Source organism: Algoriphagus sp., assembly GCF_029254265.1.
In the GTDB taxonomy this organism is placed as follows: Bacteria; Bacteroidota; Bacteroidia; order Cytophagales; family Cyclobacteriaceae; genus Algoriphagus.
The window spans coordinates 57,672-115,342 of the sequence record NZ_JAQWXX010000048.1; the positions used below are offsets into that span (position 1 = coordinate 57,672).

At 40.3% G+C, this 57,671-nt stretch carries 51 protein-coding genes (1 of these 51 only partly in view); 27 read left to right on the forward strand and 24 right to left on the reverse strand.

Annotation, left to right across the window (positions count from 1 at the left end):
* Window positions 1-51: the 3' portion of a hypothetical protein gene (locus tag P8O16_RS07250; RefSeq protein WP_300312612.1), read on the forward strand. The gene continues 459 nt to the left of window position 1, outside the view; the window shows 51 of its 510 coding nt (coding positions 460-510); the start codon falls outside the window, past its left edge; its stop codon occupies window positions 49-51.
* Window positions 52-365: 314 nt separating this feature from the next.
* The gene (locus P8O16_RS07255) at window positions 366-608 is read left to right on the forward strand and encodes a hypothetical protein (protein WP_300312615.1); all 243 of its coding nucleotides are present in this window, start codon (window positions 366-368) and stop codon (window positions 606-608) included.
* 603 nt (window positions 609-1,211) lie between these two features.
* On the opposite strand, the gene P8O16_RS07260 is transcribed toward P8O16_RS07255, so the two are convergent.
* Entirely contained in the window at window positions 1,212-2,555 is a 1,344-nt protein-coding gene (locus P8O16_RS07260; RefSeq protein ID WP_300312618.1) for a sulfatase, read from the reverse strand.
* 93 nt (window positions 2,556-2,648) lie between these two features.
* A complete protein-coding gene (locus tag P8O16_RS07265) occupies window positions 2,649-4,688 on the reverse strand; it encodes an alpha-L-fucosidase (protein ID WP_300312620.1) in 2,040 nt (679 codons plus the stop codon).
* A 146-nt stretch (window positions 4,689-4,834) separates the two neighbouring features.
* Between P8O16_RS07265 and P8O16_RS07270 the strand changes: the two genes are divergently transcribed.
* The gene (locus P8O16_RS07270) at window positions 4,835-7,075 is read left to right on the forward strand and encodes a TonB-dependent receptor (protein WP_300312623.1); all 2,241 of its coding nucleotides are present in this window, start codon (window positions 4,835-4,837) and stop codon (window positions 7,073-7,075) included.
* A gap of 193 nt (window positions 7,076-7,268) precedes the next feature.
* Here P8O16_RS07270 and P8O16_RS07275 read toward each other — a convergent pair whose 3' ends face one another.
* Window positions 7,269-9,182 (reverse strand): ABC-F family ATP-binding cassette domain-containing protein, encoded by a 1,914-nt coding sequence (locus P8O16_RS07275; RefSeq protein WP_300312627.1) that lies wholly within the window; start codon window positions 9,180-9,182, stop codon window positions 7,269-7,271.
* Window positions 9,183-9,334: 152 nt separating this feature from the next.
* Between P8O16_RS07275 and P8O16_RS07280 the strand changes: the two genes are divergently transcribed.
* From P8O16_RS07280 to P8O16_RS07300, 5 genes are all read left to right on the forward strand, one after another.
* Window positions 9,335-9,820, forward strand: a complete 486-nt coding sequence (locus P8O16_RS07280; protein ID WP_300312630.1) for a peptide deformylase — start codon at window positions 9,335-9,337, stop codon at window positions 9,818-9,820.
* A 170-nt stretch (window positions 9,821-9,990) separates the two neighbouring features.
* Window positions 9,991-10,560: a DUF4256 domain-containing protein gene (locus P8O16_RS07285; RefSeq protein ID WP_300312633.1), complete on the forward strand. Its 570-nt coding sequence runs from the start codon at window positions 9,991-9,993 to the stop codon at window positions 10,558-10,560.
* A gap of 221 nt (window positions 10,561-10,781) precedes the next feature.
* On the forward strand, window positions 10,782-11,849 hold the full coding sequence (gene rlmN, locus P8O16_RS07290; protein ID WP_300312636.1) for a 23S rRNA (adenine(2503)-C(2))-methyltransferase RlmN: 1,068 nt from the start codon (window positions 10,782-10,784) through the stop codon (window positions 11,847-11,849).
* A gap of 72 nt (window positions 11,850-11,921) precedes the next feature.
* Complete coding sequence (locus P8O16_RS07295; RefSeq protein ID WP_300312640.1) at window positions 11,922-14,600, forward strand: TonB-dependent receptor plug domain-containing protein; 2,679 nt, start codon at window positions 11,922-11,924, stop codon at window positions 14,598-14,600.
* Between the two features lie 56 nt (window positions 14,601-14,656).
* Entirely contained in the window at window positions 14,657-15,133 is a 477-nt protein-coding gene (locus tag P8O16_RS07300; protein WP_300312642.1) for a hypothetical protein, read from the forward strand.
* Between the two features lie 25 nt (window positions 15,134-15,158).
* On the opposite strand, the gene P8O16_RS07305 is transcribed toward P8O16_RS07300, so the two are convergent.
* The 4 genes from P8O16_RS07305 to P8O16_RS07320 are packed head-to-tail and all read right to left on the reverse strand — an operon-like array spanning window position 15,159 to window position 19,137.
* Window positions 15,159-16,091 (reverse strand): rhomboid family intramembrane serine protease, encoded by a 933-nt coding sequence (locus tag P8O16_RS07305; protein WP_300312644.1) that lies wholly within the window; start codon window positions 16,089-16,091, stop codon window positions 15,159-15,161.
* 2 nt (window positions 16,092-16,093) lie between these two features.
* Window positions 16,094-16,885: a rhomboid family intramembrane serine protease gene (locus P8O16_RS07310; RefSeq protein ID WP_300312646.1), complete on the reverse strand. Its 792-nt coding sequence runs from the start codon at window positions 16,883-16,885 to the stop codon at window positions 16,094-16,096.
* A gap of 1 nt (window position 16,886) precedes the next feature.
* Window positions 16,887-18,740, reverse strand: coding sequence for a DNA mismatch repair endonuclease MutL (gene mutL, locus P8O16_RS07315; RefSeq protein ID WP_300312649.1), 1,854 nt, complete (start codon window positions 18,738-18,740; stop codon window positions 16,887-16,889).
* Entirely contained in the window at window positions 18,733-19,137 is a 405-nt protein-coding gene (locus P8O16_RS07320) for a hypothetical protein (RefSeq protein ID WP_300312652.1), read from the reverse strand. Before P8O16_RS07320 ends, mutL begins: the two co-directional genes overlap by 8 nt.
* Window positions 19,138-19,404: 267 nt before the next feature.
* Here P8O16_RS07320 and P8O16_RS07325 point away from each other — a divergent pair, with 267 nt between their 5' ends.
* Window positions 19,405-22,365, forward strand: a complete 2,961-nt coding sequence (locus P8O16_RS07325; protein WP_300312655.1) for a glycoside hydrolase family 3 N-terminal domain-containing protein — start codon at window positions 19,405-19,407, stop codon at window positions 22,363-22,365.
* A 55-nt stretch (window positions 22,366-22,420) separates the two neighbouring features.
* Here the strand turns inward: P8O16_RS07325 and P8O16_RS07330 are convergent, their stop codons facing one another.
* A complete protein-coding gene (locus tag P8O16_RS07330; RefSeq protein WP_300312658.1) occupies window positions 22,421-23,752 on the reverse strand; it encodes a M24 family metallopeptidase in 1,332 nt (443 codons plus the stop codon).
* A gap of 215 nt (window positions 23,753-23,967) precedes the next feature.
* Here P8O16_RS07330 and bshA point away from each other — a divergent pair, with 215 nt between their 5' ends.
* The 3 genes from bshA (at window position 23,968) to P8O16_RS07345 (ending at window position 26,734) form a co-directional block, all read left to right on the forward strand.
* The gene (bshA, locus tag P8O16_RS07335; protein WP_300312767.1) at window positions 23,968-25,104 is read left to right on the forward strand and encodes an N-acetyl-alpha-D-glucosaminyl L-malate synthase BshA; all 1,137 of its coding nucleotides are present in this window, start codon (window positions 23,968-23,970) and stop codon (window positions 25,102-25,104) included.
* Window positions 25,105-25,226: 122 nt separating this feature from the next.
* Window positions 25,227-25,853 carry a sterol desaturase family protein gene (locus tag P8O16_RS07340; protein ID WP_300312662.1) on the forward strand — a complete coding sequence of 209 codons (627 nt, stop codon included), beginning with the start codon at window positions 25,227-25,229 and terminating at the stop codon, window positions 25,851-25,853.
* 47 nt (window positions 25,854-25,900) lie between these two features.
* Window positions 25,901-26,734: an NAD(P)-binding domain-containing protein gene (locus tag P8O16_RS07345; RefSeq protein WP_300312665.1), complete on the forward strand. Its 834-nt coding sequence runs from the start codon at window positions 25,901-25,903 to the stop codon at window positions 26,732-26,734.
* On the opposite strand, the gene P8O16_RS07350 is transcribed toward P8O16_RS07345, so the two are convergent.
* Window positions 26,731-27,069, reverse strand: coding sequence for a tRNA-binding protein (locus P8O16_RS07350; RefSeq protein WP_300312668.1), 339 nt, complete (start codon window positions 27,067-27,069; stop codon window positions 26,731-26,733). The genes P8O16_RS07345 and P8O16_RS07350 overlap by 4 nt on opposite strands.
* 74 nt (window positions 27,070-27,143) lie before the next feature.
* On the opposite strand from P8O16_RS07350, the gene P8O16_RS07355 reads away from it, so the two are divergent.
* Entirely contained in the window at window positions 27,144-27,494 is a 351-nt protein-coding gene (locus P8O16_RS07355) for a hypothetical protein (RefSeq protein WP_300312671.1), read from the forward strand.
* A gap of 43 nt (window positions 27,495-27,537) precedes the next feature.
* Here the strand turns inward: P8O16_RS07355 and P8O16_RS07360 are convergent, their stop codons facing one another.
* From P8O16_RS07360 to P8O16_RS07385, 6 genes are all read right to left on the reverse strand, one after another.
* Window positions 27,538-28,275: a 1-(5-phosphoribosyl)-5-[(5-phosphoribosylamino)methylideneamino] imidazole-4-carboxamide isomerase gene (locus P8O16_RS07360; RefSeq protein WP_300312674.1), complete on the reverse strand. Its 738-nt coding sequence runs from the start codon at window positions 28,273-28,275 to the stop codon at window positions 27,538-27,540.
* Between the two features lie 162 nt (window positions 28,276-28,437).
* Window positions 28,438-29,469, reverse strand: coding sequence for a YCF48-related protein (locus tag P8O16_RS07365; protein WP_300312676.1), 1,032 nt, complete (start codon window positions 29,467-29,469; stop codon window positions 28,438-28,440).
* Between the two features lie 7 nt (window positions 29,470-29,476).
* On the reverse strand, window positions 29,477-30,391 hold the full coding sequence (locus P8O16_RS07370) for a TIM barrel protein (RefSeq protein WP_300312679.1): 915 nt from the start codon (window positions 30,389-30,391) through the stop codon (window positions 29,477-29,479).
* Between the two features lie 3 nt (window positions 30,392-30,394).
* The gene (locus P8O16_RS07375; RefSeq protein WP_300312680.1) at window positions 30,395-31,708 is read right to left on the reverse strand and encodes a Gfo/Idh/MocA family oxidoreductase; all 1,314 of its coding nucleotides are present in this window, start codon (window positions 31,706-31,708) and stop codon (window positions 30,395-30,397) included.
* Window positions 31,709-31,726: 18 nt separating this feature from the next.
* Window positions 31,727-32,707, reverse strand: a complete 981-nt coding sequence (locus P8O16_RS07380) for an SUMF1/EgtB/PvdO family nonheme iron enzyme (protein ID WP_300312682.1) — start codon at window positions 32,705-32,707, stop codon at window positions 31,727-31,729.
* Between the two features lie 67 nt (window positions 32,708-32,774).
* Complete coding sequence (locus tag P8O16_RS07385; RefSeq protein ID WP_300312685.1) at window positions 32,775-33,428, reverse strand: DUF3365 domain-containing protein; 654 nt, start codon at window positions 33,426-33,428, stop codon at window positions 32,775-32,777.
* Window positions 33,429-33,651: 223 nt separating this feature from the next.
* On the opposite strand from P8O16_RS07385, the gene P8O16_RS07390 reads away from it, so the two are divergent.
* Window positions 33,652-36,384: a YCF48-related protein gene (locus P8O16_RS07390; protein WP_300312688.1), complete on the forward strand. Its 2,733-nt coding sequence runs from the start codon at window positions 33,652-33,654 to the stop codon at window positions 36,382-36,384.
* A gap of 6 nt (window positions 36,385-36,390) precedes the next feature.
* On the opposite strand, the gene P8O16_RS07395 is transcribed toward P8O16_RS07390, so the two are convergent.
* Window positions 36,391-36,915: a GNAT family protein gene (locus tag P8O16_RS07395; protein WP_075349995.1), complete on the reverse strand. Its 525-nt coding sequence runs from the start codon at window positions 36,913-36,915 to the stop codon at window positions 36,391-36,393.
* A gap of 84 nt (window positions 36,916-36,999) precedes the next feature.
* Entirely contained in the window at window positions 37,000-38,076 is a 1,077-nt protein-coding gene (gene prfA, locus P8O16_RS07400) for a peptide chain release factor 1 (RefSeq protein ID WP_300312693.1), read from the reverse strand.
* Window positions 38,077-38,245: 169 nt separating this feature from the next.
* Here prfA and P8O16_RS07405 point away from each other — a divergent pair, with 169 nt between their 5' ends.
* The gene (locus P8O16_RS07405) at window positions 38,246-38,404 is read left to right on the forward strand and encodes a Kazal-type serine protease inhibitor domain-containing protein (protein ID WP_300312770.1); all 159 of its coding nucleotides are present in this window, start codon (window positions 38,246-38,248) and stop codon (window positions 38,402-38,404) included.
* Window positions 38,405-38,434: 30 nt separating this feature from the next.
* Here the strand turns inward: P8O16_RS07405 and glmS are convergent, their stop codons facing one another.
* The 3 genes from glmS to P8O16_RS07420 form a co-directional block, all read right to left on the reverse strand.
* Window positions 38,435-40,276, reverse strand: coding sequence for a glutamine--fructose-6-phosphate transaminase (isomerizing) (glmS, locus tag P8O16_RS07410; RefSeq protein ID WP_300312696.1), 1,842 nt, complete (start codon window positions 40,274-40,276; stop codon window positions 38,435-38,437).
* Between the two features lie 122 nt (window positions 40,277-40,398).
* The gene (locus tag P8O16_RS07415) at window positions 40,399-41,649 is read right to left on the reverse strand and encodes a DUF4270 family protein (protein WP_300312699.1); all 1,251 of its coding nucleotides are present in this window, start codon (window positions 41,647-41,649) and stop codon (window positions 40,399-40,401) included.
* 70 nt (window positions 41,650-41,719) lie between these two features.
* A complete protein-coding gene (locus tag P8O16_RS07420; RefSeq protein WP_075349991.1) occupies window positions 41,720-42,538 on the reverse strand; it encodes a glycogen/starch synthase in 819 nt (272 codons plus the stop codon).
* A 130-nt stretch (window positions 42,539-42,668) separates the two neighbouring features.
* Here P8O16_RS07420 and panC point away from each other — a divergent pair, with 130 nt between their 5' ends.
* The 6 genes from panC (at window position 42,669) to P8O16_RS07450 (ending at window position 47,911) form a co-directional block, all read left to right on the forward strand.
* Window positions 42,669-43,517, forward strand: coding sequence for a pantoate--beta-alanine ligase (panC, locus tag P8O16_RS07425; protein WP_367182801.1), 849 nt, complete (start codon window positions 42,669-42,671; stop codon window positions 43,515-43,517).
* A gap of 21 nt (window positions 43,518-43,538) precedes the next feature.
* Window positions 43,539-43,886: an aspartate 1-decarboxylase gene (gene panD, locus P8O16_RS07430; RefSeq protein WP_300312704.1), complete on the forward strand. Its 348-nt coding sequence runs from the start codon at window positions 43,539-43,541 to the stop codon at window positions 43,884-43,886.
* A complete protein-coding gene (locus P8O16_RS07435; protein ID WP_300312707.1) occupies window positions 43,886-44,890 on the forward strand; it encodes a lysylphosphatidylglycerol synthase transmembrane domain-containing protein in 1,005 nt (334 codons plus the stop codon). Before panD ends, P8O16_RS07435 begins: the two co-directional genes overlap by 1 nt.
* Before the next feature lie 31 nt (window positions 44,891-44,921).
* Window positions 44,922-45,608 carry a zinc metallopeptidase gene (locus tag P8O16_RS07440; protein ID WP_300312710.1) on the forward strand — a complete coding sequence of 229 codons (687 nt, stop codon included), beginning with the start codon at window positions 44,922-44,924 and terminating at the stop codon, window positions 45,606-45,608.
* A 97-nt stretch (window positions 45,609-45,705) separates the two neighbouring features.
* The gene (locus P8O16_RS07445; RefSeq protein WP_300312713.1) at window positions 45,706-46,845 is read left to right on the forward strand and encodes an acyl-CoA dehydrogenase; all 1,140 of its coding nucleotides are present in this window, start codon (window positions 45,706-45,708) and stop codon (window positions 46,843-46,845) included.
* Window positions 46,846-46,984: 139 nt separating this feature from the next.
* A complete protein-coding gene (locus P8O16_RS07450; protein WP_300312716.1) occupies window positions 46,985-47,911 on the forward strand; it encodes an AraC family transcriptional regulator in 927 nt (308 codons plus the stop codon).
* On the opposite strand, the gene P8O16_RS07455 is transcribed toward P8O16_RS07450, so the two are convergent.
* From P8O16_RS07455 to P8O16_RS07470, 4 genes are read right to left on the reverse strand one after another with little or no spacing between them, the layout of a single operon-like run.
* Window positions 47,897-48,676, reverse strand: coding sequence for a geranylgeranylglyceryl/heptaprenylglyceryl phosphate synthase (locus P8O16_RS07455; RefSeq protein ID WP_300312719.1), 780 nt, complete (start codon window positions 48,674-48,676; stop codon window positions 47,897-47,899). The two genes, P8O16_RS07450 and P8O16_RS07455, sit on opposite strands and share 15 nt — an antisense overlap.
* Complete coding sequence (locus P8O16_RS07460) at window positions 48,648-49,031, reverse strand: hypothetical protein (RefSeq protein WP_300312722.1); 384 nt, start codon at window positions 49,029-49,031, stop codon at window positions 48,648-48,650. Before P8O16_RS07460 ends, P8O16_RS07455 begins: the two co-directional genes overlap by 29 nt.
* Window positions 49,024-49,383, reverse strand: coding sequence for a phage holin family protein (locus P8O16_RS07465; RefSeq protein WP_300312724.1), 360 nt, complete (start codon window positions 49,381-49,383; stop codon window positions 49,024-49,026). The genes P8O16_RS07460 and P8O16_RS07465 overlap by 8 nt, the downstream gene beginning before the upstream one ends.
* Window positions 49,384-49,443: 60 nt before the next feature.
* A complete protein-coding gene (locus P8O16_RS07470; protein ID WP_300312725.1) occupies window positions 49,444-50,043 on the reverse strand; it encodes a YkgJ family cysteine cluster protein in 600 nt (199 codons plus the stop codon).
* 170 nt (window positions 50,044-50,213) lie between these two features.
* On the opposite strand from P8O16_RS07470, the gene P8O16_RS07475 reads away from it, so the two are divergent.
* The 6 genes from P8O16_RS07475 (at window position 50,214) to P8O16_RS07500 (ending at window position 57,670) form a co-directional block, all read left to right on the forward strand.
* On the forward strand, window positions 50,214-50,936 hold the full coding sequence (locus tag P8O16_RS07475) for a TIGR00730 family Rossman fold protein (RefSeq protein WP_300312728.1): 723 nt from the start codon (window positions 50,214-50,216) through the stop codon (window positions 50,934-50,936).
* Window positions 50,937-51,875, forward strand: a complete 939-nt coding sequence (locus tag P8O16_RS07480; protein WP_300312731.1) for a lytic transglycosylase domain-containing protein — start codon at window positions 50,937-50,939, stop codon at window positions 51,873-51,875.
* Between the two features lie 203 nt (window positions 51,876-52,078).
* A complete protein-coding gene (gene uvrA, locus P8O16_RS07485) occupies window positions 52,079-54,910 on the forward strand; it encodes an excinuclease ABC subunit UvrA (RefSeq protein WP_300312733.1) in 2,832 nt (943 codons plus the stop codon).
* A gap of 79 nt (window positions 54,911-54,989) precedes the next feature.
* Entirely contained in the window at window positions 54,990-56,042 is a 1,053-nt protein-coding gene (locus P8O16_RS07490) for a sensor histidine kinase (RefSeq protein WP_300312735.1), read from the forward strand.
* Window positions 56,043-56,056: 14 nt separating this feature from the next.
* A complete protein-coding gene (locus tag P8O16_RS07495; protein WP_300312738.1) occupies window positions 56,057-56,791 on the forward strand; it encodes a LytTR family transcriptional regulator DNA-binding domain-containing protein in 735 nt (244 codons plus the stop codon).
* Between the two features lie 123 nt (window positions 56,792-56,914).
* Entirely contained in the window at window positions 56,915-57,670 is a 756-nt protein-coding gene (locus P8O16_RS07500; protein ID WP_300312741.1) for a LytTR family transcriptional regulator DNA-binding domain-containing protein, read from the forward strand.
* Window position 57,671: the final 1 nt, after the last annotated feature.

Genomic DNA, 57,671 nt, shown 5'->3' on the forward strand with positions numbered 1-57,671 from the left:
ATAAAATCAAATAATAATTTAATTACAAGGATAAGATTGATTTACTTTTGATAAAGTAGATTTTATAATTATTGAAGTAGAAAAAAATTAAACCATTATCTAAATTGAAGCTCTAGAAATAGAGCTTTTTTATTCAAGATACAAGCAGTGAAATCAAAGTTACTTATCCCCCTCTTTTAAAAAAACTGAAAGGAGGGTGATTTAATTTAAAAAATAAAACTTATCCTCCTATTTAGAGTAATCCTACTAGTTTCGATGAATACAATTATTGTTTTTAATTTAGAAACTGGAAAAATAATTGATATTATAGTATGATACCATTCGAACTTAAAAAGCACTTTTGGAAACCAATAATCCTCATTTTAATGCTTTTCGTTTCTCCAGATGTTTTTTCCCAAGACATCTCAGGCTCCTATCGATGGTGGGTGGATGATGGCGAAAGTAGTTTTGTAATTGACCTAAGCCCAAAAAATTCTATAAGAGGGTCCATACCAACTAGTTTCAAAGGCGAACATTGCGGGGTATACTTTGAGGGGAAAAGAATGGACTGTAGCTATGAAGAATACTCCATAGCTCTCCATAAGGTGTTTGAAAATGTATTTTCATGAAGAATTTTAAGTGCCTATTCAAGGACCCTAAGCGAAATCAAAGTCACTTATTTCCCCGAAACCAAAAATCTACGATGGCAAGTCACTAAACAAGGAGAAGGACAAACCTATTTCCCAAAAGATGTAATAATGGATTAAAATGCTCCTAATTTCCTAGCGTTTTTTAATTTTTTTTGGGGGTTAATCTTTATGGTTCTTCCCCTGACTTTAGTGAGGAAGTAAAATAGGTTTTGGACTAAAACTATATGGTATAAAGAAGGATACTTATTTTACTAAAGCGAAGTTTGAACCTTCCAAGCTCATAAAGCCAAATTCTAGCCATTTATCTTTGTCACTTTTTGGCGGCCAAAAAGTGACCAAAAAGCCCTGAGCCTCAGTTTTTTCTTTCCGCTGTCAGCTTTATTTATTGATATGATGTGAAGAAACAGCGGAATTTTGTGCTGCCTTGCGCACCTAAAAATGACTGGATCTCCCTCGTACCTTGGGAGCTAAGTCATTTTCTTAACGGCTTGCAAACCAGCCCAAAACCGAAAATCCCGAAAGGCTCACCCATCCGGAAATTAACCTCCAGTGCCAATTACCATAAAATAATCAAGTTTCAATTTAATTCGGGGTAGAACCATCTTTATCATAAAAACTCGGATTAGCCGCAGCCTCAGCATTGAATTTTTGGATCAATTCTTCCAATTGCTTCACCATTTCAGGATTGGCCGCAGCAAGATTATACTTTTCCGAAGGATCAGTATCCAGATCAAAAAGCAAGGGTAGAGGATCTAAAAAATAGCTTTCACCCGTTTGGCTGTTCGTGCGAATATGAAGTTTCCACTTCCCCTGCCTGACGGCAAAAACGGTATTATCGAAACCAAAATAGAAGAAGGTTTCAGAATTCGCTTTTGCTCCGAAATTCGGGTTCAGATTCCCACTAAGATTCACTCCATCTACAATTCGGTCCGTAGGAACTTTCGCTCCTCCCAACTGCATGGCTGTCGCATAAATATCTTTGGTCGCTCCCAAATTCATCTCTACCGAACCCGCAGCTATCGTCCCCGGCCACCAAGCTATGGAAGGTTCGCGCTGCCCGCCCTCCCAAGTGCTTCCTTTCCCATCTCGGAAGAGTCCGGCCGAGCCAGCCTGATCTCCTTTGATGATCCAAGGCCCGTTGTCAGAAGTAAACCAAACCAGCGTATTTTCAGCCAATCCATTTGCTTTCAAATAAGCTAAAATCTGCCCCACCGATGCATCAATTTCTTCAATTACATCTCCATACAAACCTCGTCGGGATTTACCTTGATAAGCTTTCCCCGGGAAAAGTGGCACATGCGGCATCGCATAGGGCAAATAGATAAAGAAAGGTTGATCCCTATTCTTTTCCATAAACTGGATAGCCCGATCCGTATAAAGCTGAGTCAATTTGGTCTGATCTGGATTGAGTTCGAGCGTGTCATTGCCAGACATGAGTGCGATATCCGGCCATTTTGGAGGGATCATATCATTGCTATAAGGCAAACCCACATATTCATCAAAGCCATTTTGGAGCGGTAAAAATTCGGGTTTAGTCGTGCCGAGGTGCCATTTTCCAAACATGGCAGTAGCGTAGCCTTGGGATTTTAGGCCTTCTGCCAAAGTCAGTTCCTTTGGATGAATTCCTCGTGGCGAATCCGGATTAAGTACCCAACCAAAGCCAGATCTTCCCGGATATCTTCCGGTCAGTAATCCATATCGACTTGCTGTACAAGCAGGAGAAACAGAATAAAAATTACTCCAGCGCATTCCTTCCATCGCCATCTGATCCAGATTGGGTGTGCGAATCGTCGGGTGACCTGTGATTCCCAAATCGCCATAGCCCATATCATCCGCAAACAGGATGATGATATTAGGTTTTTGCTTTGCAAAGCATGGTGCAAATACAAAAGTCAAAAGGAAAATTAAAAGGAATAAATGTTTCATATGATTATAATTTCTTTTTAATGGCCATATGGAATCTCGCAAGGTTTATAATAATCCTAGGGTGTGACTTTTTAGTCCTGCTCGATTTCATGATTATCGGGTCAAAATACCTAGTTCGGCGAAAGTGGCTGAATTTCCATCAGTGGTTTTAATAGCTTTCAGACGAATAAATCGCGCTAAAACCGGATCAAATCGTACTTCCTGCTGAATGGGATTATTGGCAATATTGGCGAATTCACCTTTGGTAACAGACTTCCAACTTTTCCCATCAGCCGAAATCTCAAACTCATAATTCTGAATAAATCCACTGGGATATCGTGCCTGCATGGGGAAATAGGTAAAGCCTTTGATTGTAATAGACTCTCCCAAATCGATGGTTAACTGATTATCCGAGCTAGTCCAGAAAGTACCTGAATTTTCATCAATGGCTTTTTCAGCGTCTGTCTCCATGGCCTTCCAATTGACTTTAGCCAGATCCAAGTTCACTTCCAAAAGCTCACTACTTTCTTCCCTATTTGGATCAAAACTCAACACCTTCAAGGTTCTGGCTTCCAGCAAAGGAATCGGATTCAAATAAGTTTGAGTCGGTTCACTTCCATCCAAACTATAGCGGATTTCCAAATCCTCATCTGACTGAATTAAGGTGACCTCGCCTGATTTATCCCGCTTGATGCTAGGCGGAAGAAGCAGTGTCGGCGCATGATAAATTCCAAGTTCAGAGATTACAGGAATTCCTTTTCCGTCCAAGAAATTGATTCGGACTTTTTGAGCTTTTTGCAGAGGAAATCTAAGGATTCGCTTATAACCGATGGTAGTTCCCTCGGCGATTTTCTCCCAGTTTCCATTGACTTCCTTTTCCAGTGAAAAAGCTTTTTGTCGCTGACCCAAAGGGGTGAATTCTTGTAGCAACAGTCGATTGAACTCAGATTCTTTCCCAAAGTCTAAATCAAGACTAGCGGAAATCATCCCATCCGAAGTAGTCCAGTAGGTTGCATAATCTTCGTCCAAAACTTTCGCAGCTTCATATCCTTTACCCCGACTTTCACTTGCAGAAATCACCGCTTGTGCAGCTAAGTTGACCGAAAAGTCAGCCTTGATTTTCTTTCCCAAGGCCAAAATCGCAGCTCCATCTTTTTCATGAATCAATCCCCGTCGGTCTACTGGAAAATTGATCAGCATGGAGCTATTTCTTCCGATACTGTTGTAAAAAATTTCGACCAGCTGAGGCAATGTCTTCACTTTATGATCCTCATAAGCATGGTAATACCATCCCGGACGAATGCTCACATCCGACTCCGCCGGCACCCAATGCGTCCCGTTTTCCTGGCCATCCGCCCATTTTTCTGAATATTCCGGCATTCCGGCATAAACCGAATCCCGCATCAAATTTGACCATGTAGTCTCGTAAGCAAAACCCTGCTCATTGCCCACCCAGCGTACATCTGGCCCGGCATCGCTAAACATCATGGCTCCCGGTTGAAGGGTTCTAACCAGTTCATGAGTCGTCGGCCAATCGTAATAACTGAATTTATCTACCGTACGCGTCTCATTTGCTCCTCCGTACCAGCCATCTCCACCATTGGCACCGTCAAACCAAACTTCAAAAATATCCCCATAGTTGGTCAACAACTCGGTGAGCTGATTTCGCATATAGGTGATGTATTCCGGCTTGCCATAATCAGGATGATTTCGATCCCAAGGAGAGTAATAGATCCCCACTTTCAAACCATACTCCCGACAAGCATCTGCAAACTCTCTGATCAAATCTCCTTTTCCATCACGCCAAGGGCTATTTTTTACCGAGTGCTCCGTGTAAGCAGACGGCCAAAGTACATAACCATCGTGATGCTTGGCCGTAATGATCAAGCCTTTCATTCCAGATTCCGATGCTATTCTTGCCCATTGGCGGGCATCCAGTTCAATCGGGTTAAATTGTTCGGGTTTTTCATCCCCAAATCCCCATTCCCGATCTGAGAATGTATTCATATTGAAATGAATGAAGCCGTAATATTCGAGTTCTTGCCATGCAATCTGTCTAGCATCCGGAATAGGCAAAACCGGTTCTGGGGGAGCAGCTTTCTCTTGGCAAAAAGAAAGGATAAGTAAGCAAAGGGGCCAGAATAGTTTTTTCATAAGGTGATATCAAAGTAGGATATTAGCCATTTTGGATGGAAATCGGAAGGGGATTTTGATTTAGGTAAAAGGGTTCTTATTAAATACCGGATGGTAAATTTTTAAACGGTTAAAATCGATCTCCAAAAACCCTGTAAATTCGCTCCATGAAAAGATGCCTAAGCCTCCTATTACTATTTATAAGTTTTTCTACAATTGCCCAAGTTCAATTCAAAGTAGTAGACGGTAATACTGCTTTGCCTTTGGAAAATGTTCGGATTCAGCCTAAAAATGGGACAGCTCAGCTTTCAAATGCTTCGGGAATCGTAGCATTCGCAGTATCGGAGGCCGCAACTTTTACCTTCTTCAAATCTGGCTACGAACCCTTCAAGGCAGATTTTGGAGCGGGGGAACATTTGGTAGAATTAAGCCCAAAATCAGTAGATCTATCCCAAGTCACCGTCACAGCGTTTGAGTCTGAACGTCCACTTTTGGAGCAGTCAGCAGCTATTTCCGTAGTGACAGAGCGGGATTTCAACCGCTTCAATGAAACTTCTATCGTCAATTCTTTCAACACCAAACCTGGTATCCGAATCGAAGAGCGTGCCCCGGCGAGTTATCGAATTTCTATCCGAGGAAGCTCTTTAAGATCTCCTTTTGGTGTACGAAATGTCAAGGTTTACTGGAATGAAGTTCCTTTTACATCACCTGATGGAACCACACCTCTGAACTTGCTCGATCTTTCCAATATTCGAACTGCCGAGGTAATCAAAGGCCCATCGGGAAGTATTTACGGGGCTGGAAATGGAGGGGCGATCAGCCTAAACAGTCCTTCAAATCCACAAGGAGGAAGAATCAGCAGCGAATATATGGCGGGTGATTTTGGGCTTAATCGCTTTAGAGTCGCACTTTCTCAACAAATCGGAGAAGGCGGAATCGAAGCTTCCTTTGTCACTCAAAAAGCGGATGGCTACAGAGAGCATTCAGCAATGGATCGAAAAGTATTTCAATTGGGAAGCTTTTTTCCGGTATCGGAAAATCAAGAAATACGGACGCAACTCTTGATCTCTGACCTAAACTATCAAATTCCCGGAGCACTTAATGCTGATCAACTTTCAGCTGACCCTACTCAAGCCCGTCCAGGTTCGGTGGCTCAAAATAGCTCCATTGCTCAGCAGTCGGTCTTCGCTTCCTTTGGCCATTTATATCGCTTTTCTGAGAAAACAAGCAATAACACAACGGTATACCTAAACACCAATGACTTCGAAAATCCTTTTATCCTAGACTACAAAAAGGAATTAGGATTCGGTTTTGGTGGTCGGACTCGCTTCACGCATGACACCCAACTCGGTGGAAAATCACTCCGTCTCATTGCAGGTGGAGAATATCAGACGAGTTTGACTGATGCACAGAACTTTGGAAATCGGGCAGGTGTGGCAGACACGGTTCGCTTTTCGGATAAACTTCGAGCCACGCAAGGGTTCCTTTTCCAGCAGGCAGAATGGCAAATTGCTTCCAAGTTCCTCTTCACTCTGGGCTTGAGTGAAAACTTCTCGAGCTTCGAAATCGACCGACAGATTGATGCCGCAGGAGGTCCAACAGGACTTCAAACCCGAACATTTGATCCGATCGTAGTTCCACGAGTAGCGCTGAATTATCGTGTAAATGAAGCCTCGGCAGTTTACGGAAGTGTAAGCAGTGGATTTTCTCCGCCGACTATCGATGAAGTTCGAACGAATGAAGGAAGTTTGAATCTGGATTTAGAAGCTGAAAAAGGAGTTAATTATGAATTGGGATATCGCCTTGGAAAAGGGAAATTCAATCTCGACCTGACCACTTATTATTTCAAGTTGGATCAGACGATTACGACATTTACCAATCCCCAAGGCGTAGTTTTATTCAGAAATGCAGGTTCCACGGATCAAAAGGGAATCGAAGCAGCGATTGATTACAGCTTGATCCAAAATGGTCAAGGATTTATTCAGAATTTAAGTTTGGGAACCGCTTATACAGGTCAGTTTTTCACCTTTAAAGACTACCAAAAACGAGATGATGATTTCTCAGGAAATGCGCTGACTGGCGTACCGGAGACTACTTTGGTGACCCGATTAGATCTCCGAACCAAGCCGGGGTTCTATCTGAATTTCACCCATAACTATGTGAGCGAGCTTCCGCTTAATGATGCCAATACGGTATTTCAAGATGCCTACAATTTGGTCAATCTGCGATTTGGCTGGGCAAAAACTTTTGCCGGAAAATGGGAATTGGAAGCCTTTGCTGGGGTAGATAATTTGTTGGATGAAAGCTATTCACTTGGAAACGATCTGAATCCTTTTGGTGGAAGATATTATCAGCCAGCTCCGACAAGAAATTGGTATGGGGGTATTAAAGTAGGATTTCTTTATTAAATAGAAATACGATTGAAATACACCTTCCTAGATTTGATAATACAATGGAAATAAGGTTGAAATACACCTTCCTTCGGTCGGTGAAATATTAGGTTCTAGTCCGAGCTTACATAGTACTTTCAAATCGATATTTCGCCAAAGGCTTATTTCAGCGAAGCTATATTTCCACAGTATTTCTATCTTATCTTTTATTTTACTCTATCCCGTCCAACTCGCTCAATTCCAACCAAGTCAACTCTAATTCTTCCAATTTAGAATCGATTTCCAGCATACGGGATGATATTTTCATCAGCTCTTCGTGATCGGAATTTCCACCGCTGATTTTCTCGGTAAGGTCAGCTTTCTCTTTTTCCAATTTGGCCATAGAAGCAGTAACTTCCTTAAATTCATTCTTCTGCTTAAAACTAGCTTTTGCTTTAGAAGGAGCTGTAGCAGCAACTTCAGCCTTTTCGGATTGATTCGTAGGGGTGGTGCCGGTACTTCGGTCTCCAGACTTCGGTCTTCCGTCTTTGTTCTCTTTCTCCGCCTCTCTAAACTCCGAATAATTCCCAGGGAAATCAGAAATCACTCCCTCGCCCTCGAAAACAAACAAATGCTCCACCAAGCGATCCATAAAATATCTATCGTGGGAAACAATGATCAAGCAACCTGGGAAAGAATCCAAAAACTCCTCCAAGGTATTCAAGGTCATCAGATCCAGGTCATTGGTAGGCTCATCGAGAATCAGGAAGTTTGGATTCTTGATCAAGACCATCAAAAGCTGCAAGCGACGACGCTCACCACCACTGAGTTTCTCGATCGGCGTATGCTGCTGCTTTGGAGGGAAGCCAAATTGCGTCAAAAACTGGCTAACTGTGATCGTCTGACCTTTATCCAGCACCACGACTTCAGCCACATCCTTGACGATATCAATTAATCGCTTGCTCTCGTCAAAGCTACTTTCTTCCTGTCGGTAATAGCCAAAAGCCGTAGTCTGACCGATGGAAATCTTCCCTTTATCCGGTGCCAATTGGCCCGTGATCATATTTAGAAAAGTGGTTTTCCCGGCTCCGTTTGGTCCGACGATTCCTACCCGGTCTTTCTTTTTGAAGACATAGGAAAAATCTTCCACCAGCTTTTTATCGCCATAGGATTTACTGATTTTATCGATCTCTATGATTTTATTTCCCAGTCGCTGGGCACTCACTTGAAGTTCGATATCGCGGTCTTCCCGCTTCTGAGATGCTTTTTCTTTGGTTTCCTCGAAAGCATCAACTCTATATTTTGCTTTGGTAGTTCGGGCTTTAGGCTGCCGTCTGATCCAGTCAAGTTCTTTCTTATAAAGACTTTTCGCCTTTTCCAATTCAATATCCTCGTTTTGCATTCGCTCGGCTTTCTTGTCGAGAAAATAGCCGTAATTTCCTTGGTAGCGATGTACTTTACCCTGATCGAGTTCAAGAATCTCGTTAGTCACTTTTTCTAGAAAATAGCGGTCGTGGGTGACCATAAAAAGTGCCAAATTGGCTTTCGCTAGGTAATCTTCCAGCCACTCGATCGTTTCCAAGTCAAGGTGGTTGGTCGGTTCGTCAAGCAGGAGAAGATCCGGTTTTTCGAGAATGGCTTTCGCCAAAGCAACCCGCTTGCGCTGTCCTCCGGAAAGGGAACCAACTGGCAACTCTGTATCGTGAAGCCCTAATTTTCCCAGAACTTCCTTCACTTGGTATTCAAAATCCCAAGCTTGAAAAGCATCCATTTTTTCAAAAAGCACCGTCATCTTATCGGAGTTGTCAATGCCCCGCTCCGCATCCAGCATCGCTTTATGATAATCCTCAATCACTTGCAGCACCTCACTATTGCTCTGATCAAAGATCGTCTGGTAAATGCTCATCGTTCCTTCAAAAACCGGATTTTGATGCACATAAGCCACTTTGATCGCTTGGTTGATCCCAACTTGACCCGTATCGGCGATTTCCAGCCCCATGATGATTTTCATCAAGGTGGATTTACCGGCACCGTTGATACCCACTAAGGCGATTTTTTGTCCTTGTAATATGCCAAAGGAAATATTGGAAAAAAGCTTGCGCTCACCGAACGCTTTACTGAGGTTTTCGACCGAAAGGTAATTCATGCCGCAAAAGTAAGGAAAAGAAGGCAGGCAATCATGTGGAATACAATATTCTGGCTGGAACTATTCATTTTTTAAAATTCATTTACCTTAACTAATGGTAAATACAGCTATGTTTAAAACCTAACTCAAACGGATTTTACTATATTTTCACAATGAAAACCATTCACGATATATTGAAGCTCGGCGATCCAAAACTATATGAGATTTGTGAGCCTGTACTCGAGTCTGAACTTCCATTAGTCCCCGGCTGGGTGCAGCAGCTTCATGAAGCCATGGAGGACATCCGAAAAGTTTATGGTTTTGGTCGGGGCATTGCTGCTCCCCAATTGGGAATTATGAAGCGACTTTTTTACCTGAATCTGGATCGCCCCTATGTGATTCTAAATCCTGAGTTGAAAAACCTAAGTGATGAAAAATTTGAGCTTTGGGATGACTGCATGTCATTTCCCAATCTTTTGGTCAAGGTGGCCCGCCACGAATCCCTGACTTTGGACTATTTGGATGAAAATTGGGAAAAGCAGTCATTATCGGTCACAGGAGCACTTTCTGAATTAATCCAGCACGAATATGATCACTTAGACGGCATTCTCTGTACCATGCGGGCGATTGATGGGAAGAGTTTTAAGTTGAAAAAATAATATAGAAATACAGCTTTGCTGAAATAAGCTTCGCGAAATACAGTAGAAATACGACTTCGGCGAAATAAATTGAAATAGGATTCGAATTTATTGTTTCTTATTTCGACGACCGAAGGGAGGGGTATTTCAACCTTATTTCCATTGTATTTCTTTTCCCAATAAAAATTCTAATGAAAGCCAATAACAGACTAAGCAATTCCGAAAAGGAAACTCTACTGAAAACGTTAAAAAGTCGCTTTGAGAAAAATAAAGCTCGGCATAAGGGACTGGACTGGGAGAAGGTTTTGACTAAACTCGAGGCCTTGGAATCCCAAGAGAAACTCTGGTCGATTTTCCGGCTAGAAGAAACTGGAGGCGAACCGGATGTGGTTGGTTTTGATGAAGCAACAAATGAATTTATTTTTTACGATTGCTCTCCAGAAACCCCGAAAGGTCGAAGAAGCATCTGCTATGATCGAGAGGGTTTGGAATCTCGCAAAGACTATCCTCCAAAAGATACGGCCATAGATATGGCTGCGGACATGGGGGTAGAATTGCTCAATGAAGAAGAATACCGAAGCCTGCAAGCTTTGGGGACATTTGATCAAAAAACCTCCAGTTGGCTCAAAACGCCTGAATCTGTACGGAAACTTGGCGGAGCTATTTTCGCTGATTTCAGATATGGACAGGTATTCATCTACCATAATGGCGCCCAGTCCTATTATGCAGGTCGTGGCTTTCGGGCTTCAGTTCGAGTTTGATTTTTTTATTTAACCACTAAGGACACGGAGGATATCACGGAGGACACAAAGGTTTAAAATCAGAAAGCTGAAAATTCTCCGCGGTTCGAGTCTTCACGAAACGTAATAAGTTGGAGCCTTTTTTACCGCTAAGTCTGCGAAGGTTTTCGTGAAGAAGGGATACAAATACCAAGGCTTGATTTCCGGCTAAGAAATCCTCTTGAATCCCTTAACTTTGCAGCATGGAAGAGATTCAGAAAAAAGACATTCGTAAGCTTACTTTGACAGAATTGGAGGAGTTCTTTTTAGCACATGGCGAAAAGAAGTTCCGAGCCAAGCAGGTCTATGAGTGGCTTTGGAATAAGTCGCTGAAGAACTTCGATGACATGAGTAATATTTCCCTTTCTACCCGGGAAATGCTCAAAACCCATTTTGAGATCAATCACATCTTGGTGGATCTGATGCAGCATTCCTCAGATGGTACGATCAAGAATGCGGTAAAACTCTATGATTCAAAAATTGTCGAATCTGTACTCATTCCAACTACCAAGCGAATCACCGCCTGTGTCTCCTCTCAGGTAGGATGCAGTTTGGATTGCAACTTTTGCGCGACTGCCCGTCTAAAGCGCATGCGAAATCTAAACCCTGATGAAATCTATGATCAAGTCGTGGCGATCAAGGATGAGGCCGAAACATATTTCCAGCGTCCACTGACCAATATTGTTTTTATGGGAATGGGTGAGCCCCTGCTCAATTATGCGAATGTTCTCGAGGCAATCGATAAAATCACTTCCCCTGAAGGTCTTGGGATGGCTCCCAGGAGAATTACACTCTCTACAGTTGGCGTAACCAAAATGATCCGCAAACTGGCTGATGATGGAGTGAAATTTAACCTTGCCGTTTCCCTCCACTCTGCTATCAATGAAACTCGATCCCGGCTTATGCCAATCAACGACAGCAATCCAGTCGAAGAATTGGGGGAATCATTGAAATATTGGTACGACAAGACCAAACGAAAGGTGACTTACGAATACGTCATCTGGGATGGTATCAACGACGATGAACGGCATGCTCGAGCTTTGGCTAAATTCTGCAAAATCATTCCTTCCAAAGTCAACATTATCCAATACAATCCGATCGATGAAGGTGAATTTCGTCAGGCAAAACAGGAAGCCGTGGATATGTATGTTCGGATTTTAGAATCGCAAGGAATCATCGCAAAGGTCAGAAAATCAAGAGGTCAGGACATCGATGCTGCATGCGGTCAGCTGGCAAATAAAAATGAAGTAGCGGCACTGAATGCTATTTAAGATTTTTTCACTTGTCAATTTATAAGCAATTAGTTTTATTGCCTCTGTTTTTAGTAACAAACCAACTATTTTATGAAAAATCAAGTTTTAACGCTGATTATTTTTCTCATCAGCTTTAGCTCAACGGAGCTATTTGGACAAGAAGCTTTGCCTCAAAAGATCCAGAGCTATTTTGACACTTATCAGAAAGAATACCCTGTAGAAAAAGCTTATCTCCATTTAGACAAAACCACCTACACACTCGGTGAAGATCTTTGGTTTAGTGCTTACCTGACTGCTGGAAGCAGTCAAATCCCATCCCCTTTGAGTGCTACCCTATATGTTGACTTGTTTGACGGAGATGGATTGCTTTTAGAGCAAAAAACTATTCGATTGGAAAAAGGAAGAGGGAAAGGAGACTTCGCCTTACCGGCCTTTGGCAAACCTGGGATCTACCAACTTAAAGCTTATACTTCTTGGATGCGGAATTTTGGAGATGAATATTTCTTTAACTCCCAAATCAATGTGGTCGATGGAGCAGGAGGTTCATTCCTTCCAAAAATCACTTTTACTAGCATCAGTGCTGCGGCTGGAAAAGTAACTTATAAAGCAGATCTGATCGTGATTGATAGTGAGGGCAATCCACTTGCAGGTAAAACGGTTGAAATAAAGGCAAAAGCAGGCGAAGAAGAGTTGTATACACAAGCACTGCCGGTAAATGCACAAGGACAGGTAAGTTTCACGTTTGCAATCCCTGAAAAAGCTAATTCATCGCAGCATTTGGAATTAACTTTCATGGAAAATGAAAACTATTCTGTAACCCAAAAGCTTCGCCTACCCTATAGTTTAACTTTGGCAGATATTCAGTTTTTGCCGGAAGGCGGCCACTCCGTGATTGGGAAAAAGACCAACTTTGGATTTCGAGCGATCTATCCTGACGGGATGCCTGCCGAAATCCAAGGCTCAATCGAAGGAAGTGATATTACTTTCGAAAGCAATTTTGCAGGTTTGGGAAAATTTGAACTCACTCCAACCCAATCCAGCTATCCAGTAAAAATCACTGAAAAAACTACCGCTCAGGAAATCAGCACAAATCTTTCTAAAATTGATTCAGAAGGATTGGTCATGCAAGTGATCAATAATCCTGCTGCAAGCTATTTAACTGCATTTGTGCAGGGGGAATATGCCGCAAATTCACTTTTGTTAGTCTCTCAAACTCGGGGAATCATCAATTACATGATTCAAGGCACTTTGGCAAATGGTGTCTGGGGTGTACGTATTCCTAAAGAGAATCTGATCTCAGGGATCAACCAAATCACTGTGATGAGCGAGGATGGAAAGCCGCTGTTGGAGAGATTGATATTTGTCCAAAAAGAAGATCAAATACAACTAGACATTGCAAAGACGGGAAGTGTTTCTCCACGTGAGAAAATCAGTCTGAATCTAAAATCAACCTTTGCCGGAACAGCTAATTCAGGAAGTTTCTCTGTGGCCGTATTGGATGCAGCTCAGGTTAATCCAAGTGAATTGGAAGCCGGAGATATTTTTTCTACTCTTCTTTTGACTTCAGATTTATCTGCTGAAATCTACCAACCGGGAAGATACTTCAAAGATAACTCCGCAGAGACGCAGGAAGCATTGGATCTGGTGATGATGACACATGGTTGGAGAAGATTTGAGTGGTCTGATGTCCTTGCGGGGAATCTCCCAAAGATTGAGCAGTTTATCGAGCGGGGAATCAATATCGAAGGTCAGGTAACAGATGCCGAGCAAACTAAAAAAGGTCTCGCTGGTGGAAAAATCACGGCCTTAGTAGGTGAAGGAATTGAAATTGTCACCTCGGAATATGGCCCTAATGGTCGCTTCATTTTTAGAGATTTGGAATATTTGGATTCCGCTTCAGTTACGATCACGGCTGAGGATACACGACTCAAAAACTTTATCGACGTGTCGGTGATTCAGCCAGAACCTGTTTTTAATTCGATCGAAGGAAATTATACACAGGAAGTGGTTTGGCCAGAAGGGCTTGTGGCTACTTATCGAGAGCGGACGATGATGCAACAACTCAATGCAGAAAAAGATATTATAGATCTGGAGGGAGTCACGGTTGAAGCAAAGACTATTGAACGCGAGGAAGAAGAAATCAGAAAAATCTATGGATCTGGTGATGTAACACTCGATCCGGAAAAAATCCCTTCCTCTGTTGGTTTTACAAATGTCTTCCAATTGATCCAAGGAAGAGTATCCGGTGTACAAGTCTTTGTATCTGGTTTATCTGTTAATGTCACGATCCGAGGGGTAGGTTCACTCGGTGGCTCTGGTACACAGCCACTTTATTTGTTGGACAATATACCTGTTGAAGCCTCGACTTTGCTCACAATCAGCCCAAGAGATGTAGCCAACGTAGATGTATTCAAAGACCCCGCCAAGACGGCTATTTTTGGAGCACAGGGTGCAAATGGTGTAATAGCGGTTTACACCAAAACCGGTGCTGGATTTGGGAAAAGTGTAGGAGGTACTTTGGTAACACAATATGGAGGATATGCTGTTCCTCGCGAATTTTACCTTCCAAAATATGATACCAAAACGGTAGAAAATGCAATCAAGGATGCTCGTGCTACCATCTATTGGAATCCGCTAGTGGAGACTGGAGAAAATGGAGAATCACGTCTGGAGTTTTACAATACTGATATAGCTTCAAAGCAAATGATCATTGTCGAAGGAATTGATTCAGAAGGCAGACTGGGCCGATTGGTTCGAATTTTAGAATAAGCATTTGTTTTCCTCACCAAAGCCTCCTAATTTCTTCCCAAATTAAACAGGAAGAAATGAAAAAGGCTTTGGTGATTTTTTTTGGAGCATTTTTGATCACGTTTGGGAGCATGGCTCAAACGCAGAATCAGGGAGATGCTCGAGTGCATGTGTTGGGGACTTATGGACTTCGATGGAATAATTTTGGAGCAGGTGTCGGAATAGAATACTTTTTCGCAGAACACTTTGCGATCATGCCAAGCTACATCCGCAACTTTCCCAATGTAGGCACATCGAGCAATTTCAATGCGGACCTCAGGTACTATGTCTCAGAGGGACCTTCGCAACTTTATTTTATGGCCGGATACGCTCAAAGCTGGGAGAATTCACAGCCGGATGGAGCTGGAGTAAGGCGCTCTTACAATGGGGCAAATGTGGGAGTTGGCGCATACATCAGGCTTGTAGATTGGGTCGGTTTAAGTACTGAGTTCAAATTTCAGAGTACTAGTCCGCAAGAGGTTGGCTTTCGGTTCGGCTTTGCTTTCCCCCTTTAAAAGAGAGCCAAGAAACAGGAGAACTTTATTTCTTCGAAAATTCAAACAGCTTTCGTTTCTCTTCTTTGTTCAACGCTTCATATCCTCGCTCCGCAATCTTATCCAAAATCCGATCAATTTCTTCTTGAGTCGCATCAGAACTGTTAGTCACTGGAGTATTCGATTTGGAAGGGTTTGAAAAAGAGGATCCATAACCTGCCGATGTTTTCTTTTTTCGGTAGGAAACTTTTACGCCTTTTCGACTGGTAAAAAAATTCTCAAAAAAGATCCCGACTTTCTGAACCGGAATTCCCCAATCAATTCCTTTTCGAAGCTGCGTGATGTAAATAAAACCCAGCAAAGCTCCACCAAGATGCGCAAGCTCACCTCCTGCATTTGCTCCAGCAGAATTGGCGAAGGAAAGAATCACGTAGAAAATCGCGATGTATTTGATCTTAACAGGTCCGATAAGAATCAGCATAAAAGTGGTATTAGGAGTCAAAGTCGCCGCTCCAACTACTACTGCAAATACCCCAGCACTTGCTCCAAGCATCAAAGATGAATCAACTGATCCGCTGAAATACGGTGCCAAATTGTAGATCAACACATAAAAAACAGCACCAGCCAAACCTCCAAGAATATAGAGATTTGCCAATTTGCGACTACCCAAATACTGATTAATCAAGAGTCCAAACCAATAAAGGAACAGCATATTGAAGAGAATATGGAAAATCCCTTCATGCAAAAACATGTAAGTCAATATACTCCATGGCTGTAAAATCAACCGAGAGACTGACGCAGGCATCATCAAGTAAGACAGTGCACTGGAATACAAATCTCCCACGCCACCGATCGTCATCAACACCCGTGCGACCATGACGACCAAGAATACCAGCAAGTTGATAGCAATCAGTTTATAAAGACTGTTGTCGCTATGCTTGAATGCATTTTTTAAATTATCCCAAAAACCGCCGTACATTTTTAATAAAAATTAGTTCTGTCTTTTTTCCATCCGTAAACCAAGATCGCACCGATCACCAATCCACTTAAGTGGGCAAAGTGTGCCACATTATCAGTGGGGTTGTTTATCACTACGTTATAAATGGTATAAAGTCCATAAAATAAGACCAAGTATTTTGCTTTTACCGGCATTGGAGGAAAAAGCAAAAAGAGTTGAGTATTTGGGAAAAGCATTGCAAAAGCAATTAAAACCCCAAACAAAGCTCCTGAAGCACCAACCATTGGGACATTCCCCTGAATTTCTAAAATGGCATTCAAAGTTTGTTTTGCCTGACTGATTTTATTTGGATCATTAGGATTCCGGCTGAAATCATCTACAAAATCAAAAACAGAACTTTGGAAAAATCCACGATTCTCAACCACCAACTTGTTAAAAGCATCGGGATCAGGATTACTTTCAAATGCTTCAACCTTGTCCTGCAAGTTATTCATCCGATAAGCAGTATACCCGGAATAAAGAACTCCTGAACCTACTCCACAAACCATCCAAAGAATCAGAAGTTTTTTGGGTCCAAGGAATTGCTCCAAAAGAGGTCCAAAGATCATCAGTCCAAACATATTGCTGAATAGATGCCAAAAATCTGCATGCATGAACATGTAGGTCAGAAACTGAAATGGCTTAAAATATTGGCTATGTATGTAGTACAGTGCAAACCAATCACTCAACTGAGGAAATAAAAACGCACTCACCAAAAACAGTGCAACGTTGGCTATCAAAAGATTTTGTACTACTGGGGTGATATTTCTAAACATGCTATTTTCCGAAGAATGAATGAATACTGCTTAAATCCAATTTGACGAAAGATTTGTTCCCTCCCAAACCAAAATTAGGGTTCTGACAGGCAAATAATTGTCCCACGAGGGTTTCCATTTCCTGAGGATTAAGTTTTTGCCCCTTTTTCAGGGCAGATTTTCGAGCTAGAGACCGAGCGAGGTTCTCTCTTTTATCCAACGAAAGCTCATTTTTATAATTTTTAAACTGCTCCAATAATCCCTCGAAGAGCTCCTTTTCGTTTTTCACCTGTATATCTGCAGGAACTCCCTGAATGATCACCGTGTCTTTTCCAAACTCAGAAACCATAAACCCTAAGCTATGCAACTCAGGCAAAAGATCTTGTACCAATGCAAAATCAGAAGATCCGAGTTCAATGATTGGAGGAAAAAGACATTGTTGAGATGGTCCTTGGGCGATTTTCAATTGACGCAGATAGCGTTCGTATAAAACTCGCTCATGTGCGGCTTGCTGATCGACAATCAGCATCCCTGTCGACATTTGAGCGACAACATAGCTCAATTCCACTTGAAAGGTCGTCCCGGTAGAATCTTCTGCTGAGGGCCGCGGAATTCGATCAGGAATCTGATCCGGATTAGCTTTACTGGAAAAAGTGAGCACTTCTGTATCCTCACTTTCAGTTTTTCTGGTGTAATCCTGCGGCTGATTCACAGGGATATTACTTTCAAACAGTTTTTCCCAACCGGAAGTACTTGCCTTTTTAAATTCAGGTGTATTAAAAGTTTTATAGCTGTACTCACGATCGACTTGCTCTTTTTTAGATGGATCCTGATCCCATTTTTCATTGAAATTCACGTCATATGAAAAGTCAATTGAAGGGACTACATGGTGAGAACCTAAGGCTTGCTTCACTGCTGAACGGATCACCGCGTAGACTGTACGCTCATCATCAAACTTGATTTCAGTTTTGGTTGGGTGCACATTGATATCAATATGCGAGGGGTCTATTTCCAAAAAAAGAACATAAAAAGGATGCTGATCCGGCTGGATCAAGCCTTCAAAAGCATTGCCAACTGCGTGATGCAGGTAGCTGCTTTTGATGTATCGATTATTGACAAAAAAGAACTGCTCTCCTCGGGTCTTTTTAGCATTTTCCGGTTTGCCTACATAGCCTTTTACATTGACATGCGGCGTAAGTTCTTCGCAGGGAACCAACTGTCCCTGATAGCTTTTTCCGAAAAGTTGGACAATACGATGGCTTAATTTGCCAGGCGTAAGGTTATAAACTTCCAAATCCTGCTGAAAAAGCGAAAACCCAATTTCAGGATAAGAAAGGGCCACCCGTTGAAACTCGTCCACAATGTGTCGCATCTCGACGGGATTTGATTTCAGGAAATTCCTTCTGGCAGGCACATTGAAAAATAGATTTTTCATTGAAACTGCAGTACCTACATTTCCTGCAAATGGTTCTTGCTTTTTCACCTCAGACCCTTCGATCTGAATCAATGTCCCAAGCTCAGATTCTGCTTGCTTAGTTTTCAACTCCACTTGAGCGACAGCAGCGATGGAAGCTAAGGCCTCTCCTCTAAATCCGAAGGTACGAATGGTAAATAGATCGGTAGAATTTCTGATTTTGGAAGTAGCATGTCGCTCAAAACTCATCCGAGCGTCAGTAGCTGACATTCCTTTTCCGTTGTCAATTACCTGAATCAATTGCTTGCCGGCTTCCTTTACCACAACTTGAATTTGAGTAGCACCCGCATCCACGGCATTTTCCAAAAGTTCTTTGAGTGCCGAGGCTGGACGTTGTACTACTTCCCCTGCCGCAATTTGATTTGCGATCGCATCAGGCAGAAGCTGGATAATATCACTCATTTTTCTTTTTGGGTTTTAGCCTAAAGAAAAAATAAACAGCTACGATCAGCAGTGCGACATAAAGCATATATTCAAAAATTACCGGACCGAGGTAGACATAGCCGAAAATTGACCCCAGCAAAATCAAAAAAATGAAAGTTCTGATCATTGCAGTGGATGCAAACATATTTGGACTGGATCGCTCTTTTATTCCTCGATATTGTGAAAACGATCCTCTGATTCCTCCCCCATAAGATCCTAACTCCTCATCTCCTTCTTTAATCAATCCTTCGGCCTGAAGTTCTCTTTTGATCCGAGAGGTACGCTGGTCAATTTCTTCTTTGACAGGATCATAATATCTTGGCTTGATATCAAATCGCATTGGAGCGGCAGTACGGAAGACAGATGGGAATTTCATTTTTCTCGAATTTTATTGGAACTCAATAAGGTAAAACGTCAACAAAGTCATAAGTTCCAAGATATTGACCAAACATCAAATTTATACCCTTTTTAACCAGATTTACGGTTTTATGTTGCCTTATCTTTAGTATATTAATCTATTCTAGGACGAACTCTACCGTACAATATTCCTATATGATCACTTTTATCTGGCAAAGACCGTTAAGATGAAAGTGTTGACGTACAAATTTATTTTAAAAGTTACGAATTAAAAATTTACTCATACATGAGCAACATGCTTTGGAGGGTATTCGCCGTCTGTATTATTGTTCTTACTTTCTCTTCCGGGAAACTCGACGAATCACTTCTAATCGAGGACCCATTGATTTCCGTTGACCAAATTTCCCAAAGCAATTGGGTTGATTCGGTATTTCAAAGTTTGACATTTGATGAGCGGCTTGGTCAGCTTTTTATGGTGGCAGCTTACTCCAACAAAGATCAGGCACATGTCAACGAGATCACTAATTTGATCAAGACAGAAAATCTTGGAGGTCTGATCTTTTTTCAGGGAGGCCCTGATCGGCAAGCCCGATTGACCAATCTCTACCAAGCTCAGGCTAAAACTCCTCTTTTTATTGCAATGGATGCTGAGTGGGGAATTGGAATGCGTTTGGATTCTGTACCTGATTTCCCCAAGGCAATGACTTTGGGAGCTATTCAAGATGAAAAACTCATCTATGAAATGGGCGAAGAGATGGCCCGCCAATTCAAAGAGCTTCGAATGCATATCAATTTTGCACCTGTAGTAGATGTTAATTCTAATCCTGACAATCCAGTTATAGGCTATCGAGCTTTTGGAGGAAACAAGGAACTGGTCGCAAAGCAGGCGGTAGCTTACATGAAAGGTCTTCAGGATAATGGGGTAATCGCCAATGCAAAGCATTTTCCGGGTCATGGTGATACTGAAGCTGATAGTCACTATTCACTCCCCGTAATCAAGCACCCTGAGCAACGAATCTGGGATATAGATCTATATCCCTATGAGGAGCTTTTCAAAGAAAACCTCATGTCTGTCATGGTTGTCCATTTAAATATCCCGAGTCTGGACAGCGAGGCCAACAGTGCTACTAGCCTTTCAAAAAAAGTGGTAACTGACCTACTTCAGAAAAGGATGAATTTCCAAGGGTTGGTTTTCACAGATGCATTAAATATGCGGGGTGTGGCAAAAGCAAATTCTCCAGGTGAGGTAGATTTAAAGGCACTTTTGGCAGGAAATGATGTCTTGCTATATTCCATGGATGTGCCAAAGGCGAAGGCAATGATCAAGAAAGCTGTGGAAGATGGAATCATTAGCGAGTCTGAAATAGATCGAAGAGTAAAAAAAATCTTAAAAGCAAAATACTGGTCTGGACTCAATCATTATGTGCCGATTAAAACTTTTGAACTAAATGATCGGCTACATACCCCAAAAACAGATGAACTTATAGAAAAATTGTATGCTAGTTCCATCACAGTAGCTTCCAATAAAGACAAATTAATCCCCTTTGAGCAATTAGACCTCAAGAGTTTTGCAAGTCTGAGTATAGGTGATGATGGGAAAGTGTTTCAAAAATACCTTGGGAAGTATACCAAGTTTGACCATTTCAGTATTCAAAAAGCGGCAAATGAAACCACGCATTACAACACCCTGAAACAACTCGAAGACTATGATGTCGTCGTAGTGGGATTGATGGGAGTGACTAATAGTCCAAAGCGGAAATTTGGTATTGCAGATGCCGATGTACAATTGATCCGGGATCTTTCCAAAAGACAAAAAGTCGTAACTGTATTATTTGGAAATGCCTACGCTTCTCAGCATTTGGAAGGGTTGGGAAATTTAGTCTTTGCCTTTGAAAATAATGAAACTACACAAGAATTAGCTCCCCAGATCCTTTTCGGAGCTAGACCTGCAGAAGGAATTCTTCCTGTGACAGTTAGTAGCCAATATTCTTTTGGAGTGGGTGGCTATATGGAATCTTTGAAAAGACTTTCCTATGGGACTCCTGAGAGTGTAGGGTTGGATAGCAAGATCTTAAATAAAATAGATGAAGTGGCTGAAAAAGCCATTCGGATTCAAGCCACGCCCGGTGCAAATGTATTGGTCGTCAAAGATGGAAAAGTAGTCTTTGAGCGCTCCTACGGTAAGCTCGAATACAAAAGCAGTCCAAAAGTCAATTCCGAAACAGTTTATGATTTAGCCTCGATCACGAAAGTCCTGGCGACTACACAGGCAGTAATGTTTCTTCAAAGTCGAGGTGAATTGGACATGGATAAAACCTTGGGGCATTATCTCCCGGAATTAAGAGGCACCAACAAAGAAAAACTAGTGCTCAAAGACGTGATGGCACATGAGGCCGGCTTGGTTGCTTTTATTCCTCATTATGCAAAAACTGTAGAAGGAGGAAACTGGAAATCAGAATATTTTCATGCCACTTCGAGTCCAGGTTTTTCTCGTCCCGTATCCAATGACATGTTTGGAAATGATGCCCTTCGAGACAGTATTTGGACCTGGACTATCGAATCTAAACTCACGCCTAAACCCTCAGGAGCGGCCAAGCATAAATATGTCTATTCTGACTTGACAATGTATTTTATGCAGGCAGTAGTAGAAAAAATTGTTAACCAACCCATGGAAGTATTTTTGGAGCAGAACTTTTATGCTCCACTTGGTCTCCATACTTTGACTTTCAATCCATTTAACAAAATGCCACTGGACAACATTGCTCCTACAGAAAATGATGTAGCGTTTCGTAAGCGGCAAGTTCAAGGATATGTACATGATCCAGGAGCAGCAATGTACGGAGGAGTGGCTGGACATGCTGGCCTTTTCGGTACAGCCAATGATCTTGCTGTTATGATGCAGCTTATGCTGAACAAAGGCTATTATGGAGATGTCAGTCTAATAAAAAGCGGCACGGTAACAGAATTCACAAAAAGACAATCCACTCAAAGTAGAAGAGGCTGGGGCTGGGACAAGCCAGAACCTGAAAAAGGAAAGGGAGGATCTGCAGGAGATCTAGCTCCAAAAAGCACCTTTGGACATACCGGATTCACAGGAACCTGTGTATGGGCGGATCCAGAGAATAACCTGATTTATGTCTTTCTATCCAACCGAGTATATCCTGACGGAAACAACACCAGATTATTGAAAGAAGGTATTCGAACAGAAATTCACGATATCATTTATCAAGCTCTCAGTAAAAAATAGAAATTCAAGAAAGGCAGAAATTATACTCATTTTCTGCCTTTCTTTTTTTTAAAACTTACTTTTTACCTACAAGAATCAATTCTTCTTGTGGCTCGATCAGATAGGTAGCACCATCTGAAGTGACTACTGCCATTTCCTCTACAGATATGGTTTTGGTATTTCCATCAGGCAATTTCCAACAATGAAACCCATCGAAAGCGAAAGTCATTCCCTCTTTTAATTCTTTTTGAGCAGCCGGTCGGGGAGTTGGACTTTGCGAGCCTCCAAGATTCGGCCCCACATCATGTGCTACATAACCGACAGGGTGACCAGTGCTCCACATTACATATTCAGAACCAGCAGCCTCCATTAGGTTACGTTGAGCCCGATCTACATCCTCTCCTTTGACGCCGGGTTTCATTGCAGCCAAAGCCGCTCTACTACCAGCTTTCCCATGATTCCAATAGCTTTGAATCTCTACCGGAGCTTCTGTCTCTCCATCTTTCAGGACATATCCAAATCGCTGAATATCACTTACCCAGATATCATAAAGCTTGACGCCAAAATCAATCTGAATCACATCCCCGCCCTGAATCACCTTATCTGTGGCATGTGAGTGACCCCGATCAGGCCCAGAATTGACATTTGGATTTTGATCTGGATGCCAAGCGTCAGTGACTCCATATTCAACCATTTTTGATTTTAAAAATCTTGCAACATCCGCATCTGTGGTTTTGCCGGGTTCTATCATTTGATAAGCTTCGTACTGGAAGTCCGAAGCGAGTTTTGCGGCTTGTTTAAGAATTTCAACTTCAGCAGGAAGCTTAATTGAGAGCCATTCATAGACAAGCTCAGTAGATGAAACCAATTTAGAAGCTTCCTCACCCAATGCTTTTTCAAGTTCCAAATGCTGGGAATGGGTAAGCCCGTCTGCGAGCGAGTTTGAGGCGGAAGTATTAATCGCAATGGCAGAAAAATTCTTTTCTTTGATAAAGTCAGCTGCCTGATCAAGAGTGGAAATACCGCGCTCCACTCTTACAACCGTATCATGAATATCGAGTTCATCCAGAGCCGTAGCCTCTCCATCCGGAGAAAAAACCAAGGAGTGAAATCCAACTTCATCAAAGTAAAAAATAAATATTGCAGATCCGCTGGCATTTTCCCCTCCGATATGACTCGCGATGGGATCATTATTGTTTTCTCTACAGATGCTTACCCAACAGTCCACCCCTGCAGCTTTCATAGCCTTAGGTAGTAAAACTGAAATTCGCTCCTTTCGGATTTCCGGCCATGGATTATTTGACCAAAGATTTTCTGAATTTTGGGATACTGTTTGCTTTTCCGAGGGCTGATCACATGCCTGAAAAACCAATAGGAAGAAAAAAAGCAGATTGACAAGTCTGTTCATATGCAGATATTTTTTGAATTCGAAGATAAAGTAAATTGGAAAATTCAATGCTTCATATTATTAAAAAGGGCTCAAACTGGTAAAAAAAAGGATATTGAATAAAAGTTACGAAGCCAGTTTTCTGATTGATCCATAAAAAAATTTTAATTTGAACAAAAAATAGGTTTATGCGTGTTACCAACACAGCAATTAAACCTGCACCACCATATTATATTATGAAAATAGGAATTGTTTGTTACCCAACTTTTGGAGGAAGTGGAGTAGTCGCCACTGAACTAGGAAAGGGACTGGCAAAACTGGGTCATGAAATTCATTTCATCACCTATAGGCAGCCTTCAAGGTTAGATTTTTTTAGTGAAAATCTATTTTATCATGAGGTAGATATTAAGAGTTATCCTCTTTTCGAGCATGCTCCCTACGAACTTGCCCTTGCAAGTAAAATGGTCAGTGTAGTTAAATATGAAAACTTGGACCTTCTTCATGTCCATTATGCGATTCCTCATGCTTCTGCAGCATATATGGCAAAGCAAATCTTAAAAACACAAGGAATTCACATTCCTGTTGTAACTACACTTCACGGAACGGATATTACTTTGGTGGGTAAGGATCAAAGTTATGAACCTGTAGTAACATTCAGTATTAATCAATCAGACGGGGTGACATCCGTTTCTGAGGATTTAAAGAAGGAAACCTATTCGCATTTTGAAGTAACTCGAGACATTGAAGTGATTCCAAACTTTATTGATCTGGAGCGATTCAAAAGACAGAAAAAAGAGCACTTCAAATTAGCAATCTGTCCAAATGGTGAAAAACTATTGGTTCACACCTCCAATTTTCGAAAAGTGAAGCGGGTAGAAGATGTGATTAGAGTTTTTTTCGAAGTAAGGAAAATGATTCCTGCTAAACTTTTGCTCGTAGGAGATGGTCCAGAGCGGGACCGTATGGAGCGATTGTGCAGGGAATTAGGAACTTGTGAAGACACCCGGTTTTTGGGTAAGCTAGATGCGGTAGAAGAGGTTTTGTCAGTAGCGGACTTATTCCTAATGCCTTCCGAAAAAGAGAGTTTTGGACTTGCTGCCCTCGAAGCGATGGCTTGTGAAGTTCCAATTCTTACTTCGAATGCAGGTGGAATCCCTGAACTAAATATTGATGGGGTAACTGGATATGCCTGTAATGTCGGTGATGTACAAGACATGAAAGAAAAAGCACTGTTTATTCTTGATGACAACAACCTGCCAAAATTTAAAGCAAACGCATTGGCAAGGGCTAAAGAATTTGATATTTCTGAGATTTTGCCAAAATACGTAGCTTACTATCATCGGACTATTGAATTGACGATGGCACAAATTTGATAGGAAATAGATTATTATGAGTTAAATCATCCCTTATAAAAGTCGATTTATCTTACCTTTGTAATCAGATAAAACCTTTTTTAGGGGAATACGAATTATTATTTAAGTCACTTAAGTTGCATATGAAAAAGATTGGAAGATTGGAAAAGCCAGACAATTTTGGTTCAGCCCACATGTTCTCCAACCCTATTCTTGAAAGGATTTCGAGAACGCATATATCTATACCTATCACTATGTTCCTAGTGATGGCCCTGATATCATTTTACATTGCCTACACTGAGACTAGTACTTTTATTGGAACAGGAATATTATTATTAATCGCAGGATTTATCTTTTTTACTTTTGTGGAATATTTCATGCACAAGTATTTTTTCCATATGGAACCTAATACGCCGATTAAAGACAAAGTACAGTATAGCATACATGGAGTTCACCATGATTATCCAAAGGATAAAGATCGATTAGCTATGCCTCCTTTTGTGAGCGCTGCTTATGCAGCAATTCTATATTTGATCTTTAAATTGATTATGGGTGATTTAGCTTATTATTTTCTCCCAGGTTTCTTAATAGGGTACGCATCCTATCTAGGGGTACACTACATTGTACATGCATTTCCACCTCCCAAGAATTTCTTCAAAACCCTTTGGGTAAATCATGCAATTCATCATTATAAAGATCCCGATTCAGCCTTTGGAGTAAGTACACCCCTATGGGATATCATTCTGGGTACGATGCCAAAAAAGGATTAATATTTTAAGCCTCCCGAATAGGAGGTTTTTTTATTTTATTTTCAAAAATGAAAGTATCAATCATAGGTTTGGGTTGGCTAGGATTTCCACTGGCAAAATCACTACAATCAAAAGGATTCTCAGTAATCGGTAGTACCACTAGCTTAGAAAAAAAAGAAAGGATTCAAAAACTGGGTATTACTTCAGTTCAGTTGGAAATGGCACCTCATCCGATAGGATTAGGATTCGCACCACTATTTGATGTAGACGTTTTAATCATTACAATTCCTTCAAAATCTAGACAGCAATCCGGAGATTTTTATCTTGAACAATTGAAATATCTAAAAAGCATGATCACCAATTCAAAGGTGAATAAGGTTGTTTTCATCTCAAGCACAAGTATTTATCCGGAAGCTCCAAGACAAAAAGAATATCTTGAATCTGAATCCCTCAATCTGGAAAACACCGGGAATCAAACTCAATTGCGTGGAGAATCCCTACTTCAAGGGGCAAAAGATTATGAACTTACTATCATCAGATTTGGTGGTCTGATGGGAGGAAATCGAATTCCAGGGAAATATTTTGCAGGTAAAGAAAATGTAATGGGACATACCAGGGTCAATTTTATCCATATCCTCGATGCAATTGGAATAGTCGAATGGGTAATCTTGAAAGGACTATGGAACGAAACGTTCAATGGTGTAGCTCCTTTTCATCCCTTTAGAAAGGAGATTTATGAAAGGAATGCGATAGAATATGGATTAGACCCTCCCAAAAGTTATTCAACTGGAATTAGTAGCTTAGACCGCTTGATATCTTCCCAAAAAATCCAAGACTCTGGATATCAATTTAAAACCCCAAATCCTTTAGACTTCGAATACGATCTAAATAAAAGCATTTAATGGAGTTTTGCTCCATTAGGAACTGACCGTTCCACAGACGTAAGTATAACACCTCCACCGTATGCTAAGAATCCTGTGACCAATACTTCAGACATGAAATCAGCAATTTGACGAGGCTTGAAATTACATACGCAAACAACCTGACGACCGATCAAATCTTCAATTTGATAATAATCTGTGATTTGAGCGGAGGATTTTTTAATCCCGACTTCCTCTCCCAGATCCACCCAAATTTTATAAGCAGGCTTTCTTGCTTTTTCAAAGTTCTCTGCTTTGACAATAGTACCGACTCTAAGGTCTATTTTTTCGAAATCTTCGTAATCAATCGTTTGCATAGTGGATATTTTTACTAATTTTAGGAACCTTTTCGCAAAGTCAAAGTTAAATAACAAGACTAGAAATTTTAAAAATGACCGATTCATCCAAATTCCCTTTTAAAAAAATCACCTTTTTCAGCCTTGCTGTATTGGGTTTTTGCTTTTTGCCGGAAGTTTCTTTCGCTCAAGAAGACTTAGGAAAAGTCGAATCAGAGATTTTAAAACCTTCGGATAGAGTTAATCAAGACAATAGTATCAACTTATTGGAAGGTAGTGCTTCTGGGGCTATCCTTAATCCCAAACAGACTGTTATAATTCAAAAAGGAGCAGCAGTAAAGAAAGAAAATCCATTAGTGGGAGAGGGTAAAAAGTCTGAACCGGCACCTTCCACTCTTAACTTCAATATTTTTCTTTACATCGTTGACAAGTTTAAAGCAGATTAAAAAATATAAAACGCATAAAAAAAGAGGCTTAATGCCTCTTTTTTTATGCGTTCTCAGAATTAAATTTTTCCAACTCTTCTAGGGAAATAAGCCCCTCGTAATAGGCTCTTCCAAATACTGCGGCTGTCACCCCCATTTCCTTAAGTTTTCTGAAATCATCTATGCCTCTTACTCCACCGCTCGCAGCTAAATGGATTGATGGAAAACGATCTCTTATTTTTTGGAAAAGAACAAAATTTGGACCTTCTGCTATCCCGTCACGACTCACATCAGAGCATTTTAAGTATTTTAATCCTCGCTCGTGAAAGAATTCAATGTGATCAAAAAGATCAATTTCAGTCTTTTTTAACCAACCTCTTATTTTGATTTTGTAATCTGCCGGATTGACGTCAGCAGCTAAATTTATTTTTTCCCTACCGTAGGAAAGTAAAAATTGCGCAAAGCGCTCAGGATTATTCGCTGCTATAGAACTTACAGTAACTGTAGCAGCTCCAAATTCAAAAGACTTGATTACGTCTCCATCGGTTGTAATACCTCCAGTGAAGTCAACTTTGAGATCTGTGTATCCAGTGATTGCTTCTAAAATATGATAATTTTTTGGCTCGCCTCTTCTTGCACCATCAAGATCAACCAAATGAATCCGCTTCAGACCGATGGACTCAAAAGCTTGGGCAATTTCAAGAGGATTATCCGAAATTACCTTCTCAGTGGAGAAGTCGCCACGCTTTAGGCGGACGCATTTTCCATTAATTAACCAAATCGAAGGGACTATTTCAAACATTACAGTGGGGTTTTCTAAATTATTAGTATTGGTTTTTAAAACCGGTGTTCAAAGATAATACAGGATAGGATTCTTCTGTAAAACTTCAAATCTATTCTTTCAGATTTTTGAATAAATAATCCGGTAAATCGAATATACTATAATAAATCTTGGATTTTATTTTCAATATTTCAATTTAGCAACTTTCCCATTGGCTCCTGAAGCCCAAATAGAGGCTTCTGTGTGACCGATTTTCACAGAATGAAATCCTTCTTGAGAGAAATTTTGCCAAAAGACTCCGCCATCCTTTGAAAAATCGGAGCCACTAGGCCCCACCGCTATTAGCCAATCCAATCCTGGAAAAAATGTCACACCAGATCGATACCCTTTAGGAGGACTCCCTACTTGAATCCATTCCTCTTGATCCAGAACAAATTTTCCGAAATTTTTAATCGAATCAGTTTCCTTTAAGTAGTCTCCCCCTACAGCGAATAATTGATTTTTCCCGATGGCAGTAACTGCAAATATTCCCTGAGAACTTTCGCCTTGAATTAAAATAGAATTATACTCTCTCCATTGATCTCCACCATTTTCAGAAATATAAAGATTAGCCTCAGACCCTCCACTTCCTAAAATCAACATCTCCTCAATTGCCAGTAAAGAACTTGCACTAGCAGCAAAGCCTGCCTCACCAAATGCTGCATCTGGAGGATTCAGCAAAGAATACCAAGTCTCCCCCTTATTGACTGTCTTTAATACAGTCCATTTACCATTCACTGGATCACCAATCACATAACCGGTGTCCTGATTGGCAAAGGAAATTCCATCCAAAAATGCCTGATCACTTTCCCGATGTTTCAACTCCCAAGTTATACCTCCATCAGCTGTTCGATAGATTACAGCCGGCTGACCAGCAGAAACTGCAACAGCATTTTCAGCATCAAATGCGTGAATTGACCTAAAATCGACAGTATCCAATCCCGCAATGACTCCATGATCCCAGGTTTTTCCACCATCTAAAGTCCGCAGCCAAGTACCATTACTTCCACTCGCCCAAGCAATATCTTTAGTCAATGGAGAAAGTCCACGCAATGACGATTTGACGGGAGTTTGAAATACTTCCCATCCTTTTGGTGCTTCTGGTATTGGCTCCGTATGGGTTGAACAGGAAAAAAGCGCTCCTAAAAAGGAAAGCGCTATTAAAAATTGTCTCATTCTTTATTTAATTCTTTATATCAACATTTCTATATGCGGCAATTAGAGCTTTTTCACCTTCTATACCTGGACCAGCATTGCCATGCTCCATACCCATCACTCCCTTGAATCCTTTTTCATGAATAAATTTAAAGACATTCTCAAAATTGATTTCTCCGGTGCCTGGCTCTTTTCGTCCAGGATTATCACCGATTTGGATGTAAGCTATTTCATCCCAGGTTTTATCCATAGTAGCAATCAAATTCCCCTCATTCCGCTGCATATGATAAATATCATACAGAATCTTACAACTTGGACTAGCCACCGCTTTACAAATCATATGACTTTGATCAGCATGTCTCAGGAAAAGCTCCGGAGTGTCACTCAGTGGCTCCAGTACCATAACGAGTCCATGTGGCTCAAAAATCTCTGCGCCCCTTCTAAGCGCCTCTATTACATGCCCAGTTTGAATACCAATAGGTAAACTACGGTCAAAGAATCCAGGCACCACAGTCATCCATTTAGCATTGACTCGCTTGGCTGCCTCAACTGATTGGCGGCAAGTAGCGAGAAAAGTATCTATAAACTCTTGCTTCCCAGTGGTAAGAGATATTTTCCAATTATCTCCGCCGTCTACTACAAAAACACCCATCCTCATACCTAACTCGGAGAGCATGTTCCCAATTTTAGTCTGATCCTCAACAGATCTTTTCAGCAGGCCATTATCCTCTAAGGACCTAAATCCCTGATCAGCCATAAATCTCAACTCATCAAAAATTCCTCCTGGAGCTGAGTTTTTGAACATTCCAAAATGTGGAGCAAAGTCCATATTAAATGTAGGTTCGGCACTATTCCTCGCAAACGAAGAAAAACTTGTGGCACCGGAAACTCCTAAAACAGTCCCACCCAATCCAATTTTCTTTATAAATCCTCTTCTTTTCATGATCTAGATCACTTTAGTTTTTCCTGGAATCGCATGTGGGTAATAGCCATCAGGACCTGGTAAAATTTTTGGCATCGCATCCCAGGCCAATTTCTCAGGGAAAAGATCCACAGAGCCATTTAAAGCTTCATCCCATGTCAATGGTTTTCCAGAGTAGGTGGCATAACGTCCCATAATGGAGGTCATCGTACTTTTAGCAGCATTCTCTGCATCTGCAAATTTATATTCACCTTTGAAAAGCGTAGCCCATAGCTCGTCATGCTCTTGTTGATACGGGTTGGGCTGATTGTCTCTTGAGTGATTGTAAAGTTCCTTCCCCTTCCAATCCGTCAATATTCCGTGGTTTCCTGCACTTAGATAAGCCCGACCATTAGTGCCCTGGAATGTCTCGTCTACCCGATTGGCAGCTCCCGGAAAATGGCGGCACTCGCTGTGTATGACAGAGCCGTCTTCGTAAGTAAATGATACCACGTGGTGATCGAAGATTTCTCCATTCTCCTTCCCAGTTCTCACTAATCTTCCTCCTGTCCCTTCAGCTTTTACAGGATATCCTTTCTTAACCCAATTAGCTACATCAATATTATGCACATGCTGCTCAGTGATATGATCTCCGCATAGCCAATTGAAATAATACCAGTTACGCATTTGATATTCCATTTCAGTCTGACCTGGCTGACGCTCTCTTACCCAGACACCGCCATCATTCCAGTACACTTGACCACCGGTAATTTCACCTATTGCCCCGTCATGGATCTTGGCGATAGTGTCCCGATAATTATTCTGATAATGGCGCTGCAGGCCCACCACTACATTAAGCTTTTTAGCCTTTGCCTCCTCAGCAGCTTTCAATATTCTCCGGATACCAGCTGCATCCGTAGCTACTGGTTTTTCCATAAATATCTGCTTGCCTTGCTTGACAGCTTCTTCAAAATGCATCGGTCTAAAACCTGGAGGTGTAGCCAAAATCACCACATCAGCAGCTGCAATTGCTTCTTTGTAACCCTCAAATCCCACTAATTTCATTTCCTCCGGAACAGCTACTTTATCTGCACCATATTTTTCTAAAATCAACTTATGGCTATTATCTAATCGGTCTCTAAAAGCATCTGCCATTGCAACCAGCTTGATTGGATGACCAGTTTCCATTGCCTGAAATACAGCACCAGTTCCTCTTCCGCCACATCCTATGACGGCAAGTTTGAGTTCATTCACAGGAGCCGCGTATGCGCCTGGAAGAACAAATGGGGATGCAAGAACTCCACCGGTCACCAAGGCTCCGGTTTTGATAAAGTCTCTACGGGAATTAGAGTTTTTCATAATTGGGTTATTTTAGGTTTAATAATCAGTTATTGGGCTTGCTGTATAATAGTTTTTAATTAATTCTGGTGAAGGTGGATTGAGCGGTCTAACTATTCTAATCCCCAAAAAGGGAGCTTCTGGAAACCACCATTGGCTTTTTGGTATTTGTGGATCAATTCGCTTCCAGTCCGGAGAGGTTTGAAAACGCTTTGTAGCGCTAAGCTCATCTGCTGCTGTAGCAAAACTTCCTCCTCTTACCACTCTAGAATAGAGTCTGACTGGAGGATTCTGAGGGTTTAGAGAATTTGATTTTTTATAAAATTCAGGATCATACAAATCATATGTCCATTCCAAAACATTCCCATAGATATCATAAAGACCCCAAGGATTTGGCTTTTTGGTTCCGATTTTCTGAGTAGATTCTTTTGAATTTTCTTTGATCCAAGCATAATCTATTAGTTTACTTGGATCATCTCCAAAGAAAAACCTAGAATTGGAACCTGCTTTTGCTGCATATTCCCATTCAGCCTCAGTCGGGAGTCTATAGAAAATCCCGGTCTTCAGGTAGAGCCAATGGCAATACTGAATGGCTCCATACTGGGTCATACCAACTGCAGGTTTACCTTCCTTACCCATTCCAAAAGTCATATCCAGATATGGCAAACTTGGTCTACTTAATCCATCCACAATCTCTCCTATCGGCTCCTCAGAGATAGCTAATTCATAGTTTTTGTCCAAAAAAAGCTCGAAAGCTTCCCAAGTGACTTCATGGGTTCCCATCCAAAAGGAATCTAATTTTACTTTATGAGCAGGTTTTTCATCCTGGTTATTAGAATTATCATTCCCCATTAGAAACTCACCTTCTGGGATAGGAGTCATTTCAAAAGTCACTTGAGTCCCAGGTATTTTTTGGGTGTACGCTTCAAAAAGAGAATCCCTATTTGAAATGAAACTGACCAGATAGCCAGCAAAACCCAAGAATCCCAGGAAAATAAAAGTTCTTTGAAAAGTACTCATATGTTTAATAGGTAATTGAAATACAATTAGATGCTAAGAAATATTATCCAGATTTATAGAACGGGATTTATAATCGGTTCACAACTTCTTTTTTTGGTATTCGAATAGACCACATTCCCCTTAAATCACCAATTTGGTGACCTTTGGCTTTATCATTTGGGTAGATTGAATCTATCTTTTGAAGCGTTTTGGAATCTATTTCCTTACTTGGGTCGCCATGACAACTCAGACAAAAGGCACCGGGAATTACGATAGCTTTAGTATATAACAATACGTCACCATTCTCTATCTTTTGAATACTAGGTTCGCTCTTGATCCCGTTTTCCGCATTGTATTCATAGGCTTCCAGAAGTGGCTGTTCGTCTTCGTTGGGTTGATCTGCAGGGTTGCGGTATCGATTTGAAGCCCTACGAATACTAACGTTATATTTTTCGGCAACTTCATTCAGAAGTGAAGTGGCATTGACATTACAAAATTCAACTGCACCGTCTACTCCCTTATCAGCGATTGCTTTTTGCAGATTGGATATCAATTGGACTTGCGCTTCAGTGGCAATCGAATCTCCCCAGACCATTGCTTCCTGCACAATTTCAAAATCTGAAAGTTTTTTTACTTCCATTTTCTCATTTACTGCCTCAAATACCTCTTTTGAAACTCGCTCCTGAGGGCCACAGGAACAAATTAAGAGTGCAGGAATAATCAGTTTTACTAATACTTTCATTTTTCTTTTCATTTCTATTCTTCTAAAGCTACAAATCTCGGATCAAAATAGAAATCCAGAATGAGCCTTTTAAACAAGCTATATCAAGATACCACTTTGACAACTAGCAAAATCACGTATTTTTGTTTTAAATCCCTGAATCTAAAGAATGCGAAAATTCTTACTTCTATTTTGCTTATTTTTTATTGGTTCCATTTCCCTCTGGGGGCAAACTTGGACTCGCATGCAAAGTTGGGGACTTGACTTTGAATCCATAAACTGGGTAGATGCCGATTTAGGATTTATTGTAGGGGAAAATTTAATAATTCGAACCACAGACGGCGGAGTCTCTTGGAAAGAATATCCGATTACTTTTGAAGGCAAGCTAAAGGACGTAGATTTTTGGGATAAGGACCTTGGAGTCGCTGTAGGAGAAAATGGATTGATTTTTAGAACCAGTGATGGCGGTGGGAATTGGATAAAAATCAGTCCCCCCACTACCTCCAATTTATTGAGTGTTGCTTTTTCAAACTCGACCAAACTTATAGCTACTGGAGAAAACGGGCTAATTTTTCGCTCCGAAAATGCAGGCCAGACCTGGAATTCTATTCCCTCGGGATCAGACCTTAGTTTAAACGACCTATTTATCGTCAATCAGGATACTGCCTTTGTAGCTTCAAATGAAGGGAAAATCCTCAGGACTTATGATGGAGGATTACAATGGACTTCAATTAATTCTGGACAATCTCAAAACCTGAAAGGGATCACTTTCTCCACAGCCCTAATTGGATATGCGGTAGGAGATCAAGGAACAATACTGAAAACAATCAATGGAGGTGAATCATGGACTGCTGCTCCCTCAATTGTAACCACCGAATTGAGGAAAGTATCTATCAGTCCAATAGACATTAGAATCATAACTATAGTAGGAGAAAATGCTACTGCCTTACGATCCACGAATTCTGGGGCAAGTTTCACTAAGGCAAACCTTGGAGCAACCAATCAAAGAAATTTGATAGCTCTTGCTTTCAAGCCTAACTCCAATTTAGTGATGGCAATAGGTCAGGATGGTTATTTAATAAGCTCAACCAATGCTGGGAGCAGCTATACTCAGAGACTCGCAGGGATAAGGACCAATTTCTCCGGAACGGATTTCAAATCAGATAGAGCTGGCCTTATTTCAGGTGAGAATGGTCAATTTTTCTTAACTACTAATGGGGCAGTTAGTCTCACAAGTAGGCCTGTCCCCGGAAGTTTAGATCAAGTGAGTCTTGATTTTTGGAATACTTCTTTTGGATATGTATCAGGAGAAGGCGGCAAAATGTATAGAACCGGAAATAGTGGATCAAGCTGGGTATCTGTTCCCGCTCAAACTAGTGAAACTATAAATGACTTTTACCTTTTTGCCCCATCTGTCGCTTACATTGCAGGAGGTAATGGCTACATCGCAAGATCATTTGATTCAGGAGGTACTTGGGATTCAAACATTGCAACCAACACTTCGGAAAACCTTCGCGATATAACTTTCTTCGATTTTCAAGTTGGTTTTGCAATGGGCGATAATGGTCAAATCAGCTGGTCAAACGGTGGGAACATCTGGGAAAATCTCCCAAAACTCACCTCCGAAAATTTAAATGCCCTTGCTAAAGTAGATTCTTCCACCGCAATAATTGTAGGAGATGCAGGGGTGATATTAAAGTCAGAAGATAAAGCTAAAACATGGAGAAGAATTAAATTAGATGAAACTGAGAACCTAAATTCTGTAGATTTTTGGGACGAATTTATTGGATTTGTAGTGGGCGACAATGGAAAAACGCTCCAAACCAAAGACGGAGGAGAGACTTGGGTTGAAATATCAAGTGGGACAACCAGAAACCTGACTTCAGTAAGCGCAGGCAACCCAGTCGTTGCATTTGCTGTGGGCGAAGATGGTACAATTCTAAATTACAGATGTGTTCCTCCTACAGATGTGAGCGAAGTACTTGGTCCCCAGAATAGCTGTCTAACAATGCAAAAATATTCGATTTTGGATAGTCCAGTAGATGGATCTGAATTGGTATGGAGGGTCGATGGAGGAATTATTATAGGCGGTCAAGGAAGCAGTGAAATTGATGTAATGTGGACTATCCCTGGTAAAAACGGAGTCTTTGTCAGCAGACAAAACTTCTGTGGTAATGGTGAAACCTCCTTTATGGAGGTATTGGTGGATGATTTGGCATCTTCTGATCTACAAATTAGCGGTGATGGTAAAGTCTGTAAAGAATCTGTTTATTCTTACTCTGTCCCTGTCAAATCAGGTGTCACTTATAGCTGGACAGTAACTGGAGGCGAGATTTCTTCAGGTCAAGGGAGTGCATCAATCTTAGTGGAATGGTCCTCGGAAGGGAATCAGCTAGTTTCGGTAACCCAAGAAAATAGCTGTGGAAAGGCTAACCCTATAGAGCTTCCTATCTTTGTAACAGCAGCTCCCCCTCAACCTAGCGAGATTGTAGGGGAATCCCAGACAGGACTTGGAGTTCAATTCTATGAAGTCGAACTTCAAAATGAAGTAAATTTCAAATGGGAAATCTCTGGAGGAGGCGTCATTGAACGAGGACAAGGCTCCAACAGGGTTCTAGTATCATGGCAGAATGAAGGGGATTTCCAACTCAAAGTGACCCCGCAAAATGAGTGTAATGAGGGAGTTGCCAGAGTTCTTGACGTAAATGTAAATGTCATCACAGCTCTGCCAGAAAAAGAAATCACAGGAATTAAGATTTATCCCAATCCTTCCTCCGGGATAATTTTCATTGAATTTGAAGGCTCCTCTAGTTGGGAATCACTACTCTTGGTAAACTCTATAGGTCAAGAAATCCAATCATTTCAGCAAACAGGAACTATGGATCGGATTCGAATAGAGAATTTAAAAAAGGGGCTATACATCATTCAGCTTCAGAGCAAGAACTCAATAAGCCAATACAAAGTAATTGTGAATTGATGATGATTATTGCTCTCCTCGAATTCTCACATACTGAAAAATATCCCCTACAATCCCATTTTTAATAAACGCTTTTTTCAAAATAGCTTCAGGAAAATAGCCTGCCTTTTCTAATACGCTCATCGATTGACCATTGAAATCATATACTTGAGCATAGATTCGCTGTATATCGAATTTTTGAAATATAAAATCTGAGTAAAGTTTAATTGCTTCTGTGGCAATTCCTTTGCCCCAAAAAGGCTCGCCTACCCAAAAGCCTAACTCCATATTCGTTCTAAGCTCATCCTTACCTCGCTCTGAGCCTACAGATCCTGCTAGCTTACCTTCAAATTCAATTGCAAAATTTTGAGGAGGATTGAATTTTTGATTATGCTCAATCCAGTGCCTCGCATCATGAATGGTATAGGGCTGAGGATAGCTATCGCGTAGATTCATAGCAATCTTGGGATTATTAGCCAGTGGATAGAGCTGATGAAAATGAGCTTCATTCCAGCTCACCAAATTGATTCCTCGTTCTCCAGTAATAATCATAAAAGTTTGATTGTTAATTGTTCAAGATAATAGGCTATTCTTAGAAAAAATAAATTTCTAAGGGATTTTATACAAATTGTATACCTATTCTTCAATCCCGCTTGTCTGCATTTTTTCAAGGTTTTCTGCAAACCTCAATGCGGATATAAATTCACCAATTTGCCCATCCATGACCTCAGGTAGGTTATAGACTGTCTTGTTGATCCTATGATCTGTCACCCTTGACTGAGGATAATTATAAGTCCGGATTTTATCCGAGCGATCACCACTTCCTACCATAGACTTCCGTTGGGCACCTACTGCGTCATTATGCTTTGCCAATTCAATCTCATAAAGCCTAGAGCGAAGGACTTTTAGTGCCTTTTCAAAGTTTTTGATTTGAGACTTTTCATCTTGGCAGGTTACTACTAACCCAGTTGGATTGTGAGTCAATCGAACAGCTGAATAGGTTGTATTTACCGACTGACCACCAGGGCCAGAAGAACAGTAAGTGTCTTTTCGTACGTCATTCATATCAATGTTGACTTCCACCTCATCCATCTCAGGAAGCACCGCAACTGAGGCCGCAGAGGTGTGTACTCGTCCTTGGGATTCTGTGGCCGGAACACGCTGCACTCGATGAACACCTGATTCGTACTTTAGCATCCCATATACATCTGCTCCCGAAACTGTGGCAATGATTTCTTTATAGCCACCAGCTGTCCCAAAAGTCAAATCTAGTACTGTCAGTTTCCAACCCTGCAATTCACAGAATCGCTCATACATTCTGAAAAGATCACCGGCAAAAATGGACGCCTCATCTCCTCCTGCTCCTCCACGGATTTCCAAAATACAATCTTTGGAGTCATTGGGATCTTTGGGAATCAAAAGTTGTTTTAACTCTTCTTCCAACTCAATTTTCCTAGGTCGTAGTTCTTCCAATTCAGACTTCGCCATTTCGCGAAATTCAGCGTCTTTTTCAGTATCTAAAATTTCCTTCGAACTGGTTAAGTTTTGTAAGACAAGCACGTATTCATCGTAGATCTTTACGATTTTTTCCAAATCCTTATATTCTTTGTTGAGCTTGGCATACTTACTCATATCTGCCATAGACTCCGGCATTACGATCAATTGACCAACTTCCTCAAATCGTTCTTTAATAGCTTGTAATTTATCCAGCATAGTTTTTTCTTCGCTCTACAAAAATAGGAATTTTTATTTGTGCTAATTCTAAACTGACATTCGATTACTGCGTTTCAACGGAGTAATTAAATAACTTCTCATTTTGAAAAAACTCTCCTTTTTCGTTTTTCTACTGATATCTATTTCAGCATTCCAATGTGAGGATCAAATGCCAATTGATGATTGCATTGACCCTGAAAAGATTAGGACAGGTATTTGCACAATGGATTACAATCCCGTTTGTGGCTGTGATCTAAAAACGTATAGTAATGCCTGTTCAGCTGATCTTGCCGGGGTCAAATCCTGGACTTTAGGAGAATGCAAGTAAAAAGGCTATCGAATCGATAGCCTTTGAAATTTATTCTACAGTAACTGACTTGGCTAAATTCCTTGGTTGATCCACGTTGCAACCTCTCATCACAGCAATGTGATAGGATAGTAGCTGAAGTGGCACCACTGAAACTAAAGGAGCAAAGGCCTCATGAGTTGCTGGAATTTCTATCACGTGGTCAGCCATTGCTTTTACCTGTGTATCACCTTCGGTAACAACGGCAATAACTTTTCCTTTTCTGGCTTTTACTTCTTGGATATTGCTAACTACTTTTTCATAAGAGCTGTCTTGAGTCGCAATAAAAATCACCGGCATTTCCTCATCAATTAATGCAATCGGACCATGCTTCATCTCTGCTGCTGGATATCCTTCAGCATGGATGTATGAAATCTCTTTCAACTTCAAGGCTCCTTCTAAAGCAACCGGGAAATTGTATCCTCTTCCCAGATAAAGCGCATTTCTAACATTTTTGTATTCTCCTGCAATGTATTTGATCGCTTCATTACTTTGCAAAGCCTTCTCAACTTTACTTGGTATAGCCTCAAGCTCGTTTAGCAGTTGGATGTATCTGTTTTCAGGTAGAGTCCCTCTTTGATAACCTAGTTTCAAAGCCATCATCGCCAAAACAGAAATTTGAGCTGTGAACGCTTTGGTAGAAGCTACTCCAATTTCTGGTCCAGCGTGCGTGTAAGATCCAGCATGGGTAGCTCTAGGAATCGAAGAACCTACAACATTACAAACTCCAAAAATTGTTGCGCCTTTTGACTTTGCAAGCTCGATTGCAGCTAAAGTATCTGCGGTTTCTCCGGATTGTGAAATAGCAATAACAAAATCTTTTTCGCTGATTACTGGATTTCTGTATCGAAATTCCGATGCATATTCCACCTCCACAGGTACTCTTGCAAACTCTTCAAACAAGTATTCGGCAACTAAGCCTGCGTGCCAAGAAGTTCCACAAGCGGTGATAATGATTCGTTCTGCATTTTGGAATTTATTCATGTAGTCACGAAGACCACCAAGAACCAATCTTCCAGATTTTGCATCCAGTCTTCCTCTAAGGCAATCCGCAATTGATTTTGGCTGCTCATAGATTTCCTTTAGCATGAAGTGCTCGTAACCGCCTTTTTCGATTGCCTCAAGCTCCATTTCCAATTGATTGATGTAGGGACTAGTCTCTACATTTTCAATGGTTTTAACTTGAAGTCTATTATTCCGAATTACTGCAATTTCATAATCATCTAGATAAATGACCTTATTAGTGTATTCGATAATCGGTGTAGCATCAGATGCTAAGAAGTACTCATCTTCTCCAACTCCTATCACCAAAGGAGATCCTTTTCTTGCAGCGATAAGCGTATCAGGCTCCTCTTTATTGATCAATACGATCGCATATGCTCCTACTACCTTATGTAATGCAAGCCGAAGTGCTTCTTCCAGACTACAGTGATTGTTGATTTGAATATCTTCGATAAACTTGATAAAGACCTCAGTATCCGTATCTGACTGGAAGGTGTAGCCTTTCTTCTCAAGGTCCTTTTTCAACACCTCGTAGTTTTCGATGATCCCATTGTGGATCATAGCTATTTTCTCAGAAGAAGAGTAATGCGGATGAGCGTTTGCATCATTCGGTTCACCATGAGTAGCCCATCGGGTATGACCAATACCTATCTTCGAAGTCAAATCAAACGAAGATTCCAGATGTTTTTCCAATTCGGAAACCTTCCCTTTCTTTTTATAAATACTCAAGCCGCTGCTATCTAATAGCGCTACACCTGCACTATCATAACCTCTGTATTCTAATCTTCTTAAACCTTTGATGATGATTGGCAAGGCTTCCTGCTGACCAACGTACGCAACAATTCCACACATATTGAAAAATTTTTTAGCTTTTTATTTACTTCTACAAAGAAACATGATTCCATCCAAAAAAAATAGCCCACTTCGCCTTTTTAGCGCAGTGGGCTAGCCTGACTTTTTCGAAAACGATTGTATTACCTGATTTTCGAATAAATAACTTTTACTTTAATATTTTCCTGGTTGACTAAAAACTCTCTAAATGAACGTTTAAAATCATCTCCGGAAGTCTGGGGCGAATTGCCATAAAGCAACCAATCTCTTCTTGTTATCTCTTTTCGATAAAGAGCTCCCAAATATGAGCTAATCTGTGTTGTATAAATCCCAGTATTCTCATTAAACCTAAGTATTGAGGGAGCATTTACTGCTGGTTGCTCATTTCCATCAGCATCTAATACTATCTGCGGCTGGCCATCTGTTTGCAAAGTCAAGGGAAGACCGTCTGACCTTGTTAATATCTCATTTGAATTATCAGTAAAATAAATAATCATTGACGAAAGCGGATTCTGAGTTTCAGGTTGATCCTGAATCTTTCCAATTTCAAAATTTACCTGATTAAAAGTTACCCCATCTAAAGTATCTAAAAATGGGTCAAATGGACTGGTGTCTAATTTAATTGTCATCCCTAGATTGGCTTTCAATCCTACTAAAGGTCCTACATCATAATCTTTCCCCAAATCCTCAACAATTGCTGTAGCAGAACCCGATCGATCACTTTTCACTCCATTGAAGCTTCTTGATGAAGCAGTATTGATTTCATAAATAGAGGGTAAAGTATCGCCTGCCAAATGGTAATAGAAAGACAATTTTGTTAGGAAACCAAGATTGACACCGACTGTAGCATTATCTCCTTCTCTTGCCGTAACTGCAATCCCAGGAAAGTAATCCCTGAAACTAAAGAGGTCATTAAACTCCCTTCCTCTTACAATTTTATCAAACAATTCAAGACCAAACTCTTCGTTTACCGGCATTTTAATTGTTGTGTCTCTTACATCATCAAAAGTAATTTCTGCTTGGGAGAAGGGCTCATTCTCAAAAGACAGCTCATCAAAATTGTAATAAAGCGTATCCAGAATAGGCTGAGTCAATTTATGAATCGAGATCTGTTTTGGTTGATCAAGATTTTCCCCATTAACACTGACTACGTCTAGAAAAAAGAAAACTGAATCAAAAAATGCCTCTCTTGTTGGTCTATCTTCTGTGACATCAATAAACATTCTAGAAAAACCTCTTCCAGAAGATTTCCCGAAAAAGGGGTCAACTTCTTCCCCTACTATCAGCACCCCCTGATTTGTGGTATTAAAAGAATCAAGTAAAACTACCCTAGCAGGAAGTTCAATTTCAGTGAAAAACACGCCGATTTGATTATTTCCGGGCGCTAGCTGCAAGCCTACCGTGGCAGGATCGCTGCAAGAAAAACTAAGAAATGAAATTGAAAGGATCGCCCATAGGGCAATCTTAACCGGCGAGGTTGGTATATATGTCGTAAAGCTCTTCGTGAGCTTGTTCTTCTGATTCTGATTCAATGCTGATTTCAAACTTCTTGTCTTTTGAGAGACCCTCGATTAGTTGGTTTAATTCTGCGGAAACTTCACCGCCTTTGACTATCAAATCGGCATATTCCATACCCATCTTGATAAATCCTATGTAGTCTTTGCTCATCAAAGGTGCTAAAATAGCGTCATCTATATCCACCATCTTAACCTTGTTTAACAAATCATCGCCAAAGGTATGAGAAAATCCATTGTTATAAACGGCAAATACGGATTTAGTATTCTTAAAAAGTGGCTCACTTTTGTAAGTAGTCTTCAAATACATAGGAATCAAGCTTGTCATCCAATCATTACAATGAACGATATCTGGAGCCCATCCTAATTTTTTAACTGTTTCAATCACTCCTTTACAAAAGAAGATCGCTCGCTCGTCATTATCTTCATAAAATTTCTTCTGCTTATCATGAAAGACATGCTTCCTTTGGAAGTAATCTTCATTATCTATAAAATAGACTTGCATTTTCGCATTAGGAATTGAAGCCACTTTAATAACCAACGGCTTCTCCTCGTCTCCTACTGCGATATTAATTCCGGACAAACGAACAACCTCATGTAATCTGTTCTTTCGTTCGTTTATCAAACCAAATCTTGGTACTAAAATCCTGATCTCCATTCCTCGCTCCTGCATAGCTTGTGGTAGGGCCCTCAGGAAGTTTGCAACTTGGGAAGTTTCAAGAAAAGGATTGATTTCACTTGCGACGTAGAGAATACGTAAATTGGACATAGTTATCGGATTTTAAGTATTAAGGTGATAAACAGCTGCGCAAATATATAAAAAAAATGCTGAAACGCCTTGTATTTCTGAATATTAATATAGATTTGCCCCTATTTACCCATTAAATACCCCCTCTCTTTTGATACAGATTTGGCGCCGGGATGACTGGCAAGAAAAATGGCTTAATGCCATACAATCAAATAAAACAATAGGTTTTGTACCTACTATGGGAGCACTTCACGAAGGCCATTTAGAGCTGATTCGTGCCTCCAAACTGACCTGTGATATTACGGTGGTTTCAATTTTTGTAAACCCAACGCAGTTCAACAATTCGGAAGATTTTACCAATTATCCGAAAACTCTAAATGAGGATTTAGAAAAATTAAGACAAGAAAAAGTTGATTATGTATATACACCATCAAATGATGATATATATACAGAACTGCCTATCCTCAGTTTTTCTTTTGGAAGATTGGAATCAACTTTAGAAGGGGCATTCAGACCCGGCCATTTTAACGGAGTTGGGATTGTGGTTTCTAAGCTTTTTAACATAATCAGACCGAATCGATCATTTTTCGGTCAAAAAGATCTGCAGCAAGTTGCAATAATCAGGCGACTAGTTACCGACCTCTCATTTGGTATTGAATTGGTAGTAGTCCCCACTAAAAGGGAGCCGGATGGTCTTGCGATGTCCTCCCGAAACCTTAGACTTTCTCCAATAGAACGAGAGAGTGCTCCCCAAATTTTCAAAAGCTTGACAAAGGCAAAAAATGAACTATTGGCAGGAACAAGCTGGTTTAAAGTACAACAAGAAATTGTCGCTAGTTTTAAAGAAAATTCATTGATGAATCTTGAATACTTTGAACTGATTCATCCTGACACCTTTATGCCTTATCAAGAATTTGACTCAAATCAAAAATCTTCAATTTGCACAGCAGCATACTTAGGAAATATCAGATTGATCGACAACCTTTCTATTATTTCTTAATTTTGCAGCAAAACTAAACCAATGCAAATTCAGGTATTAAAGTCAAAAATCCACCGTGTGAAAATCACCCAGGCGGAATTACACTATGTAGGCTCCATCACCATTGATGAAGATCTAATGGATGCTGCGAATCTAATCGCAAATGAGAAAGTTCAGATCGTAAACGTAAATAATGGCGAACGTCTGGAAACCTATGTCATCAAAGGAGAAAGAGGTTCAGGAGAAGTTTGCCTAAACGGTCCCGCTGCGAGAAAAGCACAAGTGGGAGACATCGTAATCATCATCTCCTATGCAGGAATGGAACTCGAAGAGGCTAAGAACTACACTCCAAAACTGATCTTCCCCGACGAGCAAAACAAACTAATCTGATGCTTCAGAAAAATCTTAAACAAATTATCCAGCTGACAATTTCTCTTGGGGTTGCCGGTTGGATTTTTTGGTTTTTATACCGGGATATTGCTTTAGATAGTCTGATTGAGCAGGTCAAGTCAAGTAATTGGTTTTGGATCCTAACATCCTTGACAATAGCACTAATAGGATATTGGGTTCGAGGATGGAGATGGAGTCTTTTGATTCAAGAAGAGGAGGGACTCAAAGTAACTCCTAATAGAGCTTATCATGCAGTGATGGTGGGATATCTGGTCAACATGCTGGTCCCAAGAGCTGGAGAAGTGGCTCGCTGCGGAGTCCTTACTCGGACAAACGGAATCTCTTTGGGGCATTTAGTAGGAACTGTCATCGTGGAACGAAGTGTAGATTTAATTTTTTTGATCGGCACTATACTTTTGGCCTTTTTGGTAGAAAATGAGCTTTTCTTAAATCTCGCAAGTCAATTGGTAGATTTAAAGGCTTTAAGCGATGGTATCCTTTCCAACCTTCCAATAGCTTTGGGCGGCTTAGTCATCTTTATCCTATTTATTTACCTTGTTTTTAGAAGATTCAAAAACCACTCTTTGGTAAACAAAATCCAGCATTTTTTCAGGGAAATCAGAGGCGGCCTGAAATCTATAGGCAAACTCCAAAATCCTGTAGGCTTTGTGTTCAGTTCAATTTTGATCTGGTTGATTTATTTTTTGACCATGTACACCGTTGCATTGGGAATCCAAAGCACTGCCAATTTGTCTTCAAGCGAAGTGCTTTTGGTAATGGTAATGGGCAGTATTGGCATGATTGCGCCTGTACAGGGAGGTATAGGCACCTTTCATGCGCTTGTGGCTTTCATTTTGATACAACTTGGTGTATCCGAACAAGACGGGAAAATCTTTGCTGCAATCATACATGGCACTCAGGTTCTACTGGTCTTAGTTTTTGGTTTGTTCAGCTGGATAATTTTAGTGAGAATTCCAGCTTGGAAAAAACCCGACTTGTTCTAATTTCGTAATCATTTCGCTAACTAATTTAAACATGATCATAGTAATCTTTGTAGTCTTTGCCGCAGCTGGTTTTCTAGTCAGCAGGACTTTAAAAAGTAAATTCAAAAAGTATTCTCAGACACCTTTGAAAGCAAATCTTTCAGGTGCTGAAATTGCCAAATTAATGTTGGCAGACAATCAAATCACAGATGTACAGGTAGTTTCCGTAGAAGGACAGTTGACAGACCATTATAATCCTCTGAATAAAACTGTAAATCTAAGTCCAGATGTCTATTATGGCCGCAATGCTTCTGCTGCTGCAGTAGCTGCCCACGAATGTGGTCACGCGGTGCAGCATGCAAAATCGTACGCATGGTTAAACTTGAGATCCACGCTGGTTCCTATTCAAAATAGCGCAAGTAAAATTCTGAACATTGTTTTGATTGCATCCCTTTTTGGAGGATTTGCATTAGGCCTTCCTTATGAGTTTGTCGGATATATCGTGGTCGGTGCCTATGGGGTAATGACATTATTTACTTTAGTTACACTTCCAGTAGAATTTGATGCAAGTAATCGGGCATTAGCATGGGTAAAAACCCGAAACATTGTCACTCCCGATGAATATGCAATGTCAAAAGACGCATTGAAATGGGCGGCTATGACTTATGTAGTTGCAGCCTTGGCTGCTCTAGCAACATTAGCCTATTATATTTTCATTTTCTTTGGAAATAGAGATTGATCCAGATCAAATAACTAATTCGAAGAGGGGCAAGGTTTTGCCCCTCTTCTTTTTTTGATTTAATTTCAAGATTGAATTAAACCCAAACAATTAAAATATGCATTTCCAACTTACTGAAGAGCATTTAGCAGTACAAGAAGCGGCGAGAGAGTTTGCACAAACTGAATTATTACCGGGAGTAATTGAACGTGACTCAGAGGCAAAATTTCCAAAGGAGCAGGTAAAAAAAATGGGAGAACTTGGATTCATGGGAATGATGGTGGAGCCAGAATATAATGGGGGTGGAATGGATACCATCTCTTATGTTTTGGCAATGGAAGAACTATCCAAAATTGATGCCTCGGCTTCAGTTTGCATGTCAGTAAACAACTCTTTGGTTTGCTGGGGTTTGGAGAAGTACGGATCAGAAGCTCAAAAAGAAAAATATTTAAAAAAACTCGCTACGGGCGAAGTTCTTGGGGCTTTTTGCCTTTCTGAACCTGAAGCTGGTTCTGATGCTACTTCACAGCGGACAGAAGCACAACTTAATGGCGATCATTATATTTTAAACGGAACGAAAAACTGGATTACCAACGGGTCTTCCGCAAGCATTTATCTAGTAATCGCCCAAACGGACGCTAGCAAAGGTCACAAAGGAATTTCCGTTTTCATAGTCGAAAAAGGCTGGGATGGATTTATTGTCGGTAAAAAGGAAGATAAACTTGGAATCCGTGGTTCGGATACCCATTCTCTTATGTTTACCGATGTCAAAGTGCCTGTTGAGAACAGAATCGGAGAAGAGGGATTTGGATTTACTTTTGCGATGGAAACCCTTAATGGAGGCAGAATCGGAATTGCTGCCCAAGCATTAGGCATTGCAGCAGGAGCTTATGAGTTTGCATTGGCTTATTCCAAAGAGCGAAAGGCCTTTGGCAAACCAATTAGTCAACATCAGGCGATTCAGTTCAAGCTTGCAGATATGGCTACTACTATTGAAGCCGCAAGACTTTTAGTATATAAAGCTGCTTGGCTCAAAGATCAAGGCGAGGATTATTCCCATGCTTCAGCAATGGCCAAACTTTACGCCTCACAAGTGGCCATGGATGTGACCATAGAGGCTGTTCAGGTACATGGAGGATACGGCTATGTCAAAGAGTATCATGTCGAGCGATTGATGCGAGATGCAAAAATCACCCAGATATATGAGGGAACTTCTGAAATTCAAAAAATAGTCATATCTCGAGGTATTCTAAGATAAAATTAAGCTCTTGAGTTGAAGGGTATAATTTCTATAAATTATACCCTTTTTTTATTTTTATACTTATGTTGATAAAAAAGTGATGTTTTTTAATTAGAAAAATTATATTTTTGGCTTTTAAACATCTTCCAAATAATTCATGGAATATTACAACAAAGTCATTGAGTCAGTCAATGTTAGGTTTATTAGAGGGAATAATTATAGGCTCGAAAAGCATTTTTCTGTCAAAGACTATCGAGAAGCTGAAAATACCTTAATCCTACTTCACCACGGCACATTAAAATTTGGCGAAGATCAAGAGCTTTTAAATGAAGGGGAAGTACTCTTTCTTCCGGCAGATCAAAAAACCAAGCTAACTATTGGCAATAGTGCGAAAAAAACCGAGTTGAATAATTCCCAATTCAAAGAGTCAAAGAAAAAATATCTTCAAAGTCTTTCTTTCAAGGATATTCAAAACTCGGAAGAGGATTGTATCTCGATGATTAGCTTTGAATCCAAAGTTTTTGATGTTGTCAACTTCTTTAATTCACTGGATATTCCTCCTTTTATCATTCGATTCAATGATCGCCTTTCTACTGTAATGGAAGATTTGATGAAAGAGGTTGAAGTCAGTTATATTGGTAAAGAGCGTATTTTGAAGGCGGAGACTGAGATTTTAGTGATCGAGCTTTTGCGTCATATTTTGAAAAACCGTCTTTTCTTGGAAGAACTTTCTACCAATGCGACCTATTTCAAAGATCCTAGATTGATTGATCTTTTCAATTTTATCAAAACCAATCTCGGTGGAGATTTATCCAATAAAGTGCTAGCCCAAGTAGCTAATGTATCTGAAGATTACGTAGGTCAATATTTCAAAATGCTTACCGGAATTAATCCACAGGATTACATCGAATACCAGCGAATGGAAACCGCAGTTGAATTATTAAGAACTTCGAAAAAATCTATCCGGGATATTGGTAAAGAAGTAGGATACAAGGACACAGCCTATTTCTGCAGAAGATTCAAGATGATGTATGGAGTACCGGCCGGGAAAATGCGTAGAAGAGAATCGCTAATTAACGTTTAAAGCAGTATTCAATCCTGATTTAAATGCCAAGGCCTCGACCAAAAAGTCGGGGTCTTTTTCTATGGCATTACCCAAAACTACCACATCCGCACCAGCATTGAAGGCTATCTTAAGTTTATCCATTGAATCAATTCCACCGCCTACTATCAGCGGATGATTAATAGTCTTTCTTACTTCCTCAATAACTACTTCTGAAACAGGTTTTTTTGCTCCACTTCCGGCGTCCAAAAAGAAAAACCGCATCCCCATAAATTGCCCTGCAAGGGCGGTTGCTATGGCAAGTTTTGGTTTGGAATTAGGTATAGGCGTTGTTTGACTGATGTATTGAACACTGGTGACATCACTTTCATTAACCAATAAATAGGCTGTTGGAAGCACTTCAATATCCATTTGATTAATTGTCGGTGCTGCTGCAACCTGCTGTCCAATCAGGTACTCCGGATTTCTCCCTGAAATTAAAGAAAGAAACAAAATGGCATCAGCTTCTTTTGCTAACTGTAATTGGGAGCCAGGAAAAATCACAACGGGAATATTTCCAGAGATAGTTTGAACTGATCGAATTACTTCTTTGAAATTATCTTGATTCAAGCAGCTGCCCCCAACAAAAATGAAATCTAATCCAGAATCTCTAACCCAGGAAAAATCTCTTTCGACGGAAGCTGTATCAATAATTTTATCAGGATCGATAAGCCAAGCAATACCTTTTTGGGAAGTTCTGTGAATAGCTTTTAAAAGCTTACTTACTTTTTTCTTGGACGTCCTCATCTTCCTTTGCTAAATTAAAAAGGTTGGGAAGCAATTTTTCCTTTGCAATTGCCAAACCTAAAATCAACAAACGTTGGCTAAGACTTGGCCAAAAGCTTGATTTTTGAGGTTCAGTAAGTTTCTTCTCCAAGTCTTTGGTAAGTAAACCTTCTCTTTCCAATACCTCAATTGCGCGATCAGTTTCTCTGTCTTTTTTCTTTTTGGAGGTTCTTATTATTGCATAGGTCAACAAGCCTCCAGCTAAGACTAAGCCTCCTATTTTAACCCATTCTTTCGAGTCAACTTTCAAAAGTTCTAATTGCTTGGAAAGGGTCTGTTCAAGTTCCTCAGCTTTATTTTCTAGATCCTTATTCATTTTCATTTTTCTTATTTCTTCTTTTGAAAATAAAACTCCTCAGTCCTGATTCTACAGTCCGCTGCACAGCTTGTGAATATCTAGTGTAATACAAAACTGCCATCAGTATCAGATACAAACCCCCTACCATCAAAAAGCCCATGTAGGAAGTCTTAGTATATTGACTCAGAAAAAAAGCCAATGAAAAACTGAAAAACAAAAGGACCAAAAGACCTACCGCACTGATAAATATCAAAAGCATTATCCGAAATACAATTCCGATAAATTCTTCTTGAATCTCATATTTCACCAATTCTACTTTGGTTTCTACGATTCCTTTGACCGTTTCTATTATTTCTCCAATTTTCAACATGCGGGAAAATTTACTTAAAATCTAAACCCCAATATACTTTAAAAGCAAAGAGCAAAAAAATTACAACTCTTGAAGTAACTCTCCTTCTTGATAAAATTTGTAGCGCAAAACCAATTCCAATGCCAATTTTATCGCAGTATTTATAGGGTGCTGTTGGGCCAACTGATCGTCGATTTCCTCTATTAGCATATAATATTTTGCGGCATTGGGAATCCCCATATCTTGGTTTATTCGCTGAGTGGTAAGTTGATATTTCTCAGATTTTTCTTCTTTCAGGATTTTGCAGATGATCAACTCTTTTGAACCATATTTATTCTTTCTTGCTGCAGCAGCAAACAACCTGCAAATCATCCCCCGATTGGCATAATTCGTACAATAACCCTTTTTCCCATCAGCAGAATGAGCTCTGTAAACTATACAAGCACTTCCTTCTTCATCGGAATCCAACAAATTCAAAATAGTATCGGCAAGACCTTTATTAAAAAAGTCAAAAGCAAGAGGCAAAAATTCCAATGGGGACGCAGAAACCTTAGGATTTGCGCAGCACGCTCCGCATCCAGCAACACATCCCAAACCACTCTCAGAAGCGAATTGATTCGCTTCTTCACCAAGCTTTTCAAATAATTTTGAAACAGCCTGAGACTTCTCTGCAAGATTCATCGATATATAAATAATATTACAAAACTACGATGGAGAAAGGCTCATTGATTCTTAGATCCTCTATTTTTTTTATATTGACCCTCAATCCTTTAGGAAATCCTTAGGACATAAAATTTAATTTCATTGTCCATTTCAGAAAGAAGATCGTTTTCTTAGGTAAAAGAATTTTTATGAGCAACGAAGAAGAAAAAATTGCGGAAGATAAAATCAGAAGTGCTTTCAAAGAGCGAGACTGGAATGAAATCAAAAGTGCAGACTCATGGGTAATCTTTAAAGTGATGGCCGAATTCGTAGAAGGATTCGAAAAACTATCCAAAATAGGCCCCTGTGTTTCGATATTTGGTTCAGCTCGTACCGCCAGAGATCACGAGCATTATAAGATGGCAGAAGATATAGCCGCTAAGCTTGTCCGTCACGGATATGGCGTGATTACCGGTGGTGGCCCCGGTATCATGGAAGCAGGTAACAAGGGAGCCTACTCCGAGGGAGGGAAATCGGTAGGTTTGAACATTGAATTACCCTTTGAGCAGTTCAATAATATCTATATCGACCGAGATAAGCTGATGACTTTTGACTATTTCTTTGTGAGAAAAGTCATGTTTATCAAATATTCCCAAGGCTTTGTAGTTCTTCCTGGCGGATTCGGAACAATGGATGAGTTTTTTGAGGCTTTAACTTTAATACAAACCAATAAAATTGGAAAATTTCCGATCGTGTTGGTTGGTAAATCCTATTGGGAAGGTCTGGTAGACTGGATTAAAAAATCTCTTCTCTCTCATCATTATATCCTTGAGGACGATTTGGAGTTGTTTAGTGTAGTAGAAGATGCAACCGAGGCAGTGAAAGTAATCGATGAATTCTACTCCAAATACTTACTCAGTCCGAACTTCTAAATGTCTAAAAACCATATCATACTGCTCTATTTTTTAGTGATAGTTTGCTTAGGCATTACGATTTTCTCACTATTTAAAAGTCAGAATTCTCTGGGGTCTGAACCAACTCTTGCATCAGAGCAGTTGATGAATACCATCCCGGGTTCATTCAGGGATTCAATCCGGTTATTTGATCTTCCAGCAGAACTATCCTTCGCCGGAGAATCAGTTCCGCTTTCGATTCCCGATGTGAGAGAGCGATTGGAGAGGGAAATCTATGTAAATGCCTATTGGGAATCCAATATGCTTTTACTGATGAAGCGATCTTCCAAATTCTTACCTCAAATCGAAGAGTGGTTAAAAGAAAACAATGTCCCAGATGATTTTAAATATCTGGCTATCGCTGAATCGGGCTTAATGAATGTAACTTCCCCAGCAGGGGCAAGAGGTTTTTGGCAATTTATGCCTGCAACTGCAAAAGAATATGGACTGGAAGTGAGCAAGGACGTTGATGAACGATATCATTTCGAAAAAGCCACAAAAGCAGCTTCGAGATACCTTACAAAAGCACACACCAAATTTGGGGATTGGACCGCCGTAGCTGCGAGTTATAATATGGGGCAAACTGGCTTCGCAAAACGACAAGAAGAGCAGCTTAGCAGAAACTATTACGAACTGTATTTGAACGATGAGACAAGCAGGTATATGTTTCGGATTCTGGCTTTCAAGGTGATATTTGAAGATCCTGAAGCCTTTGGTTTCAAATTAAGGCCTATAGATTATTATCAAAACCCTCCTCTCAAATCAATCAAGGTCACTTCCGATATTAAAAATCTAGCCCGTTGGGCCAAGACAAACGGTAGTAACTATAAAGATTTGAAGCTTTACAATCCCTGGCTTAGAGATAAGGATCTCAATATCAAAAGAGGAAAATCCTACGAAATACTTTTGCCAGAATAATAGAAACCAGCGAGTCTTCTTAAAGCCCTGACCATTTTTAAATGAAATTCCAATTCTGATGGAACCTCAGTCTCGCTATTGATTTAGAAAATGTCCCCTTGCTTCAAACCAACCTGACCCTATTTGGGTTAGTATCTTGAAATACAGCTAGTCCTTCCCTTTCTAATTTCGTACCTTCGCCGATTGAAATCGTCCCTTTATTTATGAGTAATACCACTTCTTCTCAGGAAGAATTTATAGAAATTTTTGGTGCTCGTGAGCATAATCTGAAAAATCTTGATCTGAAAATCCCACGAAATAAGCTTGTGGTTTTGACAGGCTTAAGTGGTAGTGGAAAGAGTTCTCTTGCCTTCGATACGATCTATGCTGAAGGTCAGCGGCGTTACATGGAAAGTTTCTCTGCCTATGCAAGATCATTTTTGGGAGGGCTGGAGCGTCCAGATGTCGATAAAATTAACGGGCTTTCGCCTGTAATTGCTATTGAGCAAAAAACTACTTCGAAAAACCCAAGATCAACTGTGGGCACGGTCACAGAAATCTACGATTTCATGCGTTTGCTTTACGCCAGAGCAGGAGAAGCTTATTCCTACCTGACAGGCAAAAAGATGATCCGTCAGACTGAGGACCAGATTATAGAGCAGCTTTTTGCAAATTTCTTAAACAATAAATTATATATCCTTGCACCAGTGGTAAAGGGTAGAAAAGGTCATTATAGGGAACTTTTTGAGCAAATCCGTAAAATGGGATTTTCAAAAGTCAGAGTGGATGGAGTGGTCATGGAGATGGTCCCGAAAATGCAAGTAGATCGATATAAAATCCATGACATTGAAATCGTTATTGATCGAATCATCGCCGAGGAATCAGATCGGTTTAGGATTACCCAATCTATAAAATCTGCATTGCAGCACGGTAAAGGAGTAATGATGATTCGAGATGAGGCGGGAGAGATTCACCATTTTTCCAAATACCTCATGGATCCGGAAACGGGCCTTTCATACGATGAGCCTGCGCCTAATTCCTTTTCTTTCAATAGTCCATATGGTGCCTGCCCGGTTTGCAATGGTCTGGGAATTACTGAAGAAATCACCCGAGAAAGTATTATACCTGACCCCAAACTCAGCATCACAAGAGGGGGGATTGCTCCTTTAGGAGAATATCGGGATATCTGGATTTTTAAAAAGATTGAAGCGATTCTCAAGCATTATAAGTGCTCGATGAGCACACCAATCAAAGATTTGCCCGAGCAAGTCATTGAAATCCTTCTGAATGGTGATAAGGTGGAAGTAGCAGTTGATTCGGTGAAATATCCTGGAACCAAATGGCACACGACTTTCGAAGGAATCATCAATTTCCTTCAGAAATATCAAGAAGGGAGTTCTGATAAGATTCAAGATTGGGTAAGTGAATTCACTGTAACTCAAACCTGCCCAGAGTGTAATGGCTATAGGTTGAAAAAAGAATCTCTGCACATCAAATTAGATGATACCCATATCGGTCAATTGGCTGTGATGGATATCCGTAGCTTAGGAGAATGGTTTGAAAATTTAGAAGAACGACTCTCAGAAAAGCAAAATAAAATCGCTGCCGAAGTATTGAAAGAAATCAGAAAACGAATTGGTTTCTTGCTAGACATAGGATTGGATTATTTGTCTCTTAATAGGCCTCTTCGAACACTTTCAGGAGGGGAAGCTCAGCGAATTCGACTGGCGACTCAGATTGGAACTCAACTTGTGGGTGTCCTTTATATCTTGGATGAACCAAGCATCGGTCTTCACCAGCGTGACAATGAAAAACTGATCAAAGCCCTTCAAAGTCTTCGAGATTTGGGAAACTCTGTCTTGGTAGTGGAACATGACAAAGACATGATGCTCGAGTCTGACTATGTAATTGACATGGGCCCTGGAGCAGGAAGGCATGGCGGCCATATTGTAGCATCAGGTACACCCTCAGATATCCTCAAATCTTCTTCCGTCACTGCAGAATACCTCAGTGGAAAACTTGGATTACCTGTTCCAAAAAAGAGGAGAACAGGTCAAGGCATCTCACTTTCCCTCAAAGGTGCATCAGGAAACAATCTCAAGAATGTGGATCTCAATCTGCCACTTGGCACGTTGATCTGTATCACAGGTGTCTCAGGATCTGGAAAAAGCACACTAATTCATGAGACACTATATCCTATTCTAAATCGAGAGATTTATCACTCCAAAAAGGAGCCTATGGCCTATAAAAGCATAGATGGGTTGAAAGAACTCGATAAAGTAATCGAAGTAGATCAATCCCCGATAGGCAGAACTCCGAGATCAAATCCAGCTACATACACGGGAGTTTTCTCCGATATCCGCACCCTTTTCACCGAACTTCCCGAATCAAAAATCCGTGGCTATAAGCCGGGTCGTTTTTCTTTTAATGTAAAAGGTGGACGTTGTGAAGATTGTGAGGGAGCAGGTATGAAATTGGTTGAAATGGATTTCCTTCCCGATGTGCATGTTCCTTGTGAGACTTGTAAAGGCAAGCGATACAACCGAGAAACTTTAGAAGTCCGATTCAAAGGAAAGTCCATTTCGGATGTCTTGGATATGACCGTGGAGCAGGCAGTTGAATTTTTTGAGTTTCAGCCTAAAATACTCCGAAAGATCAAAACCCTAAATGATGTAGGACTGGGGTACATCACGCTAGGTCAGCATGCTACTACACTTTCAGGTGGGGAGGCGCAACGTGTGAAACTGGCAACAGAACTTTCGAAAAAAGATACCGGAAAAACCTTCTACATTCTGGACGAACCTACGACAGGTCTACATTTCAAGGATATCGAACTTCTCATGCTCGTGGTTCAGGGATTAGTGGATAAAGGAAACACTGTCCTGATCATTGAACATAATCTTGACATCATAAAGATGGCAGATTACATTGTAGATTTGGGTCCGGAAGGCGGAAACAAGGGAGGTTCTATAGTCATCCAAGGTACACCTGAAATAGTGGCAATCCATCCAGATAGCTACACCGGCAAATTCCTTAAGCCGGAGTTAAATGTCTAAAAATTGATTAAATCAAAGGTTTCCTCCATTTATCAAAATAAAAACCCTAAAGATGTGAGGAAGATTAACTTTGTTGATCATGAATAGAGAGAGGCTTTATTGGATACTTCAGATTTTAGGCTGGGGAGGATTTGCCTTCGTGATTATTTTTCTTGCCTCACTTTCCAGTGGAGTATCGGCAGTTCAGGTTTGGGCTTTTGTGGTTTTGGCGATGTTCAATCTGGTCTCCACCCATTTTCTGCGCTATATCGTGAAGACCTATAATTGGTTTAAGCTGAGCATTCCCCTTCTTTTATTCCAATCGTTACTCGCTATACTGGCATTAAGCTTTGTCAATGTAATAGCTCAGATCCTGATAAATATTGTCTTCAACACCCTAAACCCAACTGAGGATTTTAGGATTTTGGTGATTTTGGCTAATCTTTTTCAGGCATTCTTATTCTATGTCATGTGGTTTTTGCTTTATTTTCTCTTCCACTTTTTGGATAATTACAACACATCCTTAAAATACGAAGCCAAAATAAATGAGATCCGTCTCAATCATTTGAAAAGCCAGCTCAACCCACATTTTATATTCAATGCGCTAAACAGTGTTCGTGCTTTGGTAGATGAAGATCCAGTAAAAGCTAAATCTGCAATCACCAGAATCTCCAATATGCTTCGGTTTTCACTGATGATGGATAAAAAACAAACCATCGAATTTGCCGAAGAACTGAATACTGTAAAAGACTATTTGGAGCTAGAGTCAATTCGATTTGAGGAGCGCCTTCAAATAAGATACTTGATTGAGGATGAAGCTTATAGCTACAAAATACCGCCTATGATGCTTCAAACAATTGTGGAAAATGCGATAAAGCATGGGATTTCAAACTTGGTCAAAGGAGGCTTGATTGAGATTAAATGCAGGGAAGGATTAAATGAGGATTTGTATATTCAAGTGAAAAACAGCGGCCATCTTGACCAAACCCCCAGCCTAAAATCAAAAGGAGATGAAGGTCACGGCCTGAGTAATACAGTACAAAGACTTAAATTAATCTACGGAGATCAGGCAAGTTTTCGAATATTCAATTCTGGAAACCAATTTGTGATCACCGAAATTAAGATTCCAAAACAAAGAGTTAACTTCGAATAACAAACTAAAAAAAAATGCGAGCGATTGTAATCGATGATGAAAGACTAGCTCGAAAGGAGCTAATTACCCTTTTGAATCAATTGGAAAGTGTTGAAGTGGTAGGAGAAGCCGTAAATGTGGATGATGCAAAAGAAAAAATAGATCAATTAAATCCAGATGTAATATTCCTCGACATTCAAATGCCAGAAAAAACAGGCTTTGACTTGCTGGAAGAATTAGAAAATGTTCCTCATGTAATTTTCACAACAGCCTATGATGAATATGCCCTAAAGGCCTTTCAAGTCAATGCATTGGATTATTTATTAAAGCCGATTGAACCGAAAAGACTTGAAGAAGCCATCACCCGACTTCAGAGCAAAATCGAAAGTTTTACAAGATCAGAGGTTTCTACATCGAATATAAATCAGAAAAAACTTACTCTAGATGACCAGGTTTTTGTCAAGGATGGAGATCGATGTTGGTTCGTAAGACTTTCCAATGTTAGACTTTTTGAGTCTGACGGTAATTATATCAAAGTCTATTTTGATAATTTCAAACCAATGATTCATAAGTCATTGAATGCCTTGGATGAGCGACTTGATGAGAAATCTTTTTTCAGGGCAAGCCGAAAACACATCATTAATCTGGGCTGGGTAGAAGGCATCGAGCCTTGGTTCAATGGAGGACTTGTAGTCACGCTCAGAGGTGGAGACAAAATCGAAGTTAGCAGGAGACAAGCAGCCAGATTTAAAGAAATGATGAGTCTGTAAATATTTCATAACCAAAAAAAAGCATTTGATTTTCGGAATAAAATTCGGTAATTAGAGGTGTATTATGACAAAAAAATTTTAATCATAAAATAATACCTCTAACCTTAACCACTTCCAGCCAATATGAAAGAAGAGCGGATTCTAATCGTCGAAGACGATATCAGTATCGCAGAGAATATTCAAGAAATTCTTGAACTATTAGGCTATGTGAATATTGATATTGCAAACTCTGCCAATCAGTGCATCAAAGTCATAAAGAAAAACCGACCAGATTTGATATTTATGGATATCAAATTAAAAGGTGATAAAGACGGGATTGAACTTGGTGAGATTGTTAAACAAATGGTAGATGCTCCTTTGGTGTATGTAACTTCATATTCGGATCCTACTATCATCGAGCGGGCAAAACGAATTAATCCAGCTGGATTTATCGTGAAGCCTTTCAACACAAATGATATTCATGCAATTGTAGAAATTGTACTTTATAATAAGCGAACAAAACCAGCGACTGAAACTGCCGCAGTAAAGACCGCTGCAGATAGTCCCTTCCTGGTAACTGATTCTGTATTTATCAAAGCCGATAATGCATTCGAAAAAGTACCATACGAGGAGTTATATTATGTGGAGGCAAATGGAAACATGGTCACTATCTATACCAGAAATAGAGACTATAGTATCCGTAAATCGATGAAAGAGATCGAAGAAATTCTTCCTTCTCAATTATTCTTACGAGTACAAAAATCTTTTATCGTCAATCTTGGGCAAATTGAAAGCTTCAATACCAAGGAGATTTTCTTGAAGGGTGGAGCTGCGGTTCAGGTAGGAAGGCAGTATTATAATAGCTTTTTAGCGAAATTGAACACCATCACTGAAAGTTAAA

Bases quoted from the DNA above. Each gene is read 5' to 3' on its own strand.
- P8O16_RS07255 (WP_300312615.1), top strand. From the start codon at position 366: ATGCTTTTCGTTTCTCCAGATGTTTTTTCCCAAGACATCTCAGGCTCC.
- P8O16_RS07260 (WP_300312618.1), bottom strand. From the start codon at position 2,555: ATGAAACATTTATTCCTTTTAATTTTCCTTTTGACTTTTGTATTTGCA.
- P8O16_RS07265 (WP_300312620.1), bottom strand. From the start codon at position 4,688: ATGAAAAAACTATTCTGGCCCCTTTGCTTACTTATCCTTTCTTTTTGC.
- P8O16_RS07270 (WP_300312623.1), top strand. From the start codon at position 4,835: ATGAAAAGATGCCTAAGCCTCCTATTACTATTTATAAGTTTTTCTACA.
- P8O16_RS07275 (WP_300312627.1), bottom strand. From the start codon at position 9,182: ATGAATTACCTTTCGGTCGAAAACCTCAGTAAAGCGTTCGGTGAGCGC.
- P8O16_RS07280 (WP_300312630.1), top strand. From the start codon at position 9,335: ATGAAAACCATTCACGATATATTGAAGCTCGGCGATCCAAAACTATAT.
- P8O16_RS07285 (WP_300312633.1), top strand. From the start codon at position 9,991: ATGAAAGCCAATAACAGACTAAGCAATTCCGAAAAGGAAACTCTACTG.
- rlmN (WP_300312636.1), top strand. From the start codon at position 10,782: ATGGAAGAGATTCAGAAAAAAGACATTCGTAAGCTTACTTTGACAGAA.
- P8O16_RS07295 (WP_300312640.1), top strand. From the start codon at position 11,922: ATGAAAAATCAAGTTTTAACGCTGATTATTTTTCTCATCAGCTTTAGC.
- P8O16_RS07300 (WP_300312642.1), top strand. From the start codon at position 14,657: ATGAAAAAGGCTTTGGTGATTTTTTTTGGAGCATTTTTGATCACGTTT.
- P8O16_RS07305 (WP_300312644.1), bottom strand. From the start codon at position 16,091: ATGTACGGCGGTTTTTGGGATAATTTAAAAAATGCATTCAAGCATAGC.
- P8O16_RS07310 (WP_300312646.1), bottom strand. From the start codon at position 16,885: ATGTTTAGAAATATCACCCCAGTAGTACAAAATCTTTTGATAGCCAAC.
- mutL (WP_300312649.1), bottom strand. From the start codon at position 18,740: ATGAGTGATATTATCCAGCTTCTGCCTGATGCGATCGCAAATCAAATT.
- P8O16_RS07320 (WP_300312652.1), bottom strand. From the start codon at position 19,137: ATGAAATTCCCATCTGTCTTCCGTACTGCCGCTCCAATGCGATTTGAT.
- P8O16_RS07325 (WP_300312655.1), top strand. From the start codon at position 19,405: ATGAGCAACATGCTTTGGAGGGTATTCGCCGTCTGTATTATTGTTCTT.
- P8O16_RS07330 (WP_300312658.1), bottom strand. From the start codon at position 23,752: ATGAACAGACTTGTCAATCTGCTTTTTTTCTTCCTATTGGTTTTTCAG.
- bshA (WP_300312767.1), top strand. From the start codon at position 23,968: ATGAAAATAGGAATTGTTTGTTACCCAACTTTTGGAGGAAGTGGAGTA.
- P8O16_RS07340 (WP_300312662.1), top strand. From the start codon at position 25,227: ATGAAAAAGATTGGAAGATTGGAAAAGCCAGACAATTTTGGTTCAGCC.
- P8O16_RS07345 (WP_300312665.1), top strand. From the start codon at position 25,901: ATGAAAGTATCAATCATAGGTTTGGGTTGGCTAGGATTTCCACTGGCA.
- P8O16_RS07350 (WP_300312668.1), bottom strand. From the start codon at position 27,069: ATGCAAACGATTGATTACGAAGATTTCGAAAAAATAGACCTTAGAGTC.
- P8O16_RS07355 (WP_300312671.1), top strand. From the start codon at position 27,144: ATGACCGATTCATCCAAATTCCCTTTTAAAAAAATCACCTTTTTCAGC.
- P8O16_RS07360 (WP_300312674.1), bottom strand. From the start codon at position 28,275: ATGTTTGAAATAGTCCCTTCGATTTGGTTAATTAATGGAAAATGCGTC.
- P8O16_RS07365 (WP_300312676.1), bottom strand. From the start codon at position 29,469: ATGAGACAATTTTTAATAGCGCTTTCCTTTTTAGGAGCGCTTTTTTCC.
- P8O16_RS07370 (WP_300312679.1), bottom strand. From the start codon at position 30,391: ATGAAAAGAAGAGGATTTATAAAGAAAATTGGATTGGGTGGGACTGTT.
- P8O16_RS07375 (WP_300312680.1), bottom strand. From the start codon at position 31,708: ATGAAAAACTCTAATTCCCGTAGAGACTTTATCAAAACCGGAGCCTTG.
- P8O16_RS07380 (WP_300312682.1), bottom strand. From the start codon at position 32,707: ATGAGTACTTTTCAAAGAACTTTTATTTTCCTGGGATTCTTGGGTTTT.
- P8O16_RS07385 (WP_300312685.1), bottom strand. From the start codon at position 33,428: ATGAAAGTATTAGTAAAACTGATTATTCCTGCACTCTTAATTTGTTCC.
- P8O16_RS07390 (WP_300312688.1), top strand. From the start codon at position 33,652: ATGCAAAGTTGGGGACTTGACTTTGAATCCATAAACTGGGTAGATGCC.
- P8O16_RS07395 (WP_075349995.1), bottom strand. From the start codon at position 36,915: ATGATTATTACTGGAGAACGAGGAATCAATTTGGTGAGCTGGAATGAA.
- prfA (WP_300312693.1), bottom strand. From the start codon at position 38,076: ATGCTGGATAAATTACAAGCTATTAAAGAACGATTTGAGGAAGTTGGT.
- P8O16_RS07405 (WP_300312770.1), top strand. From the start codon at position 38,246: ATGCCAATTGATGATTGCATTGACCCTGAAAAGATTAGGACAGGTATT.
- glmS (WP_300312696.1), bottom strand. From the start codon at position 40,276: ATGTGTGGAATTGTTGCGTACGTTGGTCAGCAGGAAGCCTTGCCAATC.
- P8O16_RS07420 (WP_075349991.1), bottom strand. From the start codon at position 42,538: ATGTCCAATTTACGTATTCTCTACGTCGCAAGTGAAATCAATCCTTTT.
- panD (WP_300312704.1), top strand. From the start codon at position 43,539: ATGCAAATTCAGGTATTAAAGTCAAAAATCCACCGTGTGAAAATCACC.
- P8O16_RS07435 (WP_300312707.1), top strand. From the start codon at position 43,886: ATGCTTCAGAAAAATCTTAAACAAATTATCCAGCTGACAATTTCTCTT.
- P8O16_RS07440 (WP_300312710.1), top strand. From the start codon at position 44,922: ATGATCATAGTAATCTTTGTAGTCTTTGCCGCAGCTGGTTTTCTAGTC.
- P8O16_RS07445 (WP_300312713.1), top strand. From the start codon at position 45,706: ATGCATTTCCAACTTACTGAAGAGCATTTAGCAGTACAAGAAGCGGCG.
- P8O16_RS07450 (WP_300312716.1), top strand. From the start codon at position 46,985: ATGGAATATTACAACAAAGTCATTGAGTCAGTCAATGTTAGGTTTATT.
- P8O16_RS07455 (WP_300312719.1), bottom strand. From the start codon at position 48,676: ATGAGGACGTCCAAGAAAAAAGTAAGTAAGCTTTTAAAAGCTATTCAC.
- P8O16_RS07460 (WP_300312722.1), bottom strand. From the start codon at position 49,031: ATGAATAAGGATCTAGAAAATAAAGCTGAGGAACTTGAACAGACCCTT.
- P8O16_RS07465 (WP_300312724.1), bottom strand. From the start codon at position 49,383: ATGTTGAAAATTGGAGAAATAATAGAAACGGTCAAAGGAATCGTAGAA.
- P8O16_RS07470 (WP_300312725.1), bottom strand. From the start codon at position 50,043: ATGAATCTTGCAGAGAAGTCTCAGGCTGTTTCAAAATTATTTGAAAAG.
- P8O16_RS07475 (WP_300312728.1), top strand. From the start codon at position 50,214: ATGAGCAACGAAGAAGAAAAAATTGCGGAAGATAAAATCAGAAGTGCT.
- P8O16_RS07480 (WP_300312731.1), top strand. From the start codon at position 50,937: ATGTCTAAAAACCATATCATACTGCTCTATTTTTTAGTGATAGTTTGC.
- uvrA (WP_300312733.1), top strand. From the start codon at position 52,079: ATGAGTAATACCACTTCTTCTCAGGAAGAATTTATAGAAATTTTTGGT.
- P8O16_RS07490 (WP_300312735.1), top strand. From the start codon at position 54,990: ATGAATAGAGAGAGGCTTTATTGGATACTTCAGATTTTAGGCTGGGGA.
- P8O16_RS07495 (WP_300312738.1), top strand. From the start codon at position 56,057: ATGCGAGCGATTGTAATCGATGATGAAAGACTAGCTCGAAAGGAGCTA.
- P8O16_RS07500 (WP_300312741.1), top strand. From the start codon at position 56,915: ATGAAAGAAGAGCGGATTCTAATCGTCGAAGACGATATCAGTATCGCA.